Raw genomic sequence first — 54,241 nt, forward strand, 5'->3', positions numbered from 1 at the left:
TACAGACAAGGTCAGGTGTAAAACCTGCCTTTAGGAGCGATCGGCCTCCCCCAGAAACGCACTACTTGTGTGTGTAACCTGTGACCATAACCTCTTTCGTTAGGCACAGGGACAACATACAAGGAGCAAACTTCAACTTGTTGGCGAGGGGGCGGCTCGGCATTGCTGGAGAACCGAGGTGCTGCTGATATCGCCAACAGGTTGGCTCCAGCGGGCAGGTAAGCAGGCACGCACGCGCATGCACGAATTTCAGGAATAACCCCGCGATTTAATTTCGCTTGTGACCGATGTGCATTCCTCGCTTATATAACCCATGCCTTTTTTGACGAAATCATTTGTATGAGCAGCCAAGCATGAGCAATTCATCGATCAGCGGTTCGATTTCCATGGTTCACCCGATCACCCTGGACCACGGAAAAAACGCCGAAGTGTGGGATGAAGAGGGTAAGCGCTACATCGACTTTGTCGGCGGCATTGGCGTGTTGAACCTGGGGCATTGCAACCCGCTTATCGTCGAGGCCATTCGCGAGCAAGCCACCAAGCTGACCCATTACTGTTTCAATGCCGTCCCCCACGGGCCGTATAAACGGTTCATGTCGCAGCTCGCCGCGTTCATTCCGGTCAGTTATCCCGTCAGCGGCATGCTCACCAACAGCGGCGCCGAAGCGGCGGAAAATGCCCTGAAGATCGTCCGGGGTTACACCGGTCGCACTGCGGTAATCGCCTTCGATGGCGCTTTCCACGGCCGAACTCTGGCGACCCTGAACCTGAACGGCAAAGTGGCCCCCTACAAACAAAAAGTCGGCGTCTTGCCGGGCCCGGTCTACCACCTGCCGTATCCAAGCAAAGACAACGGCGTCACTGCCGCCGAAGCCGCCAAGGCCATGGACCGTTTGTTTAGCGTCGAAATAGATGTGAGCGACATTGCCTGTTTCATTCTCGAGCCGGTTCAGGGTGAAGCTGGTTTTCATGCGATGGACATCGAGTTTGCGCAAATGCTGCGGGCGTTCTGCGACGAAAAAGGCATTCTGCTGATCATCGACGAAATACAGTCTGGCTTCGGTCGCACGGGGCAGCGCTTTGCTTTTTCCCGTTTGGGCATCGAGCCGGACTTGCTTCTGCTCGGCAAAAGCATCGCCGGCGGCATGCCGCTAGGTGCAGTGGTGGGGAAAAAGGAATTGATGGACGTGCTGCCCAAAGGTGGATTGGGCGGGACCTATTCCGGAAACCCTATCGCCTGCGCGGCAGGTCTGGCGACGCTGGAGCAACTGACCGACGGGAATTTGTCAGCATGGGGCGAGGCCCAAGGGCAGGCCATCGCCAGCCGCTACCAACACTGGATCGACAGCAAACTTTCGCCCTTTCTTGGACGCTTGACCGGCGTCGGCGCCATGCGCGGAATCGAACTCACGACCCCAGAAGGCAAACCCGCAACCGCCCAGCTGGCTGTATTGCTGGAAGCCGCCAGGAATAAAGGCCTGCTGCTGATGCCCAGCGGTAAATCCCGGCACATCATTCGCCTGCTGCCGCCGTTGACCACAGAACTGCATGTACTCAATGAAGGACTGGATATTCTTGAGGGGTGTCTGGCTGAACTTCGCTGAATCCACAAACTCTGCGCTGTAGTCTTCGCGCACTGCCCCCATTGACGATCCTCTCACATACGGGCCCCACTCGCGCCACTGCGCGGCCCCGTCGCCTTCAAGCCTCAGGCCTTCGATGGTTTGCTGCAGGGTTTGTTTTGACTCGGCAGACATGTTCACTTCCAGAAAAAACGCAGCTGAATGAAAGAAAACCGGCACTCAATACAAGAAAATCTATCGAGCGGTGCTTTCGGTCAAATTATTGGCAAACAACTTATTCAGAGGGCGATTAGTGATGGCAATTAGACGCCGTATACGGCCGGTGTATGGTTCCGGAGTCGGAACATAACTCCAGCCCTCAGGGTTGCGTTGTTCAGGAGGTATGCACAGCGGCGAATGGACCTGAACGTTGTTGACCTGAACGCGGGCGGAGGCGATATGAATACGTTGGGTGATCTGGCTTCCAGACGAAACAATAATTTCAATTTGATCAGAATGCTCGCCGCCACAGCGGTTCTGGTTTCGCACAGCTATCCACTGGCGCAAGGCAGCACGGCCGTTGAACTGCTGGCTCAGTGGCTGGGTTTTTCATTGGGTGAAGTGGCGGTCATCACCTTTTTCTGCGTGTCGGGTTTCTTCATTTCCCTGAGCCGTGATCGCGCTCCCACTAGCCTGGACTTTTTTTGCGCGCGGTTTTTGCGCATTTATCCGGTGTTGATAGTGGTCTTGCTGCTGAGCGTGTTTCTGATTGGCCCGATCTTTACGACACTGGGTACGGTGGAATATTTCCGCTCCAGCGCGATTTACAGCTATTTAAGCAATAACCTGATGCTGTTCAGCATGAGATTCGAGTTGCCGGGGCTTTTCGAGGACAACCCATGGCCGGGGATCAACGGATCGCTGTGGACGCTGTTCTATGAGGTCTCGCTGTATGTGCTGGTCGGCGGTTTGGGGGCATTCGCGTTCTACGGTCGAGGCCGTCGCTTTGGCGTATTCCTGCTGCTGTATGCCATTGCCTATGTCGCGTTCAAAGCCGCTCTGGCTAACACGGATGTGCTCAACGATATGCATCGTGCGCAGTTCTTCTTCATCTGGAGTCTTCCGTTCATACTGGGCATGGCGCTGTACCGCTACCGGCAGCACATCCAGCATCGTTTCATCTGGTTCCTGCCGTTGGCGGGGCTGGCTGTGTGGTCCTGGCAAACGCCATTCTTCTTTGAAACCTTCGTGATCGCCTGGACCTATCTTATTTTCTATGTCGGCTTCGCCACGCATACCTTCGTTGACCGCTATAACCAGTTGGGCGATTACTCATATGGCGTGTACATCTATGCCTTCCCCGTACAAGAGATCCTCGCGCATCAGTTCAAAGGCATCGGACCGCTCACCATGATGCTCGTGGCTTTTCCGATCGTACTGGTTGCAGCCATGGCTTCCTGGCACTTCATTGAAAAGCCGGCCATGTCGAGGCGTCACGGGTTTGCCGCACAGCTTGGTTCGTCTTTCAACAGCGTCAAGGTCTACTGGGCGGGTATGCGAAAAGGCCGCGCCTGAAAAGATTCGATTTCAGGCCAAAAGATCCGGGGTGTTGAAGTTGGTAAGCCGAGGATCATCCGCTGCGCATTCCAGCGCCCTCAAATCCTGACTCAACAACGCACGCAGCAGGCTTCGCTCGCCAGCCTCCCAGCGCTGGCGCAGCACCGGCAATAATCGGATGGGAATTAAGCTAAACATCGGTTGCCATTGCCCCTCCTGGCGGATCATCAGCGGCAATGATCCACCGTCCGCACCCTGCAAAAGGTGTTCAATCAGCGTTCGATCAATCCGGGGCGCATCGCAGGCCAGCACCAGCACCCAAGCATGTCGTGCCGCACCAAGCCCCGCCAAAACACCGGCAAGCGGTCCGGGAAAATCCTGCTGCTCATCACTGACTAACTGATCAGCAAATGCCTCATAGCGCTGCTGATTGCGGTTGCAGGAAATAATCAAATCGTCGGTCAGCGGCCGCACCACCTCATGCACGTACCCAATCAGCGGCCGGCCTCTCCATTCAATCAGTCCCTTGTCCTGACCGCCCATACGTTGGCCGCGACCGCCTGCCAGTAGCAAAATCGAGGATGAAGATTCTGTTGGGGAAAGTGTCATGGCGGCGCCTGGTTGTGCGACAAAAAGCAGCGCTAATCAGCCGCCTGTCATGTTCATGAACCGCACGACTTGCACATCATCGTTGATTTCGAAGTTGTGACGGTAGGGCTTGAGTTGCATGGCGTCGATGATGGCGTTTTCCAGCTTTTGTGGCTGGCCCGGATGGCTGCGCAAGACGCTTTTCAGGTCCACCGCATGCTCATTGCCCAAGCACAGTAGCAAGCGACCTTCCACGGTCAGGCGTACTCGATTACAGGTGGCGCAGAAGTTATGGCTATGAGGCGAAATAAAGCCGATGCGAATCTGTGGCGCCTCGGCCAGGCGCCAATAACGGGAAGGGCCTTGGGTGGATTCAGCGGAGTCGATCAGCGTATAGCGTTCGGCGATCAGTGCCCGAACCTGATCGCTGGAGAAAAACGATTCGGCGCGACTGTGCTCGCTGATGATGCCCAACGGCATTTCTTCGATAAACGTGATGTCGAGATTTCGGTCAATGGCAAAGCTGACCAAATCGTTGATCTCATGGTCGTTGCGGCCTTTCATGACGACGCAATTGAGCTTGGTGTGGGTAAATCCCGCGGCGCTGGCGGCATCAATACCGGCGATGACTTTGGTCAGGTCGCCGGTACGGGTGAGTTCACGAAAACGCTCAGGGTTAAGGCTGTCCAGGCTGATGTTCAAACGCTTGAGACCGGCATCGAACAGCGGGCCCGCCAACTTCCCCAGTTGCGAGCCGTTGGTGGTCATGCACAGTTCGCGCAACCCTGGCAAAGCGGCAATTTGCCGACACAACTCCACCACACCGGGACGGACCAGTGGCTCGCCGCCGGTCAGGCGGATTTTGCGTGTGCCCAGGGCGACAAAGCACTCGGCCAACTGGAAGATCTCTTCCAGGGTGAGGATTTTTTGACGCGGCAAGAACTCCATGTCTTCGGCCATGCAATAGACGCAGCGAAAGTCGCAGCGATCGGTTACCGACATGCGTAGGTAATCGACCTTGCGAGAGTAGCTGTCCATCAGAATCCGATCTTGCAATTGCACCTCGTTCGCTCTCAACGTTTACACGCAAGGGCGCTACTGTGGATTGACCGCTAAACGGCCTGGCCCTACCAGCCTAAAAGGCTGACCCATTTTTATCCAATTGCTATTAGTGACTAAATGATCGATGCCATCTATCGGCTGGGGTTCCGACTGACCTTACCATTCATCCGGCATTACAGGCCCAGATCGGAAAGGCTCGGATGATCGTCCGGACGGCGCCCCAGCGGCCAATGGAATTTGCGTTCAGACTCCTTGATCGGCATGTCGTTGATGCAGGCAAAACGATTGGCCATTAAACCGTTTTCTGCGAATTCCCAATTTTCATTGCCATACGAGCGAAACCAGTTGCCTGAGTCGTCGTGCCATTCGTAGGCATAACGCACCGCGATACGATTGTCTGTGAACGCCCACAGTTCTTTGATCAAGCGATAATCCAATTCCTTGGCCCACTTGCGCGACAGGAAACCCTTGGCTTCTTCGCGATTGTTGGCGAACTCTGCGCGGTTACGCCATTTAGTATCAAGGGTATAAGCCAGGGAGACTTTTTCCGGATCGCGACCGTTCCAGCCATCTTCTGCAAGACGCACTTTCACAATGGCGGATTCGCGAGTGAAGGGCGGTAACGGTGGGCGAGCTTCAACGTTCGACATCACTGGTTCTCCTATAAAAAACATAAACGGATTGTTGGCGCTATTCGCAATTCTCGTAAAACCATCAGCTATCCAACAGCCGCACAGCAATATCACGGGCGCTGTCTGCCGACGTCGGGTCGCTCATTACTCGGGCAACGGTAATGGCGCCGTCCATCAAGATAAGCAGTTGTTTAGCCAGTGTTTCGGGTTTAGGCACACCCAACTGAGTACACAGCTCCAATGTGTAATCGAGGAGCTTTTGTTTGTGCTCTTTAGCGATCAAACGCACTGGGTCGGTGGCGTCCCCCACTTCGCCTGCGGTGTTGATAAACGCGCAACCGCGAAAACCCTCGGTGGTGAACCAGCTTTTAAGCACGGAAAATAAATTCAGGATGCGGGCCTCGGCGGTGGGAGCCTTATCGACTTCCGTGCGGAACCACGCCATCCACCGAATATCCCGGGCGATCAAGGCATGGGCAGCTACATCGTCTTTAGTGCCGAAGTAACGATAAATAGTCTTTCGGGATATGCCCGACGTCTTCACCAACAGGTCCATGCCCGTGGCATGAATACCGTGTTGGTAAATGAGTTGCTCCGCGCTGTTAAGCACGGTGTTGCGAATTTCTGAAGGCGTCTGTGTGTTCATGGAAAGGATGGTAGAACGATCGTTCTACCTAGTCAATAGGCCGCCAGATATTCGCGCTGAATGACCATTGATCCCGTCTGTTGCAACCTCCCTTCGCCCAATTCAGTCATAGCTCTGAACCGCAGCGATGTAATGGCTGCCATAAAAATCAGGAGGAGTCATGGCCGAAATAGTGGGCGATCATTTGCTGGAACGCCTTTCCCAATGGGGGGTTAAACGCATCTTTGGCTATCCCGGAGATGGCATCAATGGAATCATGGGAGCGATGGGCCGTCACGCCGACGCTTTCGATTACATCCGCGTGCGTCATGAGGAAATGGCAGCGTTCATGGCGGTCGCCCATGCCAAATTCACTGGGGAAGTGGGGGTGTGCATGGCAACTTCCGGGCCCGGTGCGATCCACTTGCTCAACGGTTTGTACGACGCAAAGATGGACCATCAGCCAGTGCTCGCCATTGTCGGGCAACAGGCGGCGACTTCCATCGGCAGTGATTACCAGCAAGAAGTCGATTTGCATACGCTGTTTAAAGACGTCAGTGCCTACGTCGAAACCGTGACCACGCCCGCGCAGTTGACTCACGTTATCGACCGCGCCTTGCGTATCGCCATGAGCGAGCGCCAGGTGTGCACGGTAATCATTCCTAACGACGTTCAACAGATGCCCGCCGTGGTCGCGCCAGTCCACAAGCACGGCAATGTGATGTCCGGCGCAGGCTTTATTTACCCTCGGCCGTTTGCCCTTGATGAAGACATTGCCGAAGCCGCCGAGATTCTCAACGCCGGGCGCAAGGTAGCGATTCTGGTGGGCGCCGGCGCATTGGGCGCTCACCTTGAAGTGCAAGCCATTGCGCAGGCCCTGTCCGCAGGGGTGGCCAAAGCGTTGCTTGGCAAAATGGTATTGTCTGACGACTTACCCTACGTCACGGGCTCCATTGGCCTACTGGGCACGCGCGCCAGCTATGAGCTGATGAACGACTGCGACACTCTGCTGATGATCGGCACCACCTTCCCCTACAGCGAATTCTTACCCGAGGCCGGACAAGCACGGGCGGTGCAGATCGACCTGCATGCGCGCAACGTCAGCATGCGCTATCCCATCGAAAAGGCGCTGCTGGGTGACAGCGCCGAAACACTGCAACGGCTGTTGCCGCTGATCAAGCCGAAGCGCCATGGCAGTTGGCGGCGACGGGTAGAACACAGCGTCGCTGCCAGCTGGGCCGAGCTGGAAAAACAAGCGATGCAATCCGCCGAGCCGATCAATCCACAGCGGGTGTTTTGGGAGATGTCGGCGCAATTGCCTGACGACGTCATCCTGTGCGGCGACAGTGGTTCGCACACCAATTGGTACGCTCGGGATGTACGGGTCAAACCGGGAATGCTCGGTTCGTTGTCGGGTAAGTTGGCGACCATGGGGTGCGGCATGCCTTACGCAATTGCCGCCAAGCTCGCCCATCCTGAGCGCCCAGTGATTGCTATGGTTGGCGACGGTGCCATGCAGATGAACGGCAACGCCGAGTTAGTGACCGTGCTGCAATATTGGAAACGCTGGGCCTCACCGACATTCATTGTGATGGTGATCAACAACCATGACTTGAACCAAGTGACGTGGGAGCAGCGGGCCCTGGGCGGCGATCCGGAATACGCCGCCGCGCAAGAGGTCATCGACTTTCCCTACGCGCGTTATGCCGAAATGCTCGGGTTCGTGGGGATAAAAGTGAATTCGCCGGAGCAGATCGAATCGGCGTGGGTCCAGGCATTAGCGGCTGACCGGCCGGTGGTGATCGAATTCATCACCGACCCCAACGTGCCGCCGTTGCCGCCGCATATCACCTTTGAACAAGCCAAACACATGATGGGCGCCCTGATGCAGAAAGATCCCAAGCGTTGGGGCGTTATTAAACAGAGCGTGAAACAAGTGCTGGCGCGGGGGTGAAGCACCCCCCCTGTGATCTCAATGAACCTGATCTTTATCCGGCACCGCATGGGTCAGGTCATCCGGGCCTGGCCTGGTTTTGCGCAGGGTAACCGGTACGGATTTCGCCGCGGGCACTTTACTGCGCTCGGCATGGTGCCAGAGCGGCACCAGCGGATTGCATTCCGGGTAATACGCCGCGCTGCAGCCTTCGGGAATGTCATAAGCGACGATCTGCATCGGCCCGACTTCGCGAAGCACTTCCGGTTCGATAGCGGTGGTGATCATCACCCAATCCCCTGTGCGGAACCCTAAGCGAACGATGTCATTGCGGTTCATGAGGATCACGCTGCGAGTACCACTGACTCCACGGAAACGATCTTCATAGCCATAGATCGTGGTGTTGAACTGGTCGTTGCTGCGCAGCGTCATCAGTTGCAGCACGTCGCGTCGGTCCGATCCCGGATTGACGTCGGGGTTTTCGTCGAGGCTTTTCGGAACAATAAACTGCGCGCGTTCGCTGGGGGTTTTCCATTTGCGTTCGGCGGCCGGAAGAGGGCGGTGGAAACCACCGGGTTCCCACATCCGGGTTTCCATGTCATGGAAAATTTCCGGATAGATCTCGCCCATCGCCTTGCGAATCTGCGCATAGTCACCGCGCCATGCCTCCCAGTCGATGCGTTCGATGCCCGACAGGGTCGCCAACGCCAACCCGGCAATGATTGTCGTTTCTGCGCGAAGGTGCTCGCTGACCGGTTCACTGTTACCGTTCCAGCCGTGAATACAGCCAGTGCTGTCTTCTGTGCTGTAAGCCTGCGCCTTGCCGTTTTGTCGATCAATCTCGATTCGTCCCAGGCACGGCAACAACCAGTTCTGCTCGCTCGTCACCAAATGCGTACGGTTGAGTTTGGTCGCGATTTGCACATTCAACTGCAAATGCTGCCACGCCGGTTCCATGCGTGACGTATCAGGAACCGCGCGCAAGAAGTTACCGCCCAAGCCAATGAAACCGCGCACGCTGCCGTCAAGAATGCCTTCGCAGGCGTCGACCGTCGCCAGTCCTTTTTTCTCCGGTACATGGAAACCGAACAGCGCCTCGATTTTGTCCACAGGGACTTTTTTCGGGTCTTCGGTGATGCCCACCGTACGTTGCCCCTGAACGTTCGAATGGCCGCGTACCGGGCAGATGCCGGCCCCGGGTTTGCCGATATTGCCGCGCATCAGCAGCAGGTTAACCAGCATCTGCACGTTTTCCACACCATGCCGATGCTGCGTCAGGCCCATCCCATAAATGAACATCGTGCGCGAACTGCGGGCATACACCGTGGCGGCGGCTTCCATCGCACTGCGTGAAAGCCCTGCACGCCTTTCCAAAATTTCCCAAGGGCTGCTTCGCGCCGCCGCAGCAAACTCGGTAAAGCCTTCAGTGTGCTCGGCGATAAATGCTTGATCGATGATTCCCGGCTCGCCCTTGATCAGGGCCGCCTTGTCCATCTCGAACAGTGCTTTGGCGATGCCCAAGACAGCCGCAGTGTCACCGCCAATCGCCACCTGATGGTATTGCGTGCTGATCACCGTTGATTCCGGGCCAAGCATCTCGACCGGCGATTGGGGATTAACGAAACGCTCCAGCCCGCGTTCGCGTATCGGGTTGAACGTGATAATGGGCACGTCGCGTTTCCGCGCTTCTTGTAATTGGTGCAGCATGCGCGGGCTGTTGCTGCCGACGTTTTGACCAAAGAAGAAGATGCAGTCCGTCAGTTCGAAATCCGCCAGCGTTACTGTGCCGACCGGTACGCCAATGCTTTCCTGCAATCCCACCGACGTGCTTTCGTGGCACATGTTTGAACTGTCAGGCAGGTTGTTATTGCCGTACGCCCGGGCAAACAATTGATACATGAACGAAGTTTCCAACGAGGCGCGGCCTGAAGCGTAAAACACTACGCTTTCTGGTTCCATGGACCGGAGTTGCGCTCCGATGTCGTGGTAGGCCTCTTCCCACGTGGTTTCCAGGTATTTGTCGCTGGCGCGGTCGTAACGCAGGGGATGGGTCAGGCGACCGTGCTGTTCCAGATCATAGTCGGTCCATTGCTGCAGTTCGCTAACGGTGTGTCGCTGAAAAAACGCCGGGCTGGTCTTCAGCGACGTCAATTCCCACGCGGTGGCCTTGGCGCCGTTTTCGCAAAACTCCAGAGGGTGCGGTTTACCCGGTTTGGCCCAGGCACAACTGACGCAGGCGAAACCGCCCGGTTTGTTTTGTTTAAACAGCGCGCCGGGGGCCTTGGCGAGTGCCTGTTCGCGCCACAGTATTTTCATCACTGAGTTCGCCGAGCCCCATCCTCCGGCGGATGATGTGTAGGGCTTATAGCGTGCTTTCGGATGAATGAGCATTCAATGACACCTCGCCAGACAAAAATGCTGTTACAACTTCAGCGGTATGAATCTACGACGAGACGCTGGGACAAAGGTTCGTTGCTGCTTACGGACGGTATTGGCGCAGACAAACCGAACTTGCCGGGCAAATATCGATCAGTTTCAAGGTGGTCAGGTTATTAGTGAATCAAGCGTGGGAGGGGTCTGGATTTTGTTGAGAATCAAAAATATCGCGTTGCTGTGTGTTTTACTTTTTGCGGGCAGTTTCAATCTTCAGGCCGCTGATGTGCCCAGTATTGTGCTTGGGGCTATAACCGCAGCTGATCCAGTTGTAGCTGCTGCTCCGGCGGCCCCCGCAGCTCCGGCTGCCACAACGGCACCCGCTGCGCCCGCCGCAACACCTGCGGCTCCTGCGACACCCGCGCCAGCACCGGAACCCGCCAAACCGGAGATTTTGGTGCAAGGCGGTTTACTCGGCGCGATCAGCTCCAGCATCGACAGCGTGCAGGACAATCTCGACATGGATAACCACCTGCTCGACTCGTGGCGCCTGCGCGCTGACCGCGCCGCCGACGAGCTTGATACGCTGGTCAATCAGCGCACCTCGCGCTCGAAGGTCAGCATCGCTGGCGATTTCTTGATGCTGTCGGTGATCTGGGTTGCTGCCTTCACCCTTCTGTTGCTGACGGGACGTTTTATTGCGTCACGGCTTAACCGGCACCGCTTTCTCGCCACCCGTTATCGTCCCCAGGCACTGCTCAATTATGTGTTGCCGTTCACGCTACCGGCCATGGTCAGCCTGCCTCTGACCTTGTACGTCAGCCATTTCATGTCAACCTCGGTGGGTCGCGCGCTGGCGCTGTGTTTCGCCTATGCCACCAGCAGCGGTATCGTTTCGACGTCGGTGATCCTGTGCGTGATTGTGATGTTCAATGCCGGGCACAAACGCGTTGCCGTGGCGATCATTCGGCGATACAGCCCTCGGCCACTGTTTTTGATCGGGTTTCTGGCGGCCTTGAGTGATGCGCTGACCAGCCCGCAAATTTCCCGTCAACTGGGCAGTAACGTCACCGCCAGCGTCGCCGTGTTCACCGGCCTGTTTGCATCGGTGGTGTTTTGCGTGCTGGTAATCAAATTGCGTCGTCCGGTGGCGCATTTGATTCGTAACCGTTCGCTAGCTGGTCGTCTGCGCCAACCGGCCCTGCAAGAGTCACTGAAGATATTTTCCAGCGTTTGGTACTTACCGATTCTGTTGATGATTCTGGTGTCGGCGATTCATTTGATTGGCGCCGGTCAAGACAGCCAAAAAGCGCTGCGTAGCGCCTTGCTGACTACCATTTTGTTGATTGCAACGGTGTTTTTGAGCACGGTATTTCAGCATCTGTTCAAACCCGGCGAGACCGATGAACGCAACGACCATGTCTATAAAACCCGGTTGTTAAGCCTGCTACATGCGGTATTGCGCATAGTTTTGGCCATTACCTTCATTGAAGTGCTGGGGCGGATCTGGGGTTTCTCGCTGTTGGAGTTCGCCCAAGGCAATACCGTGGGCCGGGCCATCAGCGATTCCCTGAGCCGGATTGGCCTGATTTTCCTGGTCACGTGGCTGTTGTGGGTGATCCTCGATACGGCGATTCAGGAGGCCTTGAAGCCTCCGGTGAACAAACGCTCATCGCACCAACCCAGCACCCGTATCAAAACCATCCTGCCGCTGTTGCGCAATGCGATAAAAATTATCTTGCTGGTGATTTGCACCATCACCACCATGGCCAATCTGGGAATAAACGTTGCTCCACTGTTGGCCGGTGCTGGCGTGGTTGGTCTGGCGATTGGTTTCGGCTCTCAGCAACTGGTGCAGGACGTAATTACCGGTTTGTTCATCATTGTTGAAGACACCATATCCATCGGCGATTGGGTGGTACTGGATTCCGGGCATTCGGGTACGGTGGAAAGCCTGACCATCCGCACCCTGCGTTTGCGCGACGGCAAAGGGTTTGTGCATTCAGTGCCGTTCGGCCAGATCAAAGCTGTGACCAACCAATCGCGACAGTTTGCTTACGCGTTTTTTGCCATTCAGTTTACCTACGACACGGATATCGATTCGGCAACGGCGTTGATCCGTGAAGCAGGCAGTTCCATCAGCGATGACGTATTGCTCAACAGCAACCTGCAAGGGCCCCTTGAAGTGTTCGGCCTGGACCGCATGGACCTCAACGGGATTGTATTGACGGCGCAATTCCGCACGGTATCGGGTGGGCAATACGGCGTCAGCCGAGCGTTCAACGAACGGTTGAAACGGCTTGTGGATAAAGCCCCGGACGTACGCTTCGCCCAGACTTACCCACAAATGGTCATGAGCCCCCACGGCGACAACAGCGGGGCAGAACAACAACCCGCTCCGGCCAAAGCCAGCGTCACCAATGGTGATGGCTCAGAAAGCCCTGCGGCGACATGATAGGGGTGTGGGATCGAATTCATACGGAAAGGCCATCCCTCGGTTAGCCTGATACACCGCACCGTCTGTTTCCCGAATACGTTCGATCCCACTGGATTGTGTTTCCGCAGATCGATGCATGACCCTATTCCCGGTAGGAGGTCCGCCACGTCTTCGACGCCGCGCTGTCGCGGAGCAAGCACAAAACCTACAGATTATTATTAAGTCGATAAGTTATGCGTTGTTTGATAAGAGCGTTCGCGAAGGGCGCACCTCGGTGTCAGTGCAGTAACCGATCCCTTAGCGCCGCCGCCGCGTGCGGTTCCAACTCCAGCCAATAGTGCGGTTTGCCGGCGATAATCGCTGCGGCCGGAATGCCATCGCGGTACACCAACCGATTGCCCGCCAGTGCCGGGACTTTGTTGCCGGGCAGCAGGGTGCCGACCAGGTTCAGCGGATCAGCACCGCACAGTCTGACCAAGCTGCCATCCAGTGGCCGTCGACGAACCTCTCGCAGCAATGGAATGGCTTCCGGTAATGCAAATTGCTCACCCGCCAGACCGCTGATAAACCGCCCGCCACGAATCTCACCACGGGCTTCCAGTCGATGAAAGGTGCGCAACAGCTCGCGCCAGCTTGGCAACCAGTCAGCCTCACGTTCCAGCACTCGCCAAAACACTACGCCATAACGCCGTAGAAGCGTCATGGCCACGTGTTCGAGCGTGTCCGGCGCAGTGTGTCTGGATCGAATGGTTTCAGTGGGTTCTGCAACAGGCGAGCGGCGCAGTAACGCCCAGCGCCCGGCATCGTCCATGCCGCCGATGAGCGCGCCACGGTTACGTCGACTGGTACGCGCCGAGCGTTTGCTGGCCGGGGTAATTAGCGCTCGCAGTCCAGCGAAGCTGTCGGCATTGACCAATCCAGCGCCGACCAATTCCTGCAATGCGTTTTCCAGCTCGCTACGCAGCAGGTGCGCCTCATGCATCAGCTCATCGAAAAACAACGCACCGTGGTCGGCCAGCGCGGCGTGGACTTTTTGTGCGCGCAACGACAGCTCAGACGGCAACGGCTGTTCGGTCAGCTCGCTCCACAACCGTACCTGGCTGCGTGGCAACAGCACAATGGGCGTACTGCGCAACGCCGCAGCGCCGGTTTTGTTGCGCGGGGCCAAACGCGTCCATACGGTTTTACCCGAGCGGCACAGCTCATCGAGCCACATCAGCGAATAGTCCTTGAGCCGGGCCGCAAGAATGTCGCTGTCCCAGGCGCTGGCTGCGGCCGAATAGCCCTCCAGCTGCTCAACCACTTGGGGCAATGCCGCTTTGCCTTGGCTACGTGTCACGCTGGACAGGTGCTGCCAATCGAACAGAAAGCGCATGAAGTCCTGCAACGAAACCGGTTCGATTTCCCGTCGCAGACGCTTCACCGTGTAGCGATGGATGCGTGCCAGCAAATGCCGCTCGCACCATTGTTCATCAAGGGCGCCGGGGCTGAAATGACCGCGCAGCACGTAACCTTCGCCTTCCAGCCGCGCCAGCGCTTGAGTCACCCGAGCCGGAGGCAAAGCCAGAGGCTCGGCTATCGCTGCCAAAGACAATGGGCCGAAACCCGCGAGGCGCGCACGGACGATTTCCACCGTCGCCTCGTCTTCCTCCCACGGCTCATCAAACCCGCTTAACGGCTGTAACGGCGGATGCATCTCTGCCAGCGGATACACCGCACGCAAACAGGTCAGGCGTTCAAGGGCCAACCACAACGCATTGTCCGGACTGACCTGCAAGCGGGTTGCGCGGCCACTGTTAGCCAGCGCCTCAAGCCACGGCAACCACTGCGGATGCTCACGTGCTTCGGCACCGCTGACACAGCTAAGCGTCATCAACGCCTCGTGCATTTCATCGAGGGATTGCGGTTGCGGCCAGGCTTCTTCACCGACCGCCGCAATCGCGTCGGCATCCAGCGCGCCCAGATCGTCGGTGGATTGCGGATCGCTCCAGCGCCGATTAAGCACCGCCTGAGTCCGGCGTTCTTCCAGCGGTGCGTCATCCAGAAACGCAAACGGTCGCGCGTTAAGAATCTCGGCTGCCAGCGGCGAGGGCGCAGGCAAATCCCGGCTGATCAAGCGCACCTCACCGCGTTCCATACGCCGTAGCAGCGTTAACCAGCCCTCGCAATCCATGGCTTCATGCAGGCAGTCGTCGAGGGTTTGCTCGACCAGCGGATGGTCCGGGATTTCCCGCTCGCCCACCAGATTCTCCAGGCAGGCGATCTGGTCGGGGAACACCGTGGCGATCAGGTCTTCGCTCTTTATCCGTTGCAACTGCGGCGCGACTTTACGTCCGCCGCTGTAACGGGGTAAAGCCAGCGCGGTGCCGGCATTCCAGCGCCAACGCACACCGAACAACGGCGCCTCCAGCACGGCCTGAATCAATAAATGCTCGCCACTGTTAGCCTTGATGTAGTGCCACACCTCATCTAACTCGAAGCTGTGGCTGGTGGACAGCGAAAGCACGATGGCGTCTTCACTGGCCGCCGCTTGCAGCTCGAAATTGAAAGTGCGACAAAAGCGTTTGCGCAGCGCCAAGCCCCAGGCACGGTTGATCCGGCTGCCAAACGGCGTGTGGATAATCAGCTGGGTGCCACCCGCTTCATCGAAAAAACGCTCCATCAGCAAGGTGTCTTGGGACGGCAATGCGCCGAGCGCCAAGCGCGTGCGCGCCAGGTAATCCACCAGTTGATCAGCGCTGCCAATGTCCAGGCCGAGGGTGTCCATCAACCAGTTAATGCACGGTTGTAGATCGCCAGGGCTGGCGCTTAGCAATTCATCGATCTGTGCTTGCAGGCGCGCCACGGCGAACGACAACTCGGCGCTGCGCCCCGGTGCTTCGCCGAGCCAAAATGGAATCGTTGGCGATTGACCATGGGCATCCTCGACCCGCACTCGGCCGGTTTCTATGCGCAAAATTCGATACGAGGTATTGCCCAACTGGAAGACGTCCCCGGCGATGCTCTCCACGGCAAAGTCTTCATTCACCGTACCGATGTTCAACGCCTGGGGTTCGAGAATAACGCTGTAGTCAGCGTTGTCCGGGATGGTCCCGCCGCTGGTGACGGCGGTCAGCTTGCTGCCACGTCGCCCGCGCAGGGTCCGGGTCAGCGCGTCGCGGTGCAAATACGCACTGCGCACGCCCTGGCGGCCGCTATAGCCTTCAGCGAGCATGCGCAACAGCGCCTGAAAGTGCGCCTCATCCAAGTCAGCGTAGGGCGATGCCTGACGAAGCATGTCCAGCAATGCCTGCTCCTGCCATTCCTCGCAACTGACCTCGGCGATAATCTGCTGGGCCAAAACGTCCAGCGGAGCGACGGGGATCAGCAGTGTGTCCAACTCGCCACGACGCACGCAATCCAGCAACGCGGTGCATTCAATCAAGTCATCTCGGGAGGTCGCAAACAGTCGACCTTTGGGTGTGCCGCCGACGTGGTGACCGGAGCGGCCAACCCTTTGCAGGAACGCAGCGATAGAACGTGGCGAGGCAATCTGACAGACCAGATTGACGTCGCCGATATCGATCCCCAGCTCCAGCGAGGCGGTGGCGATCAGCACTTGCAAGTCACCGCGCTTGAGCCGTTGCTCAGCGTCCAGGCGCTGCTCTTTGGCCAGGCTGCCGTGGTGCGCGGCGACGGCTTCTTTTGTCAGCCGCTCGCTGAGGTGCCGGGCCAGACGTTCCGCCATGCGTCGGGTGTTGACGAAAATCAACGTGGTCCGGTGTTCCCGGGCCAACTGTGCAATACGGTCATACACCAATTCCCACACATCGTTGGCCATCACCGCGCTTAGCGGCACGGGCGGCACTTCGATTGCCAGATCCCGTGGTCGAGCGTGGCCGATGTCAACGATAGCGCACGGTCGTTTGAGTGGATCGCTGCCCACCAGAAATCTCGACACCCGCTCAATAGGTTTTTGCGTGGCCGACAGGCCGATACGTAACAGCGGCTGAGCGTATTGATGCTTGTCGCACAAGGCCTGCAAACGCTCCAGACTCAGGGCCAGATGGCTGCCACGCTTACTCGATGCGATGGCGTGAATCTCGTCGACAATTACCGTTCGAGTGGTCGACAGCATGCGTCGGCCGGAGTCTGAGCCCAGCAGTACATACAGCGATTCCGGCGTTGTCACCAGAATATGCGGCGCGGTCTTGCGCATTGCCGTGCGTTCTTTTTGATGGGTGTCGCCGGTGCGGACGGCCGTGGTTATGCGCAGTTCCGGGAGCCCCATCCGTGCCAGCTGCGCTGTGATCCCGGCCAGCGGAATTTGCAGGTTGATCTGGATGTCGTTGGACAGCGCTTTGAGTGGCGAAACATAGACCACAAAGGTCTGGTCTGGCAGCTCGCCATCGGCCAAACCCTGATGGACCAGGTCATCGAGCACTGCCAGAAACGCGGTCAAGGTTTTGCCCGAACCGGTGGGCGCGGCGATCAGGGTCGAACGCCGCGCCTTGATCAGCGGCCACGCCTGGGCCTGAGCAGCCGTTACCGCCGGGAAAGTAGACGTGAACCAAGCGCTCACCGCAGGATGAAACTCGCTCAGAACCGGGTCGGGAAGGGTGGGAAGATTCATGCGCAATTTATGCGGGCGGCGCTAGGAAGATGCAAGCGCCTCCCATCGCCGGAACTCACGCGGCGCCCCTTCGTAGGAGCCAACTTGTTGGCGAGGGCCTTATGCGGTGAGTCAGGTAGGAAGCCTCGCCAACAAGTTGCCTCCTACAGATTCCTCATGATGCCCGGCCGATTGTAGCCTCCGGCAGCTCTTACAATGGCCCTTCCGGCGAATACATCCGTTCTGCCATGTCGCTTAGCTGCTCCAGATCTTTCTTGTCGGTGTCGGTAAATTGCGGCCGCAGTTCAACCTTGATCCACCCCGTGTCGCGACGGTCGAAGGCTTCGAACGCGCTGATGGCATCAGGAATAGATTTGGTCTGGGTGAGAATTTTGCTCGGGTCGATGCGCTTGGCCAGGGTGAAATCAATCAGGCGCGGGATGTATTTGCGGTGATGACAGTTGCCCATATTGATCGTCAGGTTCTTGTTCATGGCCGCGCCAATGGGAAACTGCATCGCTGCTTCCGGGTAAACACCGATGATCGACAGAGTTCCGGCTTTGGCAATCGCTTGGACCGCCCAGCGCAATACCTGACTCGGCGCGCCACCGGGCTTCCAGTTTTCGCCGTCGGGGTGGGTTTCCGGGGCGACGGCTTTGGTTTCTTCTTCAAACTCCTCGGCCTGTTCGTGGCCGCAGTTGCCATGCTCCGCGTCGATGCCTACCGCATCGATCACCCGGTCCACGCCAACGCCGTCGGTCAAACGCATCAAGGTTTCAACCGGGTCTTCACTACCAAAATCGATGACTTCCGCGCCTTGGGTACGGGCCATTTGCAAGCGGTCTGGATGACGGTCTATAGCAAACACCCGGCCCGCGCCCAACAAGTACGCACTGGCAATGGCGAACTGCCCTACTGGCCCGCAACCAAACACCGCCACCGTATCCCCCGCAGTAATTTCCGCCATCTCCGCACCGAAGTAACCTGTAGGGAAAATATCCGAAAGCATGATCGCCTGATCATCCGTGATCTCATTGGGCAGTTTGATCAAGCCGATGTTGGCAAAAGGAATTCGCGCTTTTTCGGCCTGCAAGCCATCGAACGGGCCTGTTGCTTTCGGCCCGCCAAAGAACGCGGTGCCCGCAGTTTTGCCGTTAGGATTGGCGACGTCGCACTGAGCGAAATATCCGGCCCTGCAGTAAGCGCAGTTACCGCAGGCGATTGTCGATGGGATCACCACCCGGTCGCCCACTTGCAAGTTGCGCACATCCGCGCCGATTTCTTCGATGATCCCAACGCCTTCATGGCCGAGAATGGTGCCCGGCTGCATGCCGCTGAATGTACCGCGGATAAAGTGCAGGTCAGTGCCGCAGATGGCTGAAGTGGTAATGCGAACGATGGCGTCTGTCGGCTCCTGAATAACCGGATCGGGTACATCGTCCAGTCGGATGTCACCTACGCCGTGAAATACGATGGCTTTCATAAGGTTCTCCTTGGGTGCGTAAAGTCTTAATGGCCGTGAAGCATTTTCGACGGCCTTGTTCTCGTGACAGACCCGTCCAAAGAGTTGTTCCTCGGCAATGGATCAGTGGTTGATGGCCATTATTTTGAATCCAGAAAACGGCGCAAACCCTTACAGACCGGGCGCCTCTTGGGGGATAGGGATCAACGTGTTATGTTTGCAGCCGTTTTTATTAATTTATTTTGATCGATTCTGAGAGCCTGCTGACTCTATGCGAATGCGCCTTATGCTGTTGGGCGGCGGGAATGCCCTTGGGCAGGCGCTGATTCGCCTTGGTGCCGAGGAAGATGTTGGTTTCCTCGCACCGCGTCCACCGGAAAGCGGTTGGGACGCGGCGAGCCTGACGCAACTGCTTGATGACACCCGCCCGGATGCCTTGATCAATCTTGCTTATTACTTCGACTGGTTTCAGGCGGAGACCGTGAGCGAAGCCCGTCTGGCTGGCCAGGAACGCTCTGTTGAGCGCCTCGCCGAGCTGTGCCAGCACCACAATATTACGTTGTTGCAGCCGTCCAGCTATCGAGTGTTCGACGGTTCGCGGGCGACCGCTTATAGCGAAAAAGACGAACCCGTGCCGTTGGGTCAACGTGGCCAAGCGTTGTGGCGTATCGAGCAAAGCGTACGTGCCACCTGCCCGCAGCATGTGCTTTTACGCTTCGGCTGGTTGCTGGATGACAGCGGCGACGGCGTCATGGGGCGTCTGCTCAAGCTTGCCGAGCAACCCCAAGAGTTGCTCATGGCGGATGATCGCCGTGGCAACCCGACACCGGTTGATGATGCCGCTCGCGTGATCATCTCAGTGCTCAAGCAACTCGATTGCGCGGCACCGCTGTGGGGCACTTATCACTATGCCGGCCACGAAGCGACCACGCCACTGGCACTGGGGCAGGCAATTCTGACCGAAGCGCGTCTGCTGCACCCGCTGGCGGTTGAAGCGCCCACTGCGCAAGCCCATGCCGCTCGCGCCGATGCTGTCGAAGAGCCGCAACACGGCGTGCTGGCCTGCAAAAAAATCCTCCATACCTTTGGTATCAAGCCACGCGCCTGGCGTGCAGGCTTGCCAAGCTTACTGGACCGTTATTATCGCCATGCTTGATGCTCCTGTTTTAATCACCGGCGGCGCCGGCTTCATTGGATCGCACCTGGTCGACGCACTGCTAGCCAAAGGCTATGCGGTGCGCGTCCTGGACGATATGTCCACCGGTAAACGCAGCAATCTACCGATGGAAAATCCACGTCTGGAGTTGATCGAGGGCGATGTCGCCGACGCAGCACTGGTCGCCCGCGCCGCCATTGGTTGTCAGGCCGTGGCGCACCTGGCGGCGGTCGCTTCGGTGCAGGCCTCGGTGGATGATCCTGTTCGCACCCATCAAAGCAACTTCGTTAGCACCTTGAACGTGTGCGAAGCCATGCGGCAGGCCGGCATCAAACGGGTGTTGTTTGCGTCGAGCGCGGCGGTGTACGGCAACAACGGCGAAGGCGAGTCCATCGACGAAGACACGCCCAAGTCGCCGCTGACGCCTTACGCCTCGGACAAGCTGTCGAGTGAGTACTACCTGGACTTCTATCGTCGCCAGCATGGGTTGGAGCCGGTTTCATTTCGCTTCTTCAATATCTTCGGTCCACGCCAAGACCCATCGTCGCCGTATTCGGGTGTGATCAGCATTTTTTGCGAGCGCGCGGAAAAAGGGCTGCCCATTGCCATCTTTGGTGACGGCGAGCAAACCCGGGATTTCGTCTACGTAGGGGATCTGGCGGCGGTGCTGGTGCAGGCGTTGGAATTGCCGCAGGTCGAAGCGGGTGCAATCAACGTTGGCCTCAATCAAGCGACTTCGTTGAACCAGTTGCTGGAAGCGTTATCCCAGGTGATTGGACGGTTGCCAGAGGTGAGTTACCTGCCGGCGCGCTCTGGTGATATTCGCCACTCACGGGCCAGCAACTGTCGCTTGCTGGAACGGTTCGAGTTCCCGCAGTCGACGCCGTTGAGTGTTGGCCTGGCGCGGTTGCTGGGGCGTTGAATAAAGTCCGGTAGGAGCCAACTTGTTGGCGAAGCGGTGTGTCAGACACGCCGCATTAAGCGCCTCGCCAACAAGTTGGCTCCTACAAATGTTGCGGTGTGGGCGTTAAAACTTGTAACCCAACCCCACCATGTAGACCCATGGATCGACGTCCATATTGACCTTGGTCTGGCCGACGCCCAGTGCGTTGGGGCCGTCGACGGTGGCTTTGGTGCTCATGTCGATGTACCAGACCGAGGCGTTAAGCATCACTCGGTCGGTCAGCATATAGTCCGCGCCAATCTGGCCGGCGATGCCTACCGAATCCTTGACCTTAAGATTGCTAAACCCCTCGTTCTTGCGTTCGCCGGTCAAATCCCCGCCGAAAAACGCGGTGTAGTTCAGACCCACGCCCACATAAGGTTGAAACTTCGACGAGGATTCCAGCGGGTAGTACTGCAACGACAAGGTCGGCGGCAGTTGTTTGATATCACCCAACTTGCCATCCAGGGTCGGGCCGAGGCCTTTGACACCCACCGTGTGTTTGAACGGCGTGGCCGCCAACAACTCAATGCCGAAGTGGTTCGTGAGCATGTACGCCACCGCCAGTCCAAGCTGGGTGTCGCTGTCGAGAGTCGCTTTGGTGCCGGAGACTTTGGCGCCATCCAGTTTCAGATTACCGCTGTCTTCGTTAGGGCTCACCGTCGCCGCACCAGCACGAACGATGATGTCGCCGGCTTCGTGGGCCTGTGCGACGAGGGAGGCGCTGAGCGCCAGCGCAAAAAGAGACGCGCAGAGCAGTGACTTGTGCATGAAGGCTCCATTAGACGATTAAATGTGGCGATGTCTAATGGTAGGGCGCGTCTGCCACGGGCCTTTTGACTCAGCTCAATGAAATGGATGTCTATAAGCCAGCCATCAGCTCTGTAGAAGGGTCCGCCACGTCTTCGACGCCGCGCTGTCGCGCAGCAAACACAAAACCTGTAGTAGCTGCCGAAGGCTGCGATAGGCCGGGGTCGCGGGCGACCGGCACCCCCTTCAGCTGTATAACGAGGGCGACCGGTTCCCGGTCGAATCGAAGCCTTCGGCAGCTCCTACCGCAAGTAATCTCTTCGGGAATTCAAGAATCCGGCAGCTCATACGCATAGATTTTTTCAGCCGCCATTTTGTAGCCCGCATCGGCCAGTTCACTGGTAGACGCTTCGACTTTCATCGAGCCTTCGATCCAATACGGCTGATACAGCTCATCAAGTTTGACCCCGACCTTGCTGGTCACGTAGACGATCTGGTTCGACGGCGGCGGTGGCACATGGATGCAGGCGCCGAAGTAGGGCACTAAGAGAAACTCCGTCACCCGGCCTTCTTCCGTGACTTCCAGCGGAACGATGTAACCCGGCAGGCGGATATGCTGCCCGTCGAGTGCCTTGACCACCGGCGCCGATGGCGATTGCTGTTTGGCGGCGGGCGCGGACTCCAACGCGTCGGCCATACCGGACAGGCTATGGATCACCGCCTTCTGCGGCGGCGGTTTTGGAGCATCCGGCGGGATCATTTGCTCCCAGGTCAAGTCGCGTGGCTGCGTGTCAGCGGCCCACGTCGGTGTCGCCGCCAGTAACGGCGCAATCAACAGCAACAGCGCGAACAGTGGGCGCAACATGGTGGAAGTCCTCATAAACGGATCGACAAGCCATCGGCCAGTGACTGGCGGTAGGCGCGCCACGCGGGCACGGTGCCGATCAACAGTGCGGCGAGCAGAATACCCCCGAGCAGCGACCATTCATATGCGCTGGGCAATGACAGCGGCAGGAACAATCCGTAGTTGGACTGCACAAACCCCTGGGCCGAGGCAATGCCGACGTACAGCAACACCACGCCGCTGACCACCCCCGCCAACGCCAGGGCAAAGGCTTCGAGAATTAACAAACTAGCGATATGCCAAGGCCGGGCGCCCACCGAACGCAAAATCGCCATCTCCCGGCGGCGTTCGTTGAGGCTGGTCAAAATCGCGGTAAGCATGCCGATCAAACCGGTCACCACCACGAACAGCGAAATAATGAACAGCGCTTGTTCGGCGGTGCTCATCAAGCTCCACAGTTCCTGCAAGGCCACGCCGGGCAGAATCGCCAGCATCGGCTCGCCTCGGAATTCATTGATGTCACGCTGCACGGCAAAGGTCGCGATCTTATTATTCAGGCCGAGCATAAACGCAGTGATCGCGGTGGGAGTCAGGTCCATGTTGCGCGCCTGATCGGCGCTGATCCGCCCGGCGCCATGGGCCGGAACACCGTTGTGCCAGTCGATGTGGATTGCTTCCATGCCGCCAAGGCTGATGTGCAACGTGCGGTCTACGGGGGTGCCGGTGCGTTTCAGAATGCCGACCACGGTGAACGGTTTGTCGTCGTGTTTGACCAGGCTGACCACTGCCACGCCGTGAGCCAACACCAGCTTGTCGCCCAGTTTGTATTTCAACGCGTCGGCGACTTCAGCGCCTAGCACCACTTCAAATGGGTCGGTGGCAAACGCTCGGCCTGTTGCCAGCTCCAGGCTTTGTTGATGACCGTACTGGTAATGCTCGAAATACGCTTCGTTGGTGCCCATCACTCGATAGCCGCGGTGCGAGTCGCCCAAGGAAATCGGGATCGCCCATTTCACATGCGGGTCGTTGGCGAAATGCTCGAAGCTGTCCCAACGGATATTGTTGGTGGCGTTGCCGATGCGAAACACCGAATACAGCAGCAAATTGATCGAGCCGGAACGTGCGCCAACGATCAGGTCGGTGCCGCTGATGGTGCTGGCGAAACTGGCCCGGGCTTCGGTGCGTACCCGCTCGACCGCCAATAACAGGCACACCGATAAGGCGATGGCAAACGCGGTGAGAAACGCGGTGAAGCGACGGTTTGCCAGACTGGCCATGGCTAGACGAAACAAATACATCTCAAACCTCTGCGGCGACGGCGGCGCGATTGAGTTCAGACAGCGACAGGTTGCGGTCGAACAGCGGCGCCAGGCTTTGATCATGGCTGACGAACAGCAGGCTGGCACCGGCTTCCTGGCACTCCGCGAACAGCAGGCGAATAAACGCCTCCCGGGCATCGGCGTCCAATGCCGAGGTCGGCTCGTCAGCGATCACCAGCTCCGGTTGACCAATCAACGCCCGGGCCGCCGCGACCCGTTGTTGCTGGCCGATGGACAGAGAGTCTGCCCGTCGACTCAGCAGTGCCGGGTCTTTCAAGCCCAGATGCGCCAGCAAGGTGGCGGCAGCTTGCTCGACGCTGCCATGACGCTGGGTCGCGCGCGTGGCGCGGAGTTTCGAGAAGTGACACGGCAGCTCGACGTTTTCCCTTACCGAGAGAAACGGCAGCAAGTTGAACTGCTGGAAAATATACCCCGTGTGATCAACCCGAAAGCGGTCGCGGGCGCCGGCCGACAGTTGCGTCAGCTCTTGGCCCAGCAGCCGGATACTGCCCCGGTTGGGCTTCTGTACACCGCCCAACAGCCCGAGCAACGTGGTTTTGCCACTGCCGCTGGGACCTTTGAGGAACAGGGTTTCGCCGGGTTCCAGGCGAAACGCCGGGATGTCCAGCAGCGGCGCATGACCTGGCCAGCTAAAGCCAAGGTCGGACAGTTCGATGAGTGCTTGGGTCATTTGGGGCGCGTTCACCGGATTATCAGAACTTCAGCGTGGCGTTGTCAGGCGTTGCTTCAGTGCCGTACTGGCCATTAGGAGCGATCAGTTGTACTTGAATCTTGTGGGTGCCGGGGAAGGTCTTGAAAATCTGCGACAGGTCGAGGCGCTTCAGCTCCGAAGGGGCGTCGCAGACAAACACGTAATGGGCATGGATTTCACTGTGGTGATGTTCTTCGCTGGCTTCGCCGTTATCAGGCGCGTGGTTATCGTCGTCGTGGTCATTGTCCGCTTCAGGTGTGTCGCCGAATAACGGGCTCTGCAGCTTTTGCGTGGTCACTGCGCATTTGGCAGCCAGCGGCAGATTGAACAGCGCCTGGGATTTCAACAGCAGTTCGCGCGCCTTGGCAACGGTGGCTTTGTCCTCGCCGGTGCTGGCGTCGTGCTCAAAGCCAACGATATTCATCGACGGGCTGTCCAGTTCAAACTCTAATGATCGGCCGTCCAGCGCAACGTCCAAGCGCGCAACGCCGTGCTCGTGGGCGCCAAGGCTGGCGTGTTCTACTTCAGCGGCGTGGGCCATGGCCATTGGAAGCAGAGCAAAAGGCAGGGCGAGTAACAGACGACGCATGGGGACAACTCCGGGTGCACAGGGCATTGATTCGTTATGTGATCTTATAACAGTTAGTCGGTGCCTGACACGCGGCAATTTGTTCGGGCACCCCATGTATGAGCTAATCAAAACAAATCTCTATAGGAGCCAACTTGTTGGCGAAGCGGCGTATTCGACACCGTCAACGGCTCGCCAATACGTTGGCTCCTTCAGGACATTATTAATAGGGAGACAGACATGGTGCGTATCCGTGGAACCATCGGCGAATGGCCGGTGGACCTGACGCTTGAACTGGATGAAGGCGACTGGGCGCAGTTGGGTGCCCAGCTAGCGTTACAAGGACAGGCGAAACCCGCGAGCACTGCGCCAGCGCCCGCCCCGGTGAGCCAGGACGACGCCATCTGGCACGTCGCCAAAGACTTGCTGCGCAAGGCCGGGCAGTTGAGTGGGCCGGATTTGCTCGGCGAGCTTGAAGCGCTGACCGGCAGCACTGCAGCGGGCAAGCGCCTGTTGGTGCGTTTGCGCCACAGCGCCGAGGTCAAGGTGGTGAGCGGCGCCGACGCACCGCTGTATAGCTGGGTCAGTCAGTAAAGCGCGGCAAACAATTTGCGCCGGTACATGGTAACCAGCGGATGGTCGTTGCCCAGCAGGTCGAACACTTGCAGCAAGGTTTTGTGTGCAAGGCCTTCGGCATAGTTGCGATTACGGATGAACAGCTTCATCAGGCCATCCAGCGCGGCTTCATATTGCTGGCGCGACAGTTGTTGAATCGCCAACTGATGGGCGGCTTCATCGTCTTGGGGATTTTTTGCCAGTCGGGTTTTTAAGTCCGCAACGTCGGGCAAGTTGGCCGCTTCACCCAGGAACGTCAACTGCGCCTTGGCACCCGCCAGCGCGGCTTTGTGCTGATCGCCTGTCACCGCATCAAGCACTGCGCCGGCTTCGGTCAGTTCGCCGCGTTCGGCCAGGCAACGTGCGTACAGAATCAGCGCGGCGGCATTGGTGTTGTCCTCGCCGAGCAGATGCTTCAGCACCGCTTCGGCGTCAGCAATGCTGCCTTCGGCGAAAAGTAACTGCGCTTGCTCAAGCGGGTCAGCAGCCACGGGAGGCGGCAGTTGCACGTGCGGCTCAAGAATGGTGCGAATGGCCGATTCAGGTTGTGCACCGGAAAAACCATCCACCGGCTGACCGTCCTTGAACAGCACCACGGTCGGCAGACTACGTATGCCAAAACGAGCGACGATGTCTTGCTCCGCGTCGCAATCGACCTTTGCCAATAACAGCTCGCCCTGGTATTCGTCAGCGATTTTCTTCAGCAGTGGCATCAGCACTTTGCACGGCGCGCACCATTCAGCCCAGAAATCTACCAGCACGGGCTTGTGGAACGAGGCCTCGATGACCAGTTGGTCGAAGGTCGCAGTGGTTGCGTCGAAAATGTACGGGGTGTCCTGGCTCATCGCTAGTCTCGAAAAAGGCATTCAATGGCGCAACTATATCACTGCGAAATCGCACCCTGTTTGTTGGCGACATTCGCCTTGGTGAAACAGACACATTGTCTCCCCAACAAGTTGGCTCTTACGGGGGATGCGGTTCGGCCAACCAGTTGGCTCTTATCAAACAACGCATAACTTATTGACTGAAAAATAATCTGCAGGTTTTGTATTTGCTGCGCGACAGCGCGGCGTCGAAGACGTGGCGGCCCCTCCTACAGAGGGCTTTCGGTACTCAGCCTAAGGCGCAACCACCAACTGCAAAGCCCCCAGCGCCTGGGTGGTGCCTTGTTCGATCCTTAGCGACGGCAGGTGCAGGATCAACTGGCCGGACTGACTAGCCCGGCCGCGTAGTTCGACTCGGGCGCCCATCGGAAAGGAATCCGGGTTGAAACGCAGCTGGAAAGGCAGTGCCTGATTGGTCCCGGTCAATGTGGTGTTAGCCAACAACCGTTGGGGGCGACCTTTGTCGTCGATCACCAGCAGCGCCAACTCCACCAGCGCGCCCGCAGGCGCACCCACCAATTGACCGCTTAGTTCGCGCTGGTAAGCCGGCAATGGCCCCGGCCCCTCCTGCAATTTGACGGCGGCAGGCTGCTGAACCGCTGCTTTAGCCGCGACAGGTTTTTTCGGCGCTTCACTGCTGCAAGCGGCTAGAAAGCCAACAAGACAGAGCAAGACAAGCGGTCGTAGCGACATGAACAGCTCCAACAATACAAAAATCCGGGGGAGGCGCGGCAGGAGACGCAGTATTGCCCAGCCGCATGATTTTCACACGGCTCGCCGCGGGTCTATATACCGTAAAGCCCGGCACTTGTCGCGCCGCTAAAACGTACGGCGACGGGCCGCATTTTTTCCCCGCTGGAAATAAAAGAAGACTCGCCCTACCATGAGCCTCCCTTTTTTTGTTGCCTGCCACCATGCACTGTCCCTTCTGCGGTGCCAATGACACCAAAGTCATTGACTCGCGCCTTGTTGCCGAGGGCGAGCAAGTCCGTCGCCGTCGCGAATGCCTGGCCTGCGGCGAGCGCTTCACGACGTTCGAAACCGCCGAACTGGTGCTTCCGCGCCTGATCAAGCAAGACGGCAGTCGTCAGCCTTTCGACGAAGAGAAGCTGCGTGCCGGTATGCAGCGCGCCCTGGAGAAACGTCCGGTCAGCGTTGAGCGCCTGGAAGCCGCGTTGGCCCACATCAAGCACAAGCTGCGAGCCACTGGCGAGCGTGAAGTGAAATCGCTGGTGGTGGGTGAGTTGGTTATGGGCGAGTTGCAGAAGCTCGACGAAGTCGCGTATATCCGCTTTGCTTCAGTGTATCGGCGATTCCAGGACCTCAACGAATTCCGTGAAGAGATCGACCGTCTCGCCCGCGAACCGGTGAAAGAATGAGCCTTCCTTCGGCTGAACAGAGCGCCCTGGACCGCCATTACATGGCTCGGGCGCTGGAGCTCGCCCGCAAAGGCATCTATACCGCGCATCCAAACCCATGTGTTGGCTGCGTGATCGTCCGTGACGGGCAGATCGTCGGCGAGGGCTGGCACGTGCGCGCCGGTCAACCCCACGCCGAAGTGCATGCCCTGCGTCAGGCCGGTGACAAAGCCCGCGACGCCACTGCTTACGTCACCCTTGAACCGTGCAGCCATCACGGGCGTACCCCGCCATGTGCTGAAGCGTTGGTCGATGCCGGTGTCGCGCGGGTGGTGGCGGCGATGCAAGACCCCAATCCGGACGTTGCGGGCAAAGGCCTGCTGCGCCTGATGATAGCGGGCATTGCGGTACAAAGCGGCGTGCTGGAAAGCGACGCACGGGCGCTGAATAAAGGTTTCTTGAAGCGTATGGAGCATGGCCTGCCGTACGTGCGGGTCAAGTTGGCCATGAGCCTCGACGGGCGCACGGCCATGGCCAGCGGCGAGAGCAAATGGATTACCGGCCCGGCCGCACGTTCTGCGGTGCAACGCTTGCGCGCCCAGTCGAGCGTGGTTTTGACCGGCGCCGACACGGTACTCGCCGACGGTGCGCGCTTGACGGTCCGCCCGGACGAACTCGGGCTGGATGCCGAACTGACGGCCTTGGCCCTCACCCGACCGCCATTGCGCGTGCTGATTGATGGCCGACTGCGAGTGCCGCTGGATGCGCCGTTCTTCCAGGCCGGCAATACGCTGGTGGTGACCTGTGCCGCGGCCTCGGCGCGCGAGCATTACCTCGCCGAAGGACACGAAATGCTGGCGTTAGCCAATAGTGCCGGCCAAGTCGATTTGCACAAGTTGATGGTCGAATTGGCAGCGCGTGGCGTCAATGACGTGCTGATCGAGGCGGGTCCCGGTTTGGCCGGTGCGTTCACTCGGCTCGGTCTAGTCGACGAGTTTCAGATTTTTGTCGCAGGAAAATTCCTTGGTTCCTCGGCGCGGCCGCTGCTTGATCTGCCCTTGGCGAAGATGAGCGAAGCGTTGGAACTGAAAATTATTGAAATGCGAGCTGTCGGTGATGATTGGCGAGTAATCGCCGTTCCTGCCTGAGCAACCGCGTAAAATTATCCGCCTCCGCTTAGCGCGGGCCTTGTTCTCCTGGAGAACCACATGTTTACCGGCATTATCGAATCCATTGGCAGTATCCGTGCGCTGACCCCTAAAGGCGGCGATGTCCGCGTCCATGTGGCCACCGGCAAACTTGATCTCGGCGACGTCAAACTCGGCGACAGCATCGCGGTTAACGGTGTCTGCCTGACCGCAGTCGAGCTGCCGGGCGACGGTTTTTGGGCCGACGTCAGCCGTGAAACCCTTGATTGCACCGCATTCGATGATTTGAAAACCGGTAGCCCGGTGAACCTGGAAAAAGCATTGACGCCCACCACGCGACTCGGCGGTCATTTGGTCAGCGGGCACGTCGACGGTGTCGGCGAAGTGATTTCTCGGGAAGAAAACGCCCGGGCCATCCAGTTCCGCATCCGCGCGCCCCGTGAGCTGGCCAAATACATCTCGCACAAAGGCTCGATCACCGTTGATGGCACCAGCCTCACGGTGAACGCCGTCAATGGCGCTGAATTCGACCTGACCATCGTCCCGCACACCTTGGCCGAAACCATCATGGCTGAGTACAAGCCGGGACGTCGGGTCAACCTGGAAGTGGACTTGCTGGCGCGTTACCTGGAGCGTCTGTTGCTGGGCGATAAGGCCGCAGAGCCGAACGTTGCAGCAGGCGGCATCACTGAAAGTTTTCTAGCCTCCAATGGCTACCTAAAATCCTGATTAAAGGGGGTGCCTTGTGGCGCTCAACAGTATTGAAGAACTGGTTGAAGATGTTCGCCAAGGCAAAATGGTCATCCTCATGGATGACGAAGACCGCGAGAACGAAGGCGACCTGATCATGGCCGCCGAGTGCGTTCAGGCCAAAGACATCAACTTCATGGCCAAGCACGCCCGCGGCCTGATCTGCATGCCCATGAGTCGCGAGCGCTGCGAAACCCTCAAGCTGCCGTTGATGGCGCCGCGCAATGGCTCCGGCTTCGGCACCAAGTTCACCGTGTCCATTGAAGCGGCCGAAGGCGTCACCACCGGTATTTCCGCTGCCGACCGCGCCCGTACGGTGCAGGCTGCTGCCGCCAAAGACGCTAAAGCTGAAGACATCGTCAGCCCTGGCCATATCTTCCCGTTGATGGCTCAAGCGGGCGGCACCCTCGCACGGGCAGGCCACACCGAAGCCGCCTGCGATTTGGCGAGCATGGCCGGTTTTGAGCCGAGCGGCTTGATCTGCGAAGTCATGAATGACGATGGCACCATGGCCCGTCGCCCTGAATTGGAGGCGTTTGCCGCCGAACACGGGATCAAGATCGGCACCATCGCTGACCTGATTCACTACCGGATGATTCACGAGCGTACCGTTCAGCGGATTGCCGAGCAGCCCATGGACAGCGAACTGGGCCAGTTCAACCTGGTGACCTACCGCGACTCGGTTGAAGGCGACGTCCATTTGGCGCTGACCCTGGGCGACATCTGCGCTGACGTGCCGACACTGGTTCGGGTGCATAACATGGACCCCCTGCGCGACCTGTTAATGGTCAAACAGCCCGGTCGCTGGAGCCTGCGTGCGGCCATGGCCGCCGTGGCCGAGGCCGGCAGCGGGGTTGTGCTGTTGTTGGGCCATCCGCTGGATGGCGATGTATTGCTGGCGCATATCCGTGACGCCGCCGTGAACGCTACGGTCAAGACGCCGACCACCTACAGCATCGTTGGGGCGGGTTCGCAGATTCTTCGCGACCTGGGCGTGCGCAAAATGCGCCTGATGAGTTCACCAATGAAGTTCAATGCGATATCCGGTTTCGATCTGGAAGTTGTAGAATACGTGCCCTCCGAATAACGACCGGTTGGGCAGCGCCTGAAAATCCAGTGGATTTGATAGGTCCTGTCCGACAGTCTGCAGATGGTGGCCTAAAATCCCTTAAAGCACGCCGATTGGGCGTGCTTGCTCTTTAAGATGAGACACACCCTAATGACCCTGAAGACCATCGAAGGTACCTTCATCGCTCCCCAAGGCCGCTACGCCTTGGTGGTTGGCCGCTTCAACAGCTTCGTCGTCGAAAGTCTGCTGAGCGGTGCCGTTGATACCTTGGTTCGCCATGGTGTGAGCGAAAGCAACATCACCATCATTCGCGCGCCGGGCGCCTTCGAAATCCCGCTGGTGGTGCAGAAAGTTGCCCAGCGCAGCGAGTACGCAGCCATCATCGCTTTGGGCGCAGTCATTCGTGGCGGCACTCCGCACTTCGAATACGTCGCTGGCGAATGCGTCAAAGGCCTGTCTCAGGTTTCCATGGAATTCGGCGTGCCGGTTTCGTTTGGCGTACTGACCGTCGACTCTATTGAACAAGCCATCGAACGTTCCGGCACCAAAGCCGGGAACAAAGGCGCTGAAGCTGCTTTGACCGCCATTGAGATGGTCAGCTTGTTGTCACAGTTGGAGGCCCAATGATTTCCGACGATACCGACCAGTTCAACCCCCGCGACGCAAAAGATCCAGAAGCCGCCAAGGGTAAAAGTGCCAAGCGCCGCGAAGCGCGTCAATTGGCGACCCAAGCGCTGTATCAGTGGCACATGGCAGGTCACTCGCTGAACGAAATCGAAGCGCAGTTCCGCGTCGATAACGACTTCAGCAATGTTGACGCGACGTACTTCCAGGAATTGCTGCACGGCGTTCCGACCAACAAGACTGCGATCGATACTGCCCTCGCGCCTTGCCTGGACATCACCATCGAAGAACTCGACCCGGTTGAACTGGCGATCTTGCGTCTGTCGACCTACGAGCTGCTCAAGCGGATCGACGTGCCGTATCGCGTGGTGATCAACGAAGGTATCGAGCTGGCGAAAGTCTACGGCTCCACCGACGGCCACAAGTTCGTCAATGGCGTGCTGGACAAATTGGCTCCGCGCTTGCGCGAAGCCGAGGTGAAGGCTCACAAGCGTTCTTGAACGCCTGATTGCCATGGATGAATTCGCGCTGATCCGCAAATACTTCGCCGCTGCCCCCTGTGCGCAGGCGGGCGAGGGTGTTGCATTGGGGATCGGCGACGATTGCGCCCTGCTGACGGTGCCGCCTGGCGAACAATTGGCAATCTCTACCGACACGCTGGTTGCCGGCGTGCATTTCCCCGATCTCTGCGACCCGTTTCTGTTGGGCCAGCGCGCGCTTGCGGTTTCCGCCAGCGATCTGGCTGCCATGGGGGCGACTCCGCTGGCGTTTACCCTTGCCCTGACCTTGCCCAGTGTCGATGCCGACTGGCTGCAAGCGTTCGCCCAGGGTTTGAACCTGATGGCGCAGCGCTGCTCGTTGCAACTGGTGGGTGGCGACACCACGCGTGGGCCATTAAGCCTGACGATGACAGTGTTTGGTCGTGTGCCTGCGGGTCTGGCGCTGACCCGCCGTGGCGCCCAGGTCGGCGATCTGCTGTGTGTCGGCGGCGAGTTGGGCGACGGCGCCGGCGCATTGCCGCTGGTACTGAACCAGCGCAACGCCGAGACGTCTATCGCAGACGCGTTATTGGCGCGTTACTGGTCGCCGCAACCACAGCTGGCCCTCGGCTTGGCCCTGCGCGGTAAAGCCACCGCAGCGCTGGATGTCTCCGATGGATTGTTGGCTGATTGCGGACACATCGCCGCCGCCTCCAATGTGCGGTTGGTGATTGAGCGTGAGGCGCTGCCGCTGTCAGCGCCGCTGCTGGCGTTTCTCGGGCTAGAAGCGGCGCGCGAAGCGGCGTTGAGTGGCGGCGATGATTATGTGCTGGCGTTTACCTTGCCCGCGTCGCAACTGTCCGGTCTACGCGCTGCCGTTTCGTCCGTGCGGGTGATCGGTCGAGTTGAGGCGGGGCAGGGCGTTTGCCTGGTCGACAGCGACGGAAAAGACGTCACGCCATTGGCGCGTGGCTATCAACATTTTCAGGAGACTCAGTGACAAATTCCTCTAAAAAGACCTCAGGACAGCGGACTCCACCGACGGTGTGGACTAACCCATGGCATTTCCTGGCGTTTGGCTTTGGCTCTGGCACCTTGCCCAAAGCCCCGGGCACATGGGGCTCGCTAGTCGCCTTGCCGTTTATTCCGCTGTGGCAAATGCTTCCGGACTGGGGTTATTGGTTGATGCTTGGCGTCACCATGCTGTTCGGCGTCTGGCTGTGCGGCAAGGTCGCCGATGACTTGCGGGTGCATGACCATGAAGGCATTGTCTGGGACGAATTCGTTGGCATGTGGATCACCCTGTGGCTAGTGCCTGAAGGATGGTACTGGCTGTTAGCGGGATTCCTGATGTTCCGTTTCTTCGACATCCTCAAGCCGTGGCCGATTCGCTGGATCGACAAGCATGTGCATGGCGGGGTAGGGATCATGCTCGATGACGTTCTGGCGGGGGTGTTTGCCTGGTTGGGCATGCATGGGCTGGTGTGGGCCGTAGGCGCACTGTAATGGGCGCGTTGGCTGCTGTTTTGGAATATGCAACCGGGCTTTATCTATCAAGTTGATATGTATAGCCAATAATTCAGCCTAAGCGCCCCCCGGAATCCGCTGTTACAATGTTGCCACTGCGATTTTCCAGTCCCAATCATGATCAGGAGCACAAAGGTGCCCGTCGTCTTCGTCGCTGCTTCCAAGCTGCCAACCCCTTTTGCGCAATTCACCATGCACGGCTTTCTTGAGGAAGCCACCGGGCGTGAGCACATCGTTCTCAGCCTCGGCGACGTCGCCGATGGAACTCCGGTCTTGGGTCGCGTGCATTCCGAATGCCTGACCGGTGACGCCTTGTTCAGCCAGCGCTGTGATTGCGGATCGCAACTCGAAGCTGCGTTGCAGGCGATTGCCTCGGAAGGTCGTGGCGTGTTGTTGTACCTGCGTCAGGAAGGTCGGGGTATCGGTTTACTGAACAAAATCCGTGCATACGAGCTTCAGGATGGCGGTGCTGACACCGTCGAAGCCAATGAGCGTTTGGGTTTCGCCGCCGATCAGCGCGACTACGCCATTTGCTCGCCGATGCTGGAGCACATGGGGGTCAAATCCCTGCGTTTGATGACCAATAACCCGCGAAAGGTCAAAGCCTTGACCGACATGGGCATCACCATCGCCGAACGCGTGCCGCTGCATACGGGCCATAACCCCCACAACAAACAGTACCTGGCGACCAAGGCTGGCAAGCTTGGGCATATGATGGGCAACGAACATTTGACCGAAGCTGGCCGCGCGTGACACGCAACAACGTCCGTCGCCGATTGGCGCTAGCGTGGTGGTGGCAGCTGTTTCTAACGTTAGCGCCGCTGTTAGTGGTCAACGGTATTTTCGGCAGCGGTGAAGCGCTTGTGCCGATTCTGGCGATGCCGATGTTCATCGCCGGTATCGCGTCGATGTTTGCCAGTCTGAAATTTTTTGGCCAGTACAAAAACGCGCTCATCGCCACTGAAAAAGCCCTGAACACCCCGGAAGAAGCCGCTGCCTGGATTGAATTGGCTGCACGCCGCCGCATCGCCTTCCTCGCCGCTGGGCTACCCGCCTGGATTGGTGCCCTCGCCGTGTTCGTCGGCCTTGAAGCCGTGCCGTTGTTTCTCCTGGCATTCTCCAGCGTCGTCTTGCTGTACCTCTACCGAATCCCCCGCCAGTTGGGGTGATCAGGATTGCAGCAGCACCACATTAGATCGCATCCCGACAGGTTTCTGTGGGGCCTCGATGTTGCGCCCGGCTTCAGCGCGCCATCAATTCCAGGCGCTGGTTGATGGCGGCTTCGATCCCGGCTTCGTCCAGCCCACACTCAGCCAGCATTTGCGCAGGCTTGGCGTGTTCGACGTAGCTGTCTGGCAAGCCCAGGTGCAGCACGGACTTTAGAATATTTTCCCGTGCCAGGAATTCGCTGACAGCAGCACCGGCTCCGCCCATGATCGCGTTTTCTTCAATGGTCACCAGCAGTTCGTGTCCAGCGGCCATCTGTCGAACCAGCGCCTCGTCCAACGGTTTGACGAAGCGCATGTCCACCACCGTGGCGTCCAGCTTCTCAGCGACGTTCAGCGCTTCGGCCAATTGCACGCCGAACACTAATAATGCAACCTTTTGCCCGGTGCGACGGACCACGCCTTTGCCGATTTCCAACGGCTCAAGGCCGCTGTCAATCGCTGCATTCGGGCCTGTGCCGCGTGGGTAACGGACTGCCGCTGGACCTATGTGCAGGTAGCCGGTGCTGAGCATTTTGCGCAATTCGTTTTCGTCACTCGGCGTCATCACCAGCATGCCGGGAATGCAGCGCAGATAAGACAAATCGAAGCTGCCAGCGTGAGTCGGACCGTCTTCACCGACCAGGCCGGCACGGTCGATGGCAAACAACACATCAAGGTTCTGCACCGCGACGTCGTGAATCAGCTGATCGTAGCCGCGCTGCAGGAAGGTGGAATAAATCGCTACCACCGGCTTGGCGCCTTCGCATGCCATGCCAGCGGCCAGCGTAACGGCGTGCTGCTCAGCAATGGCGACGTCGTAATAACGTTCTGGAAAGCGTTCGCTGAACTCAACCAGGTCCGAGCCTTCTTTCATTGCCGGGGTAATCCCGACGAGAAGCGGATCGGTCTCGGCCATGTCGCAAATCCACTGGCCGAACACGCCTGAATACTTCGGTCCGCTGGCCTTTTTAGGTGCGGCAGCCGGAGCATTGAGAGGTTCGAGCTTGGTAATTGCGTGATACCCAATGGGGTCTGCTTCGGCCGGGGCGAAGCCTTTGCCCTTTTTCGTGACCACGTGCAGAAACTGTGGACCCTTAAGGTCGCGCATGTTGCGCAACGTAGCGATCAGCGTTGGCAGGTCGTGGCCGTCGATAGGGCCGATATAATTCCAGCCCAGCTCTTCGAACAGGGTGCCGGGGACCAACATGCCCTTGGCATACTCTTCAGTACGGCGGGCAATTTCCCAGGCGCCGGGCAGGCGTGAGAGCACTTTTTTGCTGCCCTCACGCATGCTGGCGTAAGTACGGCTTGAAAGAATCTTCGCCAGATAATTCGACAGCCCGCCGACATTGCGCGAGATCGACATGTCGTTGTCATTAAGAATGACCAGCATGTCCGCAGCCACTTCCGGCGCGTGGTTCAGCGCTTCGAAGGCCATGCCAGCGGTCAAGGCACCGTCGCCGATCACGGCAATGGCTTTGCGTGAGCTGTTCTGCAAGCGGGCCCCGAGGGCCATGCCCAGCGCGGCACTGATTGAGGTACTGGAATGGCCGACGCCAAAGGTGTCGTATTCACTTTCGGCACGGCGCGGAAAGGCTGCGACGCCGTTCTTCTGCCGCAGGCTGCCCATTTGCTGGCGGCGGCCGGTGAGAATCTTGTGCGGATAGGCCTGATGGCCCACGTCCCAGACCAAGCGGTCGTCCGGGGTATCGAAGACGTAATGCAAGGCAATGGTCAGCTCGATAACGCCGAGGCCAGCACCAAAATGCCCGCCGGTCTGACCTACGGTGTAGAGCAGTTCCAGGCGCAGTTCATCCGCCAGGGTTTCCAGCTCGGCCTCACCCAACCGGCGCAAGCCGTCCGGCGTATTCGCACGGTCGAGCAAAGGCGTAGTCGGGCGCTCGCGGGGGATCTCTTTGAACGTCGTAGGCATCAGGCGAATCGATATAAGTAGAAGAGGCGGCAGTTTACCTGATGCATCGCGATGCTGCCCACGAAGCAGGGCAGAGGATGGTCAGACAATGAATGTATTCACGTAGGTTCTAGACCCGACCGATGTCAGTCAGTTCGTTGTAATCCCGCATTTTCAACTGCGGCGTTCGACGATATAGCGCGCAAGGTTACGCAAAGGCTCGGCTGCCGCGTCGAATGGTCGCAGTGCATGCAGCGCCTGATCACGCAGTTCCAGCGCGTACGCTTTTGCGGCGTCCAGGCCCAGCAGCGCAGGGTAGGTCGGTTTGTCACGCGCAATATCGGCCCCCTGGCGTTTGCCGAGGGTAGCGGTATCGCTTTCAACATCGAGAATATCGTCCTGGACCTGGAACGCCAGGCCCACGGCTTGAGCGTAACTTTGCAGGGATGCGAGTTCGGTTTTTTCGGCGCGGCCACTGGCCAGAGCGCCCAGGGTGACGCTGGCTTCGATCAGCGCGCCGGTCTTATGCCGGTGCATGAAGGCCAATGCGGCCTGATCGAGCTTGATGCCTACCGAACCCAAATCAATGGCTTGTCCGCCCACCATCCCCGCTGGCCCGGCGGCCTGAGCCAAGACGTTGATCATCTTGAGTCGAGTTTCGGCGCCTTGGGGGGTCAGGGCTGAGTCGAGCAGCACGCTGAACGCCAGACTTTGCAGACCGTCACCCGCAAGGATCGCGCAGGCTTCATCGAAGGCTTTGTGAGTAGTGGGCTGGCCGCGACGCAGATCGTCGTCGTCCATCGCCGGCAAATCGTCATGCACCAACGAATAGGCATGAATCAACTCAACCGCGCAGGCTGCGCCATCGGCCAGCGCCGGGGACGAACCCAGAGCCTCGCAGGCGGCATAGGCGAGCAACGGTCGAACGCGCTTGCCACCGTTCATGACGCTGTAGCGCATGGCGGCGTAGAGGCGGGTCAGTTCAGGGCTGGGTGCCAGAAACAGGCCATCCAGGGCTGCGTTAACGCGAGCCTGGGTTCGGGCCTGATAAATGGCAATCATTCTGGCTGGTCCGCATCGAAGGGCTCTTCAGCCAATTCGCCATCGCGCTCCAGCAGGACTTGAACCTTTTGCTCGGCTTGGGCCAAGGCGCCCTGGCAATCACGGGTCAGGCGAATACCTTGCTCGAAGGCGGTCAACGAATCTTCCAGCGACAGCTCGCCGTTTTCGAGACGTTCGACCAGCGTTTGCAGATCAGCGAGAGATTGTTCGAAATCCAGTGCAGCTTTTTTGCGGGCCATGGGTAGCTATCTCGATGGACATTAAACCGGCGCGACACTAGCAGAGCGGCGGCGTTGGGGCAAATGACAGGCGGCTAGAGCCTCTGTAGGAGATTGCGCCCCGTGTTCGACGCCGCGCTGTTGCGCAGCAAACACGTCTAATTACGCCATGGGCGGCAATCTTCTTTTTACCGGAGTTTTCTTGACGATGGCAGTGTTGGTTTCGGCGTAGGCATTCAGTCCATCGAGCAAGGTGTCCAGTTGTTCCATGGAGCGTACGTGCAGGCGGGCGATGAAGCAGTCATCGCCGGTGACTTTGTCGCATTCGGTGAATTCCGCAATGGCCTGGATCTGCCGTTCGACTTCCTGCAGTCGGCCTGGATGCGGGCGTACGCGCACGATGGCCTGTAATTGGTAGCCAAAGCACTTAGGGTCGATTTCTACGGTATAGCCCTTAAGCACTCCGCGTTCTTCAAGCCTGCGCAGGCGTTCCGCAACACTGGGCGAGGACAGTCCACTGATCTGCGCCAAGGCCTTCAGCGAGCAACGGGAATCTTCCATCAGCGCGCCAATTAGCGCTTGATCAATGTCATCGGTCATTTCAGCTCCAATTAGCCAATTAATCGAATTGGCCTTAATAAAGAAGGCCCAGATCGATTCTAGCCTTCTATTAACTATGGAAGCGCTCCACGTTGATTGTTCATACTTTAGCCCTCTTCAAGGAGCTCAACCATGAACACTTCGCTGCGTCGCGGGTCGCTGGAAATGATCGCCGCCATGTTGATATCGGGAACCATTGGCTGGTTTGTGCTGGTATCCGGGCAGCCGGTGCTGGACGTAGTGTTCTGGCGCTGCGTGTTTGGCGCCGTCACATTGTTGTTGATCTGCGGCGTATCGGGTTTCTTGCGCCCCGGCATGTTGACCCGACGGATTTTCGCTTTGGTGGTAGTCAGCGGTGTCGCCATCGTTGGTAATTGGCTGCTGCTGTTTGCCTCTTATTCCCGTGCGTCAATTGCGATTGGTACGGCGGTGTATAACGTTCAGCCGTTCATGTTGGTGGGGTTGGCCGCGCTGTTTCTCGGCGAAAAAATCACCCTGCAAAAAATGATGTGGCTTGTCTTGGCGTTTCTCGGGATGCTGGCGATTGTCAGCGCCCATGGCGATCAGGGGGGAACCGGTGATGAATATTTGCTGGGCATCGCGTTGGCATTGGGCGCCGCTCTGCTGTATGCCTTGGCCGCGCTGATTATCAAGCGCCTGGCAGGTACTCCGCCGCATTTGATTGCGCTGATTCAGGTCAGCACCGGGGCGCTGTTGCTGGCGCCTTGGGCGCACTTCGATGGATTACCGCAGCAGCCCGCCGCGTGGTCGAGTCTGGTGACCCTGGGTGTGGTGCACACCGGAGTGATGTACGTGCTGCTGTACGGTGCTATTCAGAAGTTGCCGACTGCGCTGACCGGAGCGCTGTCGTTCATCTACCCGATTGCGGCTATCTTCGTCGATTGGTTCGCCTTCGGCCATCGCCTGAATCCGCTGCAATGGCTGGGTGTGATTGCGATTTTGCTGGCCGCAGCGGGGATGCAACAGGGTTGGGGATGGCGCTCAAGTCGAGTCGTTGTGCCGTCACGCTGAAAACACAAACCACTGTAGGAGCCAACTTGGTGGCGAGGCGGTATGTCTGACGCACCGAAAATCCATCGCGAACACGTTCGCTCCTACAGATGGATGAGTGTTTAAACCGCGACCTCTACGCAGTTACGGCCGGCGCGTTTGGCGCAATACAGCGCGGCGTCGGCGAAGCTGTAGGCGGTGTCGAAATCAGTTCCGCCAGGGCTGATGCTGACACCGAAACTGGCGGTGATGTGTCGATTCACCGGGGCTGCGAATACATGGCTCGCAATAGCGTCACGCATGGCTTCGGCTAGCTGGACGCCGTCTGCGAGGTTTCCGGTAGGCAGTAGCACGGTGAATTCTTCGCCGCCGACTCGGCCGATGATCCCTTGGTCCCCCACGATGCGCCGCAAGCAGGTCACGATGCCCTGAATCACCGCATCGCCAGTGGGGTGACCGAAATCATCGTTGACGCGTTTGAAGAGATCGATGTCCAGCACAATCATCACCACGCTGCCGTCACGCAGGGCTTGCCCGGCCAGTTCAATCACCGCACCGCGGTTTAGCACGCCGGTCAGCGCGTCGTGAGTGGCCCGATGTTCGAGCTGCTGGGCCAAGGTTTTCAATTGCAGATTCAGCGCATTCATCTCGCGTTCGGCGCGGTCACTGCGACCAATCAGGCGCCGGGTCTCGCGCATCAAGCGTTCGAAGTGAGTGATCAACTCGCCCAGGGACCGGCAGTAAACGTCGGCGTCGGCGTGGGGAGCGGCATGGGCGGTCCGGGCGTTTTCCAGCGCGGCATTCTCGCTTTTGAACAAATCCGGCACTTCGTTGCTGAGCGCGTTCTGAGAAGTAGCTAAAGCGGGCATGGTGTTCTCACTGGATTGAAACCGGGTGATCGGTGAAATCGATGGCTTTGAAATCGGCTTGCAACTCCTCGCCGAATTCAAAAATCGTTTCGTCCTCTTCGTCGTGGTACCAATTCATTTGTACGCTGTTGCCGGCCTGGGCCGAGCGGTCCAGCGCATCGAAAATACTGAACAACATTTTGGTGCTGGAACTGTTGAAATACGCCAGGGACACGTTGGCGGTAATCGCCGCACCCTCGCAGGACGCCAGGTATTCGCGCAGCTGCAAAATAATCGGGGCATAGAACGCCGCTGCGTTCTCCGGGTATGACTCTCCCTTGAGCGACAACAAATGTTGATCAAAACGAAAGTCGACCTCGGGAGAAGTGGCTGTTGCAGCGATATGCAGATTGTCCATGGTCGTGTCGCTCTTATTATTCAGATGATGGCTTTCAGACAAAACAGAGTGGTGTCGGGGTCGTCTGCGCGGGGGTGGAAAGCGAATTCCAGTGGCGCGCTGGCATCGCGTGCCATGGTCAAAAAGCCCAGCCCCGCACCTTTACTCTCCACCGGTGTTTCAGCGCGCAGGGAGGCTTTGTATGCCTGCTTGATTTGCTCAAGGGTCATGTCGCGCAGTGGTTCCAACTTCTCGCGCAAGGCGCTGACGTCGGTGGTGGCGATTGGGTTGGCGCAGAGCATCAGGTGGCCTTCCGGATTCGCCGAGATGCATACCGCGCCTTGACGCAGGCCGCTGCTGTCGAGCTCATCTGGAGGCAACGCGTCCGAGGAGTAGTGAATAATGTTTTGCGACAGCTCAACGAAAGACGAGAACAACTTGCGCCGTGTCGGGCCGCTGACACCGGACACCTCCAACTGCAATTTCACCACTTCGGCCATGGCCGCAACGATGCTGTGAGAGAAGTAGCCCATGTGATAAAAAATCACATTACGTTGTTGGGCCAAGTCGAAAAAAGCGCAGTCCTGATCGGACAGGGGCGAGAAAACACTCATAGGTTGTCCTGAATGCGGGCACAGAATAGGGTCAGGTCGTCGCGGCGGGTCTGGGTGGCTTGCCAGTCGCTAAGGGTGAGTCGCAATTTTTCGCAGATAACAGTAGCCGGTTCGGTCCGGTGTTCAAGAATCACGTCGCAGGCTTGGCGCTTGCCGAAAGCGATGCTGCGCGGGCCGCCGATTTGGTCGATCAAACCGTCGGTGGCAATAAACAAGACGCTGTCGGGCGGTACGACCACGGTGGTTTGGGTCCACTCGTAATCGGCGCGGCTGTCCACATAACCAACGCCCATGCGCTGGCCGGCGAGGGTCTCGAACTGGTCGGCTTCGGGCCTGAGAAGGTGCAGGGCAATCCGCGCGCCAGCAAAGGTCAGCTCGCAACGCTGGGTATCGAACCAGAAGAAGGCCGCGTCCATGCCGTCGTCGGATTCAGGACTGTCGTCGACGCCGTTGACCTGCCCCAGCAGACCTTTGACGCTGCGATTGACCGCTGCCAGCAACGCGGCCGGGTTATGCGGGCCAAGCTGTTCAAGTGCTTTTGACAATGACGACGAAGCAATCAAGGTCATGAATGCGCCAGGCACGCCATGCCCGGTGCAATCGGCCACTGCGCCGAACCAGCCGTCGGGATGCTTCGCGAAGTGGTAGAAGTCGCCGCCAACCACATCCCGTGGCTGCCACACCAGCGCCGCGTCGCGCAGCGTCAGTGCCAGGGTTTCCCGTGAAGCGCGGAGCATGGCGCGCTGAATGACGCTGGCGTATTCAATACTTTGCATGATCTGACGGTTCTTCTCCGCCTGCATCGCCGCCACGACACCCATCAAATTCAGGCCACTGCCGAGCCCAAGGAAACGGCCTTCACGGATCACGATAAAGCCGTCAGCCAATGCCTTCTCGCCAAACTCCACGGTTTTGAAGGTCAGGGCTTCAATGCTCATCCCGGCGTCGACAACCAGCGGCTCTTTGTCCATAAACGCGATGCAGCTTTTCTTGTCGTACAGCTCGCGGTGAAACGGTTTGCTCATCTGCGACAGGAAAATATTGCGGTTAATTAATCCAATCGGCTTGTCATCTTCCAGCACCGCAAGGCTCGTCAAGTCTCGATGTGTGGCGAACATTTCCATCACTTGCGCATTGGCGCCTGCAGCTTCGATGGTAGGCGTGTTCTGGCACAAATCGCCTGCACACCGATGATCGCCCGGCACGTAGGGACGACGAAAAGGCGAGAACGCTGGGTCCATGGGAGCTTTCCGGTAACCGGGGAAGGAGTGATGTTAAGTCGCCATTATTTCGGTTGTGTGACAAGGCGTTGTGGGAGCAGGAATTTCGTGAATTCAGGTAAGACGCGGCCGTTGGGCCGCGCCGAGATTAGATAGTTACAACCCAACGTCGAGCAGTACCGGGCGGTTGGCCAAGGCTTTGCTCATCAGCCCTTCGACGAATTCGCGGTCGACGTCTGGCAGCGGCAGGCGCGGGGGGCGGGTGAGCGAACTGCCACGGCCGGCCAGTTCTTCGCAAAGTTTGATGCATTGCACCAGGTCCGGACGGGCATCGAGGTGCAGCAACGGCATGAACCATTCGTAAAGTGGCATGGCATCCTTGAAGCGACCGTCACGGGCCAGGCGGAACAGGGTTTCACCTTCTTTCGGAAAGGCGTTGGACATCCCTGAGACCCAACCCACGGCGCCCACCGCAATGCTTTCCAGCACCACGTCATCGAGCCCGGCGAACAGCACGAAGCGGTCGCCTACCTCGTTACGCACGTCGATAAAACGCCGGGTGTCGCCCGATGAGTCCTTGAAGCAGACGATGTTTTCGCAGTCCGCCAAGGAAATAAGTATGTCTGGGGTGATGTCGTTTTTGTAGATCGGCGGGTTGTTGTAGACCATCACTGGCAGGTCGATGCTGGTTGCGACGCTACGAAAGTGCGCGGCGGCTTCGTGGGGTTTGGCCGAGTAAACTAACGCGGGCATGAGCATGATACCGTCGGCGCCGACGCGCTGGATTTCCTTGGCCAGTCTGGTGGCGTTGGCGCTGGTGAACTCAGCGATACCGGACAGCACCGGCACGCGACCGGCTGAGGCGTCTTTGGCGACTTCCACCAGCTGGATTTTTTCTTCACTGCTCAGCGAGGTGTTTTCGCCGACGGTGCCACAAATGATCAGACCGGACACGCCGTCGCGCACCAGGTTTTCGATGACTGTATGGGTGGCTTCAAAGTCGATGCTGAAGTCACTGCGAAATTGAGTGGTGACGGCGGGAAATACGCCGCTCCAGTTGACGGTTTTGCTCATGATGGCCTCCAAATGGCTTTAAGGTATTTCGTATACGTTCGGTTCAGGGCAAAGCTATGAGGTGAAATTCATTTGAATCCGGGTTAGATGTCCAAGTGCACCGGCCAGGTATCTGACAATTGATAACCGACGGGGTACGGGTCGCTAGGGTCGAGCATGTGTTGATGGGTGCCGGTGATCCATGCGCGGCCTGACAGGCAGGGCACAATGGCCGGTTTGTCCGCGACCCGAGTCACGGAGTCGATGCGGCAGTGAAATTCAGAACCAATGATGGAGCGGCCGATAAAGCGCTCGCCCACGGCCAGTTGGCCTTTGGCATGGAGTACCGCCATACGCGCCGAACAACCGGTGCCGCACGGTGAACGGTCGATTTTGCCAGGGCGGATGACCACGGCGTTGGCGGCGCTGGCAACGCCGTCGATACGGGTTACCGGGGCGGCGATCTGGCAAAACGAAATGTGCTTCCAGTCCGGGTTCAATGGGTGGGTGAAACCCAATTGTTCGTTTGCAGCCAAGGTGATTTTCAAGCCCATGGCCACCAGGTCAGCGGCTTCATCGGCCGATAGGGTAAAGCCCAGGCCGACCGAATCGACGATGACAAAACTGTCGCCTCCGTACGCAGTGTCGACTTGAATAGTACCCAGTCCGGGGACTTCAATCATGGCGTTCAGCTTGTCGGCGAAAGACGCGACGTTGCGGATCTCCACGCGCTCGGCTTTGCCGTTGCGGCAGTCGGCGATCACTTCAATCAAACCACCGGGCGCTTCCAGAATCAGCCGGGTTTGCGGCTCGGTCATCGGCACAATGCCGGCGTCCAACAGCACGGTGGCGACGCACATGGAGTTGGAGCCAGACATCGGCGGCACGTCGGCGGGCTCCATGATGATGAAGCCCATTTGCGCCAAGGGGTTTTTCGCTGGCACCAGCAAGTTAACGTGTCGGAACACACCGCCACGGGGTTCATTGAGCACGAAGTTACGCAACACGTTGTCATTGGCAATCCAGCGCGATTGCTCCCACAACGTGTCGCCGGGTGGCGCAACCACGCCGCCTACAATCACATCGCCGACTTCGCCTTCAGCATGGCAACTGATGACATGAATGACTTTCGATGACCGCACGTTTTATACCTCCTGAAATATGTAAAAACCGCTACACCAAGCGCGCTCCTACAGGCGAGACGACATGCCTGACACACCGCCCATACCGCTTCGCCAACACGTTGGCTCCTACAGAGGGGCTGCGCGGTTGCTGTTAATGAACCGATTTAAGAAACTCAATGGTTTCGGCCTTCTGCGGGTTACCAATCACTTGCTCTGGTGTGCCAATTTCATGCACCAGCCCGCTGCGCAAAAACGCCACGCGGTCTGACACGTCCCTGGCAAAGCGAATTTCGTGGGTGACCAGGACCATGGTCATTCCGTCTTCGGCGAGCATGCGCATGGTGTCCAGCACCTCACCCACCAACTGCGGATCCAGCGCCGAGGTGGCTTCGTCGAACAACATGTAATTGGGCGACATTGCCAGCGCACGGGCGATAGCCATGCGTTGCTGCTGACCGCCGGAAAGCTTGCCAGGAAACACTTTAAGCTTGTCGGCCAAACCCACGTGAGTCAGTTGCTTCACTGCCAATTCCTCGGCTTCGGCCGAACTTTTACCTAACACCTTACGCGGGGCCAACATCACGTTTTCCAACACGGTCAGATGCGGGAACGCATTGAACTGCTGAAACACAATGCCAATTTTCTGCCGCAGCTTGTTGAGGTCAGTGCTCTTGGCGTGCACCTGCGTGCCATCGACCCTAATGCTGCCGCTCTTGATGGACTCCAGGCCATTGATGCACATCAGCAGCGTCGATTTGCCGGACCCCGAGCCGCCGATGATCGACACCACTTCGCCTTTGTTCACCGTCAGGCTGACGCCCTTGATTACGTCGAGCTCGCCGAAGGATTTATATACGTTGTCGATCTCAATCATTTTCTTGCCACCTCGTTTCCAGTCGGGCGCCCAAGCGGGCGACCACCAGGCTCATGACGTAGTAAATAAGTCCTGCGATGCTCAACACCAGCAGCGGTTCGTCGATGCGGGTCACAATGGTTTGCGAGGCGCGCAATAATTCGATGATGCCGATCCACATCACCAATGCCGTGTCTTTCATCACCGACAGCGTCAGGTTCAGCCAGCCCGGAAAAGCCACCCGCATCGCGATGGGCATCACGATGAAGCGCAAATCTTGAAAGTAACTCAGGCCTAACGAACGGCTGGCGCGGCGCAACGTCAACGGCACCGCCAGCACACCGCCGCGGACGATTTCGGTGCAATACGCGGTGGCGTAAACCCCCAACACCACGCAACCGACGGTAAACGCAGTCCAGTTCAATCCGACAATGCTTTTCAACGCGTTGAACAACACAAACTGGATCAGCAGCGGCACGCTGCGAAACACATCCAGCAGCCAGGCAAGGAGCACCGTTGATCGTGGAAACAGGGCCCGCAGAAAACCGCAGACGATGCCCGCCAAGGTGCCGATGACCATTGCCGCGAGGGTCAACAGAATCGTGACCCAGGCGCCTTGCATCAGGTACATGAAGTCGTTGGTGGTAAAGCTGGTGGTGAACATACTCATTCCTTAATACCTGAACAGGCGCCAGCCCAGCAGACGGGCGACACCAACGATCAGCTTGGCAATCAGGTAATAAATCACCGCGGCCAAGGCAAAGAACTCGAAGGTACGGAAGGTTTTCACGTTGTAATCCTGGGTGACGCCGGTGAGGTCGTTATTCAGCCCGACCACCACTCCCAGCGACGTCATTAACACTGCCCAGACCATTTGATTGGTCAGCGGGTAAAACACGATGCGCAGCAGTTGCGGGACGATCACCAATCGATAGGCCTGTGGCGCGCTCATGCCCAGTGACCGGGCGGCGCGCATTTGCGTGTCTGGCACGGCCTTGAGGCCACCGCGAAAGTTCTCTGCCAGATAGCCCGCGTTATTGAAGGTAATCCCGGCCAGCAGCGCCAACCAAGAGCTCACGTGCAGACCAAACGAGCCCAGGCCGAAATACAGCATGTAGATCTGAAATAGCGACGGCGTGTTGCGCGCAACCGAGACCCATAGGTCGCCAAAACCCCGCAGCCAACGGTTGTCACCTTGGCGAATCAGCGTCAGGAGCAAAGCGATAATCACCCCGAAGATCATCGACAGCGCGGCGGTCTGAAACGTCACCACCGCGCCGTCGAGCATGTCCGGCAGTGCCTTGAACGCCGCCCGCCAATGGAAGGTGTAATCAAACATGGGCGGTCACCTCCACGGCGCTGTCCAGCCAGCGTGGCAGACGGCCACTGGTTTCGCCTGCGCAGGCCGCCGCGACGCACGCGGCGAGACTGCCGAAATGCACCAGACGACCTACAAGTCCTGGCGCGTAGTGCGCATATTTTCCCGAGTTGGTCATGAGCGTGCGGGCACCCACTGGTACCACGGGTTCGCCCAGCATGCACCAACAGGTGTCGGTGACGAATTGGACGCCGAAGGTTTCCAGCGCCGCCACGTAACCGGCCGTCATCGCCTGCCCATGAATGGCCCGGCCGCAGGTGATCACCATCGCTACGTCGGTGTGCTTGGTTTTACCGTGACAAAGGGCGGCCAGCGTCGCGCATTCGCTCAGGGAAAAGTGCGGATTGCCCAGTGAGACCAGATCAACCTTCAACTCTTCGGCGCTGTTGAGTTCTTTCCAACTGGCCTGCAGGTCTTGGAGGGTAATAAACAAGGTCCGCGGCGCGGGCAGATGGCCCAGCGCTGACTCCAGGGTGTCCGCTTCCGGTGTGACGCCGACAATATGGAACATCGGCGCGGCGGAGGTGGTGGCGAACGCGGCGCCAAAAGCCTTGAGGTCATCCAGATTGGGTTGCAGTGTTTCCAGGCCGCAGACCACCGGAATTTCGCTCCCGGCCAGTAACCCGACGTGATAGCCCAGCAGCGGGTAAAAGGCATCGTCCGGTTCGGCCAGCGGCGGCAGTTCAATGCGCAGTGTGGCGTGGCGTTGTAAGTCCAGGTGGCAACCGGTCAAGGGCGCGCGACCAGTGAGGGCGATGCAGATATCAAGATAGTCCGGGTATTTCAGGGTTCGCGCGCCCAACACACTGTTGGCGTACACCACGGCGTTGGATTCGGCCCAAACGATTTGCTCGCCGGCCTTGGGCGCGCTGTCCAGCAGGTAAGGGGCGCAGGTAAAACTGACTTTCGCACCCATGTCTAAATAGGCATCGCCCAGTTGGCTGGCAGGAACCCCCAGTGCGACGTCGATGCCTTGTTCACGCCACCGGCGCTTATCCACTGAAATGGAATTAAGGGTCGTGGGCACGCTGACTTTTGCGTTCCATGCCACCAGTTGCTGAGCAAAACGCAGGCTGGCGGGGCCGGTATAAATGCAACCGTCGATGTGCGCCTGGGTGATGTCCAGCAACTCGGTGGCGCCTTGCAGTTCAGCGACACGCAAAATGATCTGCATCGCCACTTGGGCGGCTTTGCCGTGGGCGCCCGCCAGCAATTCTCGGTCGCGAGGGTTGAGCGTGATCGTGGACGGTAATGCCGGGGTGATGGGTGGGGTATTGGCCAGGTCTGGAAGTGATGTTCCCTGGGCAAAACCTTTTAACGTGCCGGCTTCGATCTGCACAAAGTGCATGTCGCGCAACGCGGCAAAACCTTCGCGGCCGACACACATCACTGGGATGGACTGATGGAACATTTGTTCGGCGATGATCACGCCGAGGGTCAGGATGTCTTCAACCTGCTCAAAGACCAGCGCAGCCGGTGCATGACCGTTGAGGATCAATTCCAGCAACACACTGCTGCCGGTACACGAGCCGCGTCCGCTGGGGATCGCCAGCACGCGATGGGCGAGCACCGCGCCACACAACGGATGATGGCGGTCAATGATTTCGCCGCTGAACGGATCGACGCCGCCCCAAAAGCTCAAGCCAACCTCGCTATAGAGCAATTCGCCTTGCGCTGATCCAGCTACCAGGCTGCGGCCGCTTAACGACATATCAGGCATCGTGGGTTCCTACTTACAGACAGCAACACAGTAGAAAATGCCCGGCGCCAACACGACGCGCGGGCGCAAGCTCAATCAGCGATACACACCTGGAACCGTCAGGTTTACCGGTTCGCCACCCACCCATTTGGCGTACAGCTCTTTGTAGCGACCGTCTCGCACCTGGTGCTGGATGAATAGGTTGAGGTAGTTGATCAAGCCGTATTCGTCGCGTTTTGCAGCCAGTGCAACGTAGTCAATGACATACGGCGCTGGGCCGACGATGTCCAGATCCGGGAACTTGCCGGTTTTGATCACTGCAGCAGACACCGTGTTGGTGATCACCGTGGCATCGATATGGCCTTGCTCGACTGCCTGAATCGTATCGTTCTGAGTTTGGTAAGCGCGGAAGCTGCCTTTAGGGTCGTTCCAGGCCTTCACATCTTTTTCCAGCCCAATGGCTTCGAACGTACCGCTGGTATTACCGACCGGCTTGCCTTTGAGGTCTTCGTACTTGGTGATGCCCTTGCCTTTATGCGCCACGACCATCATCTGGAAGGCGAAGTACGGAATCGTCATGCCCACGGTTTTCGCCCGCTCCAGTGTGTCGGAGGTGGAGCCGACAATCACGTCGGCCCGCCCGGAAACCAACGCCGGGATACGGTCAGGAAACGGTGTATCAATGATTTCGGCCTTCACACCGAGGGTCTTTGCCAAGTCATTGCAATAGTCGACGTCAAATCCAATGGGGGTATTGCTTGCGTCGCGAGAGCCCATCGGCGGGAAGTCCAACGTAACCGCGCAACGCAAGGTGCCACTTTCAATGATGCTATCGAGCTTGTCGGCCTGCGCCGTGCTGATAAAGCACGCGCTGACTAATGCTGTTAGGGCTACGGCGGTTACTTGGTTCTTCATGTGAGGTTCTCTTGTCGTGATGTGCGGTCAGATGAGCTCGGTTTTAGTATTGAGGATTTCGTATACGTTATTTTATATGCAGAGGATGTGCCAGATTCTTGTAAGCGTGAGTACCGCGCGCGGGGACGCGGTTTGAGGAGTTTAGCGGGGATTAACGAGAAGGTTTGAAGCGGGGCGGTGTTACATAACGGAGCAAAAACAGTAACCGGTGAGCTTTTTTGGCCCAACCTGATGGCTCTTATCAAACAACGCATAACTTATTGAGATAAAAAATAATCTGTAGGCGCTGCCGAAGGCTGCGATTAGACCGGGAACCGGTCGCCCTCGTTATACCGCTGACGGTCGTGCGACCTTATCGCAGCCTTCGGCAGCGCCTACAGAGCGCATGGCCGGTTCGGCAGGTGTTCGTACAAGGTGCGGCATACGCCGATGATGTGCTGCTCGATCAGTTCGGCAGCTTTATTGGCGTCGCGGTCGCGACAGGCTTGAATGATCTCGCGGTGTTCAACGTTTGCCCGCTCTTTGCTTTCGCCCAAGGTCATTTGCAATCGCAGATAACGCTCGACCTTGTCGTGAATCGAGCGGATCAGGTTAGTCAAAAACGGCCGCTGCGCCGGTTCATACAAGCAGGCGTGCAGCTCCCAATTCAGTTCCGCCCAATGCCCAATGTCGTTGTTGTCGAGAAACTCATCACAAATCCGGTCTGCATTGGCGAAGGTCTCTTCGGTCATGTTCGGCACTGCCAAGCGAATCGCCTGAACCTCCAACAACACTCGAACCTCGAAAATCTGCGCCAGCTCCGGTTCGGAAATCTTGGTGACCACCGCGCCCCTGTTACGATGAAAAATCACCAAACCTTCGGCTTCCAGACGCTTCAGCGCCTCCCGTACCGGGATTTTACTGACGTTGAACAGCCCGGCGATTTCATCCTGACGAATCGGTTCACCCTCGGCAAAGTGACCGACGATGATCGCGTCGCGCAAATGCTTGGCGATTATTTCCGACGCGGTAGGAGTGATCCCCAGATTAGGAGGATTGAAACGAGGCAAGGGCAAGGAAATGGACCACTGGGTTTAAAAAGAAAATAGTGTATACGACGTACGATATGACTTCACAACGGATGTTCAACGATCTGCTCATCGGCCATATAGGCCAAGGTGCCGATTCTCGCCGGACTCAATGGCGGTCGCGGTGCCGGCGGCGTCCAATCGAACAAATAATGAGCGGCGGCGCCACACACTCGGCCCTGGCATGCGCCCATTCCGCAACGACTCTGCAGCTTGGCTTCGGTCCATCCGGAGCATGCTTGCAACGTCCCATAAGAAACATCTTCGCAACGGCAAACCAATGTCTGCGGCGTGGGCAAGGTTTTCAGCCGCGAATCCAGCGCAAAGGCCTGCCCCAGCACATCAGCGAACCCCTGCCAATGCCTACGCTGCCTCCATAACCCACGGGCTTTGTCCTGATTGCCCACTGCGGCATGACCGGCGATTGCGCCTTCGACCAAGGCCAGTTCGCTGCCGCCAAAACCGGTGCATTCGCCAGCCGCATAGTGATCGTCGAGGCTAGTGGTTTGCCAAACATCGACGGCAATCGCCTGATCAACGATCAAACAACCCAAGGCCTGTGCCAATTGGATATTAGGAATTAATCCAAAACCACAGGCCAGACGCTCACAAGCAACTTCCACGGTTTTGCCGCTCTGAAGCAACCGTACCGCGCGCAAACGGTCATCTCCCAACGCTTCCACTACATGACTCGAACAGCGGTAGCGAGCATTTAACAACGACCACGCTTGCAGCACTTTGCCTGGCCATTTCGGCAATTGCGCGGCGAACGCCATGACTGCGCCAAGCGATGCCTGCTCGGCGATGTGCAGCACATTCGCTCCGGCTTTTTTCGCCGAGGCGGCACTCGCCAGCAATAAAGGACCGCTGCCGGCAATGACTATCGACTCGCCCTGGACCGGCATACCGCCCTTGATCAGCGCCTGTAAGCCGCCCGCGCCCGTCACGCCCGGCAACGTCCAGCCGGGAAAGGGCAGCAGCAGTTCCCGTGCGCCCGTACACAGGATCAGCTTGTCGTAGCTCAGTTGCCAACCGCGCTCGGCGTCTTCCAGGAGCAAGCATTTAGGCCCGACGCGAGCGACTACCCTGGTGCCGTTATGCACGGTAATGTTGGCCGCGCTAGCCAGTGCCTCGCGGTAACGGCGGGCGCTGGGCGGCAGATGCGCTTGAGGCCCGTCGCGCCAAATCTGCCCGCCCGGCAGAGGGTTGTCGTCCAGCACCTTAATCTTCACGCCACTGGCGCCCGCCGCCAGCGCTGCGGCCATGCCCGCAGGCCCCGCGCCGATGATCAGCAGATCAATGTGTTCACTCATGGGCGGGTCTCCACCGACATTCCATTCAGGCACAGCGTCTGGCAGGCCAGGCGCCGTCGTCCATCTATGGTCACTCGGCATTCCTGGCACACGCCCATGCCGCACAATGGCGCTCGCGCCTCGCCGCTGACGGACAGGCGGCTGATGCCATCCGCGCCGAGATACAGCGCGGCGGCGACCGTGGTGCCGTTCGCCACCCGTACACTGACGCGGTTTATCTGCAATTCAATCATGAGACCGCCTCGGCAATTGCCGGCGCAGGACTGAAGCGCTCGAAACGGTAGGGCAGCGGATCAAATAACGGTTTTTCCCCAAACATCTGCGCCACCAGCACATGGGCGCTGCCCGGCGCGGTGGTCACGCCAAGTCCTTCATGACCCACCGCCAACCACAGGCCCGATTGCTGTGGATGTTCACCCAAAATCGGCAGCCCGTCCGGTGTGGCAGCACGGAAACCGGTCCAGCTGCGAATAGCATTCAGGTCCTCCAAACCCGGTAAATATTCCAGCGCACGCTTAAGCATCCGCGCCAGCACCGGGCCTTCCACTTCAGGGTCAAGGGTGTCGAACTGCCGGGACGAGCCGAGAAAAATCTGCCCGGTGGGCCGTGGCTGCGCATTGAATGCCACTGAAGTGCCTGTGTTGGCGTGGGCGCTGGTGATATAGCCCAGTTCCACCAGTTGATGATGAATCTGCACCGGGTAGCGATCAGTGATCAGCAAGTGGCCTTTCTTCGGTCGAATGGGCAGGTCGGGGCACAGCTGCGTGGCATGAATGCCGTTGGCCAAAATTACCGCTGTCGCACTCAACCAGCGCTGATCGTCCAAGCGCACGCGATTGCCATCGATTTCCATGACCGTGGCGTGGAGACGCGTGATCGTTGAAGCATGCCGAGCCAGCAACCAGCGGGCGGCGTTGGGCGCGTAAACAATGCCGTCGCCGCTGACCTTCAGCGCACCGAGCAAACCCTGGCGCAACGCCGGCTCTGCTGCCTGTAAAGCGTCGGCACCGAGCATTTCGCAGGCGACGCCATTGGCCTGCAGCGTGGCCATTTTCTGTTGGGCACCGTGCATTTCTGCCGCGTTCGCCGCCAGCCACAAGGTGCCGCAGTTGCGGTACGCGCAGTCGTCATCCAGGTCCCTGGCCAGTTCTCGCCAGACGCCAATGGAATATTGGCTCAGGGCCAATTCTGCCGGGCTGTCATCCATTGCGACCAAATGACCCATGCCCACCGCCGTTGCACCGCCGCGCTGGCTGTCGATGACCAGCACGTCCAGCCCGCGACCGGCTAGTTTATCGGCGCAAGCGCTGCCGATAATTCCGGCACCGATGACGATGACGTCTGCATTCATGGGCGAATGCCCCATGCGAACGGATCGTCGTCTTCTAGGATCAAGGTCGCTTCGGCACTGATGTGCGCCCTACCACGAATGGTCGGGATAATCTGCGGCTCACCGGCTTTCTCCCACTGGTAACTGCCTTCGAACTGGCTGCCGATCACACTGGCCTGACGCCAGATTTCACCGGGTTGCAGTTTGCCGTCAGCCGCCAGGCAGGCCAGTTTGGCGCTGGTGCCGGTGCCGCAGGGGGAGCGGTCGTATGCCTTTCCTGGACACAACACGAAGTTGCGGCTGTCGGCGTGGCTGTCAGGGGCAAACAGCTCGATGTGGTCGATCACGCCCTCGTCATCGCCGGATATGCCTTGGTCTTCCAGCGCCTGGCGCACGGCCCAGGAATAGGCGGTAAGGGCCTCCAGGTTATCGTTGGCCACGCTGAGGCCGTGGTCAGCGATCAGGAAAAACCAGTTTCCGCCCCAAGCGATGTCACCCGTAACCACCCCATGACCGGGCACCTCGACCTTCACCGCTTTGCGATAACGGTACGACGGCACGTTGCGCACGCTCACGGAGTGGTCCTGGTGCAGCGTGGCTTCGACGGTACCGACCGGCGTTTCGATGCGGTGCAGCCCCGGTTCGATCCGGCCTAAATGCGCGAGGGAAATGATCAAGCCGATGGTGCCATGGCCGCACATGCCGAGGTAGCCGGTGTTGTTGAAGAAGATCACGCCGGCGGCTGCGTCGGGCGACACCGGCTCGCACAGCAGCGCCCCGACCACCACGTCGCTGCCACGCGGCTCCAGCACGGTGGCGGCCCGCCAGGCGTCGTGCTCGGCGGCCAGCAA

Annotated in this window: 52 protein-coding genes; 18 read left to right on the forward strand and 34 right to left on the reverse strand. The window is 58.5% G+C overall.

The features are described 5' to 3' along the window. The first annotated feature begins 353 nt into the window (after positions 1-353). The gene (locus JWR17_RS02515; protein ID WP_299827970.1) at positions 354-1,604 is read left to right on the forward strand and encodes an aspartate aminotransferase family protein; all 1,251 of its coding nucleotides are present in this window, start codon (positions 354-356) and stop codon (positions 1,602-1,604) included. Between the two features lie 417 nt (positions 1,605-2,021). Continuing rightward, the gene (locus JWR17_RS02520; protein WP_299827973.1) at positions 2,022-3,137 is read left to right on the forward strand and encodes an acyltransferase; all 1,116 of its coding nucleotides are present in this window, start codon (positions 2,022-2,024) and stop codon (positions 3,135-3,137) included. A 12-nt stretch (positions 3,138-3,149) separates the two neighbouring features. On the opposite strand, the gene mobA is transcribed toward JWR17_RS02520, so the two are convergent. The 4 genes from mobA to JWR17_RS02540 form a co-directional block, all read right to left on the reverse strand. Continuing rightward, the gene (gene mobA, locus JWR17_RS02525) at positions 3,150-3,728 is read right to left on the reverse strand and encodes a molybdenum cofactor guanylyltransferase MobA (protein WP_299827975.1); all 579 of its coding nucleotides are present in this window, start codon (positions 3,726-3,728) and stop codon (positions 3,150-3,152) included. A gap of 36 nt (positions 3,729-3,764) precedes the next feature. Further along, entirely contained in the window at positions 3,765-4,763 is a 999-nt protein-coding gene (gene moaA, locus JWR17_RS02530; protein WP_299827977.1) for a GTP 3',8-cyclase MoaA, read from the reverse strand. Positions 4,764-4,942: 179 nt separating this feature from the next. After that, entirely contained in the window at positions 4,943-5,419 is a 477-nt protein-coding gene (locus JWR17_RS02535) for a nuclear transport factor 2 family protein (protein ID WP_299827979.1), read from the reverse strand. Between the two features lie 64 nt (positions 5,420-5,483). After that, positions 5,484-6,047, reverse strand: a complete 564-nt coding sequence (locus JWR17_RS02540) for a TetR family transcriptional regulator (protein ID WP_299827981.1) — start codon at positions 6,045-6,047, stop codon at positions 5,484-5,486. Positions 6,048-6,207: 160 nt separating this feature from the next. Here JWR17_RS02540 and JWR17_RS02545 point away from each other — a divergent pair, with 160 nt between their 5' ends. After that, positions 6,208-7,980: a thiamine pyrophosphate-requiring protein gene (locus JWR17_RS02545; protein WP_299827983.1), complete on the forward strand. Its 1,773-nt coding sequence runs from the start codon at positions 6,208-6,210 to the stop codon at positions 7,978-7,980. Positions 7,981-7,998: 18 nt separating this feature from the next. On the opposite strand, the gene JWR17_RS02550 is transcribed toward JWR17_RS02545, so the two are convergent. Beyond that, positions 7,999-10,350 (reverse strand): FdhF/YdeP family oxidoreductase, encoded by a 2,352-nt coding sequence (locus tag JWR17_RS02550; protein WP_299827985.1) that lies wholly within the window; start codon positions 10,348-10,350, stop codon positions 7,999-8,001. A gap of 190 nt (positions 10,351-10,540) precedes the next feature. Here JWR17_RS02550 and JWR17_RS02555 point away from each other — a divergent pair, with 190 nt between their 5' ends. Beyond that, positions 10,541-12,787, forward strand: coding sequence for a mechanosensitive ion channel domain-containing protein (locus tag JWR17_RS02555; protein ID WP_299828064.1), 2,247 nt, complete (start codon positions 10,541-10,543; stop codon positions 12,785-12,787). A 259-nt stretch (positions 12,788-13,046) separates the two neighbouring features. On the opposite strand, the gene JWR17_RS02560 is transcribed toward JWR17_RS02555, so the two are convergent. Together JWR17_RS02560 and JWR17_RS02565 are read right to left on the reverse strand one after the other, a co-directional pair. After that, positions 13,047-17,381, reverse strand: coding sequence for a crosslink repair DNA glycosylase YcaQ family protein (locus JWR17_RS02560; RefSeq protein WP_299827987.1), 4,335 nt, complete (start codon positions 17,379-17,381; stop codon positions 13,047-13,049). 190 nt (positions 17,382-17,571) lie between these two features. Further along, positions 17,572-18,843 (reverse strand): zinc-dependent alcohol dehydrogenase, encoded by a 1,272-nt coding sequence (locus JWR17_RS02565; RefSeq protein WP_299827988.1) that lies wholly within the window; start codon positions 18,841-18,843, stop codon positions 17,572-17,574. 250 nt (positions 18,844-19,093) lie between these two features. Between JWR17_RS02565 and JWR17_RS02570 the strand changes: the two genes are divergently transcribed. Continuing rightward, complete coding sequence (locus tag JWR17_RS02570; RefSeq protein ID WP_299827990.1) at positions 19,094-19,978, forward strand: sugar nucleotide-binding protein; 885 nt, start codon at positions 19,094-19,096, stop codon at positions 19,976-19,978. Further along, a complete protein-coding gene (locus JWR17_RS02575) occupies positions 19,971-20,900 on the forward strand; it encodes an NAD-dependent epimerase/dehydratase family protein (protein WP_299827992.1) in 930 nt (309 codons plus the stop codon). Before JWR17_RS02570 ends, JWR17_RS02575 begins: the two co-directional genes overlap by 8 nt. A gap of 105 nt (positions 20,901-21,005) precedes the next feature. Here the strand turns inward: JWR17_RS02575 and JWR17_RS02580 are convergent, their stop codons facing one another. The 5 genes from JWR17_RS02580 to JWR17_RS02600 all read right to left on the reverse strand — a co-directional run bounded on the left by JWR17_RS02580 (position 21,006) and on the right by JWR17_RS02600 (position 25,135). Then, complete coding sequence (locus JWR17_RS02580) at positions 21,006-21,692, reverse strand: OmpW family outer membrane protein (RefSeq protein ID WP_299827993.1); 687 nt, start codon at positions 21,690-21,692, stop codon at positions 21,006-21,008. A gap of 307 nt (positions 21,693-21,999) precedes the next feature. Continuing rightward, positions 22,000-22,536: a DUF3299 domain-containing protein gene (locus JWR17_RS02585; protein ID WP_299827995.1), complete on the reverse strand. Its 537-nt coding sequence runs from the start codon at positions 22,534-22,536 to the stop codon at positions 22,000-22,002. 11 nt (positions 22,537-22,547) lie between these two features. Continuing rightward, the gene (locus tag JWR17_RS02590; RefSeq protein ID WP_299827997.1) at positions 22,548-23,813 is read right to left on the reverse strand and encodes an ABC transporter permease; all 1,266 of its coding nucleotides are present in this window, start codon (positions 23,811-23,813) and stop codon (positions 22,548-22,550) included. Position 23,814: 1 nt separating this feature from the next. Continuing rightward, on the reverse strand, positions 23,815-24,525 hold the full coding sequence (locus JWR17_RS02595) for an ABC transporter ATP-binding protein (RefSeq protein WP_299827999.1): 711 nt from the start codon (positions 24,523-24,525) through the stop codon (positions 23,815-23,817). 22 nt (positions 24,526-24,547) lie between these two features. After that, entirely contained in the window at positions 24,548-25,135 is a 588-nt protein-coding gene (locus JWR17_RS02600) for a DUF2796 domain-containing protein (RefSeq protein WP_299828002.1), read from the reverse strand. A 219-nt stretch (positions 25,136-25,354) separates the two neighbouring features. Between JWR17_RS02600 and JWR17_RS02605 the strand changes: the two genes are divergently transcribed. After that, entirely contained in the window at positions 25,355-25,708 is a 354-nt protein-coding gene (locus JWR17_RS02605; protein WP_299828004.1) for a hypothetical protein, read from the forward strand. On the opposite strand, the gene trxA is transcribed toward JWR17_RS02605, so the two are convergent. Both trxA and JWR17_RS02615 read right to left on the reverse strand, forming a co-directional pair. After that, positions 25,702-26,574 (reverse strand): thioredoxin, encoded by an 873-nt coding sequence (trxA, locus tag JWR17_RS02610; RefSeq protein WP_299828006.1) that lies wholly within the window; start codon positions 26,572-26,574, stop codon positions 25,702-25,704. The genes JWR17_RS02605 and trxA overlap by 7 nt on opposite strands. Positions 26,575-26,847: 273 nt before the next feature. Then, positions 26,848-27,306: a hypothetical protein gene (locus JWR17_RS02615; RefSeq protein ID WP_299828007.1), complete on the reverse strand. Its 459-nt coding sequence runs from the start codon at positions 27,304-27,306 to the stop codon at positions 26,848-26,850. Positions 27,307-27,527: 221 nt separating this feature from the next. On the opposite strand from JWR17_RS02615, the gene nrdR reads away from it, so the two are divergent. The 10 genes from nrdR to JWR17_RS02665 all read left to right on the forward strand — a co-directional run bounded on the left by nrdR (position 27,528) and on the right by JWR17_RS02665 (position 34,737). After that, positions 27,528-27,992 (forward strand): transcriptional regulator NrdR, encoded by a 465-nt coding sequence (nrdR, locus tag JWR17_RS02620; protein ID WP_297832514.1) that lies wholly within the window; start codon positions 27,528-27,530, stop codon positions 27,990-27,992. Beyond that, the gene (ribD, locus tag JWR17_RS02625) at positions 27,989-29,119 is read left to right on the forward strand and encodes a bifunctional diaminohydroxyphosphoribosylaminopyrimidine deaminase/5-amino-6-(5-phosphoribosylamino)uracil reductase RibD (protein WP_299828009.1); all 1,131 of its coding nucleotides are present in this window, start codon (positions 27,989-27,991) and stop codon (positions 29,117-29,119) included. The genes nrdR and ribD overlap by 4 nt, the downstream gene beginning before the upstream one ends. Before the next feature lie 60 nt (positions 29,120-29,179). Continuing rightward, positions 29,180-29,848 (forward strand): riboflavin synthase, encoded by a 669-nt coding sequence (locus JWR17_RS02630; RefSeq protein ID WP_299828011.1) that lies wholly within the window; start codon positions 29,180-29,182, stop codon positions 29,846-29,848. A 16-nt stretch (positions 29,849-29,864) separates the two neighbouring features. Next, a complete protein-coding gene (gene ribBA / locus JWR17_RS02635; protein ID WP_299828013.1) occupies positions 29,865-30,956 on the forward strand; it encodes a bifunctional 3,4-dihydroxy-2-butanone-4-phosphate synthase/GTP cyclohydrolase II in 1,092 nt (363 codons plus the stop codon). Between the two features lie 132 nt (positions 30,957-31,088). Then, positions 31,089-31,565: a 6,7-dimethyl-8-ribityllumazine synthase gene (gene ribE, locus JWR17_RS02640; RefSeq protein ID WP_299828015.1), complete on the forward strand. Its 477-nt coding sequence runs from the start codon at positions 31,089-31,091 to the stop codon at positions 31,563-31,565. After that, on the forward strand, positions 31,562-32,062 hold the full coding sequence (nusB, locus tag JWR17_RS02645; protein WP_299828017.1) for a transcription antitermination factor NusB: 501 nt from the start codon (positions 31,562-31,564) through the stop codon (positions 32,060-32,062). The genes ribE and nusB overlap by 4 nt, the downstream gene beginning before the upstream one ends. A 13-nt stretch (positions 32,063-32,075) precedes the next feature. Then, entirely contained in the window at positions 32,076-33,041 is a 966-nt protein-coding gene (gene thiL / locus JWR17_RS02650) for a thiamine-phosphate kinase (RefSeq protein ID WP_299828019.1), read from the forward strand. Continuing rightward, complete coding sequence (locus tag JWR17_RS02655) at positions 33,038-33,547, forward strand: phosphatidylglycerophosphatase A (protein ID WP_299828021.1); 510 nt, start codon at positions 33,038-33,040, stop codon at positions 33,545-33,547. Before thiL ends, JWR17_RS02655 begins: the two co-directional genes overlap by 4 nt. A gap of 156 nt (positions 33,548-33,703) precedes the next feature. Continuing rightward, positions 33,704-34,321: a GTP cyclohydrolase II gene (gene ribA, locus JWR17_RS02660; RefSeq protein WP_299828023.1), complete on the forward strand. Its 618-nt coding sequence runs from the start codon at positions 33,704-33,706 to the stop codon at positions 34,319-34,321. Beyond that, the gene (locus tag JWR17_RS02665) at positions 34,318-34,737 is read left to right on the forward strand and encodes an MFS transporter (protein WP_299828026.1); all 420 of its coding nucleotides are present in this window, start codon (positions 34,318-34,320) and stop codon (positions 34,735-34,737) included. The genes ribA and JWR17_RS02665 overlap by 4 nt, the downstream gene beginning before the upstream one ends. Before the next feature lie 73 nt (positions 34,738-34,810). Here the strand turns inward: JWR17_RS02665 and dxs are convergent, their stop codons facing one another. From dxs to JWR17_RS02685, 4 genes are all read right to left on the reverse strand, one after another. Further along, on the reverse strand, positions 34,811-36,709 hold the full coding sequence (gene dxs / locus JWR17_RS02670; RefSeq protein ID WP_299828028.1) for a 1-deoxy-D-xylulose-5-phosphate synthase: 1,899 nt from the start codon (positions 36,707-36,709) through the stop codon (positions 34,811-34,813). Positions 36,710-36,862: 153 nt separating this feature from the next. Then, on the reverse strand, positions 36,863-37,750 hold the full coding sequence (gene ispA, locus JWR17_RS02675; RefSeq protein WP_299828029.1) for a (2E,6E)-farnesyl diphosphate synthase: 888 nt from the start codon (positions 37,748-37,750) through the stop codon (positions 36,863-36,865). Then, complete coding sequence (locus JWR17_RS02680; protein WP_297836734.1) at positions 37,747-37,989, reverse strand: exodeoxyribonuclease VII small subunit; 243 nt, start codon at positions 37,987-37,989, stop codon at positions 37,747-37,749. Before JWR17_RS02680 ends, ispA begins: the two co-directional genes overlap by 4 nt. Before the next feature lie 141 nt (positions 37,990-38,130). Further along, positions 38,131-38,568 carry an Lrp/AsnC family transcriptional regulator gene (locus tag JWR17_RS02685; RefSeq protein ID WP_299828031.1) on the reverse strand — a complete coding sequence of 146 codons (438 nt, stop codon included), beginning with the start codon at positions 38,566-38,568 and terminating at the stop codon, positions 38,131-38,133. A gap of 132 nt (positions 38,569-38,700) precedes the next feature. Between JWR17_RS02685 and JWR17_RS02690 the strand changes: the two genes are divergently transcribed. Continuing rightward, a complete protein-coding gene (locus tag JWR17_RS02690; protein WP_299828034.1) occupies positions 38,701-39,600 on the forward strand; it encodes a DMT family transporter in 900 nt (299 codons plus the stop codon). A gap of 101 nt (positions 39,601-39,701) precedes the next feature. Here the strand turns inward: JWR17_RS02690 and JWR17_RS02695 are convergent, their stop codons facing one another. The 16 genes from JWR17_RS02695 to JWR17_RS02770 form a co-directional block, all read right to left on the reverse strand. Next, positions 39,702-40,448 (reverse strand): GGDEF domain-containing protein, encoded by a 747-nt coding sequence (locus JWR17_RS02695; protein WP_299828036.1) that lies wholly within the window; start codon positions 40,446-40,448, stop codon positions 39,702-39,704. Between the two features lie 7 nt (positions 40,449-40,455). Further along, a complete protein-coding gene (locus tag JWR17_RS02700) occupies positions 40,456-40,845 on the reverse strand; it encodes a DUF1987 domain-containing protein (protein ID WP_299828038.1) in 390 nt (129 codons plus the stop codon). 20 nt (positions 40,846-40,865) lie between these two features. Beyond that, complete coding sequence (locus JWR17_RS02705; RefSeq protein ID WP_299828040.1) at positions 40,866-41,438, reverse strand: SiaB family protein kinase; 573 nt, start codon at positions 41,436-41,438, stop codon at positions 40,866-40,868. Next, positions 41,435-42,679, reverse strand: coding sequence for a SpoIIE family protein phosphatase (locus JWR17_RS02710; protein WP_299828042.1), 1,245 nt, complete (start codon positions 42,677-42,679; stop codon positions 41,435-41,437). Before JWR17_RS02710 ends, JWR17_RS02705 begins: the two co-directional genes overlap by 4 nt. A gap of 135 nt (positions 42,680-42,814) precedes the next feature. Then, on the reverse strand, positions 42,815-43,732 hold the full coding sequence (locus JWR17_RS02715; protein WP_299828044.1) for a dihydrodipicolinate synthase family protein: 918 nt from the start codon (positions 43,730-43,732) through the stop codon (positions 42,815-42,817). An 83-nt stretch (positions 43,733-43,815) separates the two neighbouring features. Next, positions 43,816-44,853, reverse strand: coding sequence for a proline racemase family protein (locus JWR17_RS02720; protein ID WP_299828046.1), 1,038 nt, complete (start codon positions 44,851-44,853; stop codon positions 43,816-43,818). Positions 44,854-44,986: 133 nt separating this feature from the next. After that, positions 44,987-45,709 carry an amino acid ABC transporter ATP-binding protein gene (locus tag JWR17_RS02725; protein WP_299828048.1) on the reverse strand — a complete coding sequence of 241 codons (723 nt, stop codon included), beginning with the start codon at positions 45,707-45,709 and terminating at the stop codon, positions 44,987-44,989. Further along, positions 45,702-46,352: an amino acid ABC transporter permease gene (locus JWR17_RS02730; RefSeq protein ID WP_299828066.1), complete on the reverse strand. Its 651-nt coding sequence runs from the start codon at positions 46,350-46,352 to the stop codon at positions 45,702-45,704. Before JWR17_RS02730 ends, JWR17_RS02725 begins: the two co-directional genes overlap by 8 nt. 9 nt (positions 46,353-46,361) lie before the next feature. Next, positions 46,362-47,027: an amino acid ABC transporter permease gene (locus tag JWR17_RS02735; RefSeq protein WP_299828050.1), complete on the reverse strand. Its 666-nt coding sequence runs from the start codon at positions 47,025-47,027 to the stop codon at positions 46,362-46,364. Further along, a complete protein-coding gene (locus JWR17_RS02740; protein ID WP_299828052.1) occupies positions 47,020-48,786 on the reverse strand; it encodes an aconitase family protein in 1,767 nt (588 codons plus the stop codon). The genes JWR17_RS02735 and JWR17_RS02740 overlap by 8 nt, the downstream gene beginning before the upstream one ends. 75 nt (positions 48,787-48,861) lie before the next feature. Beyond that, positions 48,862-49,680: a transporter substrate-binding domain-containing protein gene (locus tag JWR17_RS02745; protein ID WP_299828053.1), complete on the reverse strand. Its 819-nt coding sequence runs from the start codon at positions 49,678-49,680 to the stop codon at positions 48,862-48,864. 374 nt (positions 49,681-50,054) lie between these two features. Beyond that, positions 50,055-50,735: a GntR family transcriptional regulator gene (locus JWR17_RS02750; protein ID WP_299828055.1), complete on the reverse strand. Its 681-nt coding sequence runs from the start codon at positions 50,733-50,735 to the stop codon at positions 50,055-50,057. Positions 50,736-50,791: 56 nt separating this feature from the next. Next, a complete protein-coding gene (locus JWR17_RS02755) occupies positions 50,792-52,060 on the reverse strand; it encodes an FAD/NAD(P)-binding oxidoreductase (RefSeq protein WP_299828057.1) in 1,269 nt (422 codons plus the stop codon). Further along, positions 52,057-52,293, reverse strand: coding sequence for a (2Fe-2S)-binding protein (locus JWR17_RS02760; protein WP_299828058.1), 237 nt, complete (start codon positions 52,291-52,293; stop codon positions 52,057-52,059). The genes JWR17_RS02755 and JWR17_RS02760 overlap by 4 nt, the downstream gene beginning before the upstream one ends. Next, positions 52,290-53,411 carry an FAD-dependent oxidoreductase gene (locus JWR17_RS02765; RefSeq protein WP_299828060.1) on the reverse strand — a complete coding sequence of 374 codons (1,122 nt, stop codon included), beginning with the start codon at positions 53,409-53,411 and terminating at the stop codon, positions 52,290-52,292. The genes JWR17_RS02760 and JWR17_RS02765 overlap by 4 nt, the downstream gene beginning before the upstream one ends. Next, positions 53,408-54,241, reverse strand: an 834-nt coding sequence (locus tag JWR17_RS02770; RefSeq protein ID WP_299828062.1) for a 4-hydroxyproline epimerase, incomplete at its 5' end; no start/stop codon positions are given. The genes JWR17_RS02765 and JWR17_RS02770, both read right to left, overlap by 4 nt.

Origin of the sequence: Pseudomonas sp., assembly GCF_028293835.1 — a bacterium.
Lineage (GTDB): Bacteria > Pseudomonadota > Gammaproteobacteria > Pseudomonadales > Pseudomonadaceae > Aquipseudomonas.

Coding starts and splice junctions, on each gene's coding strand:
- JWR17_RS02690 (WP_299828034.1), top strand. CDS start 38,701: ATGAACACTTCGCTGCGTCGCGGGTCGCTGGAAATGATCGCCGCCATG.
- JWR17_RS02535 (WP_299827979.1), bottom strand. CDS start 5,419: ATGTCGAACGTTGAAGCTCGCCCACCGTTACCGCCCTTCACTCGCGAA.
- JWR17_RS02735 (WP_299828050.1), bottom strand. CDS start 47,027: ATGTTTGATTACACCTTCCATTGGCGGGCGGCGTTCAAGGCACTGCCG.
- JWR17_RS02550 (WP_299827985.1), bottom strand. CDS start 10,350: ATGCTCATTCATCCGAAAGCACGCTATAAGCCCTACACATCATCCGCC.
- JWR17_RS02615 (WP_299828007.1), bottom strand. CDS start 27,306: ATGTCGCTACGACCGCTTGTCTTGCTCTGTCTTGTTGGCTTTCTAGCC.
- JWR17_RS02765 (WP_299828060.1), bottom strand. CDS start 53,411: ATGAATGCAGACGTCATCGTCATCGGTGCCGGAATTATCGGCAGCGCT.
- thiL (WP_299828019.1), top strand. CDS start 32,076: ATGGATGAATTCGCGCTGATCCGCAAATACTTCGCCGCTGCCCCCTGT.
- JWR17_RS02595 (WP_299827999.1), bottom strand. CDS start 24,525: ATGACCCAAGCACTCATCGAACTGTCCGACCTTGGCTTTAGCTGGCCA.
- nusB (WP_299828017.1), top strand. CDS start 31,562: ATGATTTCCGACGATACCGACCAGTTCAACCCCCGCGACGCAAAAGAT.
- ribE (WP_299828015.1), top strand. CDS start 31,089: ATGACCCTGAAGACCATCGAAGGTACCTTCATCGCTCCCCAAGGCCGC.
- JWR17_RS02630 (WP_299828011.1), top strand. CDS start 29,180: ATGTTTACCGGCATTATCGAATCCATTGGCAGTATCCGTGCGCTGACC.
- JWR17_RS02540 (WP_299827981.1), bottom strand. CDS start 6,047: ATGAACACACAGACGCCTTCAGAAATTCGCAACACCGTGCTTAACAGC.
- JWR17_RS02760 (WP_299828058.1), bottom strand. CDS start 52,293: ATGATTGAATTGCAGATAAACCGCGTCAGTGTACGGGTGGCGAACGGC.
- JWR17_RS02600 (WP_299828002.1), bottom strand. CDS start 25,135: ATGCGTCGTCTGTTACTCGCCCTGCCTTTTGCTCTGCTTCCAATGGCC.
- JWR17_RS02740 (WP_299828052.1), bottom strand. CDS start 48,786: ATGCCTGATATGTCGTTAAGCGGCCGCAGCCTGGTAGCTGGATCAGCG.
- JWR17_RS02585 (WP_299827995.1), bottom strand. CDS start 22,536: ATGTTGCGCCCACTGTTCGCGCTGTTGCTGTTGATTGCGCCGTTACTG.
- JWR17_RS02705 (WP_299828040.1), bottom strand. CDS start 41,438: ATGAGTGTTTTCTCGCCCCTGTCCGATCAGGACTGCGCTTTTTTCGAC.
- ispA (WP_299828029.1), bottom strand. CDS start 37,750: ATGATTGCCATTTATCAGGCCCGAACCCAGGCTCGCGTTAACGCAGCC.
- JWR17_RS02695 (WP_299828036.1), bottom strand. CDS start 40,448: ATGCCCGCTTTAGCTACTTCTCAGAACGCGCTCAGCAACGAAGTGCCG.
- JWR17_RS02730 (WP_299828066.1), bottom strand. CDS start 46,352: ATGTTCACCACCAGCTTTACCACCAACGACTTCATGTACCTGATGCAA.
- JWR17_RS02590 (WP_299827997.1), bottom strand. CDS start 23,813: ATGTATTTGTTTCGTCTAGCCATGGCCAGTCTGGCAAACCGTCGCTTC.
- JWR17_RS02580 (WP_299827993.1), bottom strand. CDS start 21,692: ATGCACAAGTCACTGCTCTGCGCGTCTCTTTTTGCGCTGGCGCTCAGC.
- JWR17_RS02685 (WP_299828031.1), bottom strand. CDS start 38,568: ATGACCGATGACATTGATCAAGCGCTAATTGGCGCGCTGATGGAAGAT.
- trxA (WP_299828006.1), bottom strand. CDS start 26,574: ATGAGCCAGGACACCCCGTACATTTTCGACGCAACCACTGCGACCTTC.
- JWR17_RS02570 (WP_299827990.1), top strand. CDS start 19,094: ATGCGAATGCGCCTTATGCTGTTGGGCGGCGGGAATGCCCTTGGGCAG.
- JWR17_RS02755 (WP_299828057.1), bottom strand. CDS start 52,060: ATGAGTGAACACATTGATCTGCTGATCATCGGCGCGGGGCCTGCGGGC.
- JWR17_RS02710 (WP_299828042.1), bottom strand. CDS start 42,679: ATGGACCCAGCGTTCTCGCCTTTTCGTCGTCCCTACGTGCCGGGCGAT.
- JWR17_RS02725 (WP_299828048.1), bottom strand. CDS start 45,709: ATGATTGAGATCGACAACGTATATAAATCCTTCGGCGAGCTCGACGTA.
- JWR17_RS02545 (WP_299827983.1), top strand. CDS start 6,208: ATGGCCGAAATAGTGGGCGATCATTTGCTGGAACGCCTTTCCCAATGG.
- ribD (WP_299828009.1), top strand. CDS start 27,989: ATGAGCCTTCCTTCGGCTGAACAGAGCGCCCTGGACCGCCATTACATG.
- JWR17_RS02520 (WP_299827973.1), top strand. CDS start 2,022: ATGAATACGTTGGGTGATCTGGCTTCCAGACGAAACAATAATTTCAAT.
- JWR17_RS02560 (WP_299827987.1), bottom strand. CDS start 17,381: ATGAATCTTCCCACCCTTCCCGACCCGGTTCTGAGCGAGTTTCATCCT.
- JWR17_RS02715 (WP_299828044.1), bottom strand. CDS start 43,732: ATGAGCAAAACCGTCAACTGGAGCGGCGTATTTCCCGCCGTCACCACT.
- JWR17_RS02700 (WP_299828038.1), bottom strand. CDS start 40,845: ATGGACAATCTGCATATCGCTGCAACAGCCACTTCTCCCGAGGTCGAC.
- JWR17_RS02565 (WP_299827988.1), bottom strand. CDS start 18,843: ATGAAAGCCATCGTATTTCACGGCGTAGGTGACATCCGACTGGACGAT.
- dxs (WP_299828028.1), bottom strand. CDS start 36,709: ATGCCTACGACGTTCAAAGAGATCCCCCGCGAGCGCCCGACTACGCCT.
- nrdR (WP_297832514.1), top strand. CDS start 27,528: ATGCACTGTCCCTTCTGCGGTGCCAATGACACCAAAGTCATTGACTCG.
- JWR17_RS02605 (WP_299828004.1), top strand. CDS start 25,355: ATGGTGCGTATCCGTGGAACCATCGGCGAATGGCCGGTGGACCTGACG.
- JWR17_RS02745 (WP_299828053.1), bottom strand. CDS start 49,680: ATGAAGAACCAAGTAACCGCCGTAGCCCTAACAGCATTAGTCAGCGCG.
- JWR17_RS02515 (WP_299827970.1), top strand. CDS start 354: ATGAGCAATTCATCGATCAGCGGTTCGATTTCCATGGTTCACCCGATC.
- mobA (WP_299827975.1), bottom strand. CDS start 3,728: ATGACACTTTCCCCAACAGAATCTTCATCCTCGATTTTGCTACTGGCA.
- JWR17_RS02575 (WP_299827992.1), top strand. CDS start 19,971: ATGCTTGATGCTCCTGTTTTAATCACCGGCGGCGCCGGCTTCATTGGA.
- JWR17_RS02680 (WP_297836734.1), bottom strand. CDS start 37,989: ATGGCCCGCAAAAAAGCTGCACTGGATTTCGAACAATCTCTCGCTGAT.